48 protein-coding genes, 2 pseudogenes and 1 riboswitch (2 of these 51 cut by a window edge) are annotated in these 57,671 nt (G+C 59.7%); of the genes and pseudogenes, 13 read left to right on the forward strand and 37 right to left on the reverse strand.

Annotation, left to right across the window (positions count from 1 at the left end; all coding sequences use genetic code 11):
- A protein-coding gene (locus KZO34_RS09790; RefSeq protein WP_219476077.1) for a PQQ-dependent sugar dehydrogenase crosses the window boundary here: on the forward strand, window positions 1-1,911 show its 3' portion. 195 nt of this gene lie to the left of the window's left edge; the window shows 1,911 of its 2,106 coding nt (coding positions 196-2,106); the start codon falls outside the window, past its left edge; it ends in the stop codon at window positions 1,909-1,911.
- A gap of 80 nt (window positions 1,912-1,991) precedes the next feature.
- Here the strand turns inward: KZO34_RS09790 and KZO34_RS09795 are convergent, their stop codons facing one another.
- From KZO34_RS09795 to KZO34_RS09825, 7 genes are all read right to left on the reverse strand, one after another.
- Entirely contained in the window at window positions 1,992-3,209 is a 1,218-nt protein-coding gene (locus KZO34_RS09795; RefSeq protein ID WP_219476078.1) for a BCCT family transporter, read from the reverse strand.
- A 237-nt stretch (window positions 3,210-3,446) separates the two neighbouring features.
- Window positions 3,447-5,132 carry a choline dehydrogenase gene (gene betA, locus KZO34_RS09800; protein ID WP_219476080.1) on the reverse strand — a complete coding sequence of 562 codons (1,686 nt, stop codon included), beginning with the start codon at window positions 5,130-5,132 and terminating at the stop codon, window positions 3,447-3,449.
- A 27-nt stretch (window positions 5,133-5,159) separates the two neighbouring features.
- Window positions 5,160-6,629 carry a betaine-aldehyde dehydrogenase gene (gene betB, locus KZO34_RS09805; RefSeq protein ID WP_219476082.1) on the reverse strand — a complete coding sequence of 490 codons (1,470 nt, stop codon included), beginning with the start codon at window positions 6,627-6,629 and terminating at the stop codon, window positions 5,160-5,162.
- A gap of 13 nt (window positions 6,630-6,642) precedes the next feature.
- On the reverse strand, window positions 6,643-7,251 hold the full coding sequence (gene betI / locus KZO34_RS09810; protein WP_219476083.1) for a transcriptional regulator BetI: 609 nt from the start codon (window positions 7,249-7,251) through the stop codon (window positions 6,643-6,645).
- A gap of 127 nt (window positions 7,252-7,378) precedes the next feature.
- Entirely contained in the window at window positions 7,379-7,591 is a 213-nt protein-coding gene (locus KZO34_RS09815) for an acetyltransferase (RefSeq protein ID WP_219476084.1), read from the reverse strand.
- 35 nt (window positions 7,592-7,626) lie between these two features.
- Window positions 7,627-8,736, reverse strand: coding sequence for a histone deacetylase family protein (locus KZO34_RS09820; protein ID WP_219476085.1), 1,110 nt, complete (start codon window positions 8,734-8,736; stop codon window positions 7,627-7,629).
- Window positions 8,737-8,854: 118 nt separating this feature from the next.
- On the reverse strand, window positions 8,855-10,741 hold the full coding sequence (locus KZO34_RS09825) for a monovalent cation:proton antiporter-2 (CPA2) family protein (protein WP_219476086.1): 1,887 nt from the start codon (window positions 10,739-10,741) through the stop codon (window positions 8,855-8,857).
- 181 nt (window positions 10,742-10,922) lie between these two features.
- Between KZO34_RS09825 and KZO34_RS09830 the strand changes: the two genes are divergently transcribed.
- Complete coding sequence (locus KZO34_RS09830) at window positions 10,923-11,615, forward strand: glutathione S-transferase family protein (protein ID WP_219476087.1); 693 nt, start codon at window positions 10,923-10,925, stop codon at window positions 11,613-11,615.
- A gap of 139 nt (window positions 11,616-11,754) precedes the next feature.
- Window positions 11,755-12,321: an outer membrane beta-barrel protein gene (locus tag KZO34_RS09835; RefSeq protein WP_219476088.1), complete on the forward strand. Its 567-nt coding sequence runs from the start codon at window positions 11,755-11,757 to the stop codon at window positions 12,319-12,321.
- Window positions 12,322-12,369: 48 nt separating this feature from the next.
- Here KZO34_RS09835 and KZO34_RS09840 read toward each other — a convergent pair whose 3' ends face one another.
- Together KZO34_RS09840 and KZO34_RS09845 are read right to left on the reverse strand one after the other, a co-directional pair.
- Window positions 12,370-13,470, reverse strand: coding sequence for a mandelate racemase/muconate lactonizing enzyme family protein (locus KZO34_RS09840; RefSeq protein ID WP_219476089.1), 1,101 nt, complete (start codon window positions 13,468-13,470; stop codon window positions 12,370-12,372).
- Between the two features lie 71 nt (window positions 13,471-13,541).
- Complete coding sequence (locus KZO34_RS09845) at window positions 13,542-13,796, reverse strand: hypothetical protein (RefSeq protein WP_219476091.1); 255 nt, start codon at window positions 13,794-13,796, stop codon at window positions 13,542-13,544.
- A 59-nt stretch (window positions 13,797-13,855) separates the two neighbouring features.
- Here KZO34_RS09845 and KZO34_RS09850 point away from each other — a divergent pair, with 59 nt between their 5' ends.
- Window positions 13,856-14,032, forward strand: coding sequence for a DUF2897 family protein (locus tag KZO34_RS09850; RefSeq protein WP_219476094.1), 177 nt, complete (start codon window positions 13,856-13,858; stop codon window positions 14,030-14,032).
- Between the two features lie 26 nt (window positions 14,033-14,058).
- On the opposite strand, the gene KZO34_RS09855 is transcribed toward KZO34_RS09850, so the two are convergent.
- Window positions 14,059-17,610 (reverse strand): EAL domain-containing protein, encoded by a 3,552-nt coding sequence (locus KZO34_RS09855; RefSeq protein WP_219476096.1) that lies wholly within the window; start codon window positions 17,608-17,610, stop codon window positions 14,059-14,061.
- Between the two features lie 362 nt (window positions 17,611-17,972).
- Between KZO34_RS09855 and KZO34_RS09860 the strand changes: the two genes are divergently transcribed.
- Both KZO34_RS09860 and KZO34_RS09865 read left to right on the forward strand, forming a co-directional pair.
- On the forward strand, window positions 17,973-20,561 hold the full coding sequence (locus KZO34_RS09860) for an EAL domain-containing protein (protein ID WP_257900242.1): 2,589 nt from the start codon (window positions 17,973-17,975) through the stop codon (window positions 20,559-20,561).
- 91 nt (window positions 20,562-20,652) lie between these two features.
- Window positions 20,653-22,464 carry a sensor domain-containing diguanylate cyclase gene (locus KZO34_RS09865; RefSeq protein WP_219476099.1) on the forward strand — a complete coding sequence of 604 codons (1,812 nt, stop codon included), beginning with the start codon at window positions 20,653-20,655 and terminating at the stop codon, window positions 22,462-22,464.
- A gap of 13 nt (window positions 22,465-22,477) precedes the next feature.
- Here KZO34_RS09865 and KZO34_RS09870 read toward each other — a convergent pair whose 3' ends face one another.
- On the reverse strand, window positions 22,478-22,810 hold the full coding sequence (locus tag KZO34_RS09870; RefSeq protein ID WP_374706529.1) for a rhodanese-like domain-containing protein: 333 nt from the start codon (window positions 22,808-22,810) through the stop codon (window positions 22,478-22,480).
- Window positions 22,811-23,120: 310 nt separating this feature from the next.
- Between KZO34_RS09870 and KZO34_RS09875 the strand changes: the two genes are divergently transcribed.
- On the forward strand, window positions 23,121-23,726 hold the full coding sequence (locus KZO34_RS09875; RefSeq protein ID WP_257900244.1) for a DVUA0089 family protein: 606 nt from the start codon (window positions 23,121-23,123) through the stop codon (window positions 23,724-23,726).
- Between the two features lie 44 nt (window positions 23,727-23,770).
- On the opposite strand, the gene KZO34_RS09880 is transcribed toward KZO34_RS09875, so the two are convergent.
- The 3 genes from KZO34_RS09880 to KZO34_RS09890 form a co-directional block, all read right to left on the reverse strand.
- A complete protein-coding gene (locus KZO34_RS09880) occupies window positions 23,771-24,346 on the reverse strand; it encodes a DUF6647 family protein (RefSeq protein ID WP_219476101.1) in 576 nt (191 codons plus the stop codon).
- 165 nt (window positions 24,347-24,511) lie between these two features.
- The gene (locus tag KZO34_RS09885; RefSeq protein WP_219476102.1) at window positions 24,512-24,985 is read right to left on the reverse strand and encodes a GNAT family N-acetyltransferase; all 474 of its coding nucleotides are present in this window, start codon (window positions 24,983-24,985) and stop codon (window positions 24,512-24,514) included.
- Between the two features lie 16 nt (window positions 24,986-25,001).
- Window positions 25,002-25,229 carry a GDCCVxC domain-containing (seleno)protein gene (locus tag KZO34_RS09890; protein ID WP_219476103.1) on the reverse strand — a complete coding sequence of 76 codons (228 nt, stop codon included), beginning with the start codon at window positions 25,227-25,229 and terminating at the stop codon, window positions 25,002-25,004.
- Between the two features lie 186 nt (window positions 25,230-25,415).
- Here KZO34_RS09890 and KZO34_RS09895 point away from each other — a divergent pair, with 186 nt between their 5' ends.
- The 3 genes from KZO34_RS09895 to gtfA all read left to right on the forward strand — a co-directional run bounded on the left by KZO34_RS09895 (window position 25,416) and on the right by gtfA (window position 29,913).
- Window positions 25,416-25,892: an NADAR family protein gene (locus KZO34_RS09895; protein ID WP_219476104.1), complete on the forward strand. Its 477-nt coding sequence runs from the start codon at window positions 25,416-25,418 to the stop codon at window positions 25,890-25,892.
- Between the two features lie 267 nt (window positions 25,893-26,159).
- Window positions 26,160-28,433 carry a glucosylglycerol-phosphate synthase gene (gene ggpS / locus KZO34_RS09900; protein ID WP_219476105.1) on the forward strand — a complete coding sequence of 758 codons (2,274 nt, stop codon included), beginning with the start codon at window positions 26,160-26,162 and terminating at the stop codon, window positions 28,431-28,433.
- Window positions 28,434-28,470: 37 nt separating this feature from the next.
- Complete coding sequence (gene gtfA / locus KZO34_RS09905; protein ID WP_219476106.1) at window positions 28,471-29,913, forward strand: sucrose phosphorylase; 1,443 nt, start codon at window positions 28,471-28,473, stop codon at window positions 29,911-29,913.
- A 36-nt stretch (window positions 29,914-29,949) separates the two neighbouring features.
- On the opposite strand, the gene KZO34_RS09910 is transcribed toward gtfA, so the two are convergent.
- Window positions 29,950-30,981, reverse strand: a complete 1,032-nt coding sequence (locus tag KZO34_RS09910) for a hypothetical protein (protein WP_257900245.1) — start codon at window positions 30,979-30,981, stop codon at window positions 29,950-29,952.
- Window positions 30,981-33,470, reverse strand: a complete 2,490-nt coding sequence (locus KZO34_RS09915; protein WP_219476111.1) for a galactose oxidase early set domain-containing protein — start codon at window positions 33,468-33,470, stop codon at window positions 30,981-30,983. The genes KZO34_RS09910 and KZO34_RS09915 overlap by 1 nt, the downstream gene beginning before the upstream one ends.
- A gap of 200 nt (window positions 33,471-33,670) precedes the next feature.
- On the opposite strand from KZO34_RS09915, the gene KZO34_RS09920 reads away from it, so the two are divergent.
- Window positions 33,671-34,714, forward strand: coding sequence for a TauD/TfdA dioxygenase family protein (locus tag KZO34_RS09920; RefSeq protein WP_219476113.1), 1,044 nt, complete (start codon window positions 33,671-33,673; stop codon window positions 34,712-34,714).
- Window positions 34,715-35,051: 337 nt separating this feature from the next.
- Here KZO34_RS09920 and KZO34_RS09925 read toward each other — a convergent pair whose 3' ends face one another.
- Window positions 35,052-35,561 (reverse strand): methyltransferase family protein, encoded by a 510-nt coding sequence (locus tag KZO34_RS09925; RefSeq protein ID WP_219476118.1) that lies wholly within the window; start codon window positions 35,559-35,561, stop codon window positions 35,052-35,054.
- 281 nt (window positions 35,562-35,842) lie between these two features.
- On the reverse strand, window positions 35,843-37,501 hold the full coding sequence (locus KZO34_RS09930) for a sulfatase-like hydrolase/transferase (RefSeq protein ID WP_219476119.1): 1,659 nt from the start codon (window positions 37,499-37,501) through the stop codon (window positions 35,843-35,845).
- A 259-nt stretch (window positions 37,502-37,760) separates the two neighbouring features.
- On the opposite strand from KZO34_RS09930, the gene KZO34_RS09935 reads away from it, so the two are divergent.
- Window positions 37,761-38,093, forward strand: coding sequence for a DUF3135 domain-containing protein (locus KZO34_RS09935; RefSeq protein WP_219476121.1), 333 nt, complete (start codon window positions 37,761-37,763; stop codon window positions 38,091-38,093).
- A gap of 95 nt (window positions 38,094-38,188) precedes the next feature.
- On the opposite strand, the gene KZO34_RS09940 is transcribed toward KZO34_RS09935, so the two are convergent.
- The 8 genes and pseudogenes from KZO34_RS09940 to KZO34_RS09970 form a co-directional block, all read right to left on the reverse strand.
- Complete coding sequence (locus KZO34_RS09940; RefSeq protein ID WP_219476123.1) at window positions 38,189-39,742, reverse strand: phytoene desaturase family protein; 1,554 nt, start codon at window positions 39,740-39,742, stop codon at window positions 38,189-38,191.
- 83 nt (window positions 39,743-39,825) lie between these two features.
- Window positions 39,826-40,089, reverse strand: a pseudogene (locus tag KZO34_RS18680) (DUF2834 domain-containing protein).
- A gap of 18 nt (window positions 40,090-40,107) precedes the next feature.
- The gene (locus KZO34_RS09945; RefSeq protein ID WP_219476125.1) at window positions 40,108-41,004 is read right to left on the reverse strand and encodes a M23 family metallopeptidase; all 897 of its coding nucleotides are present in this window, start codon (window positions 41,002-41,004) and stop codon (window positions 40,108-40,110) included.
- 461 nt (window positions 41,005-41,465) lie between these two features.
- On the reverse strand, window positions 41,466-41,780 hold the full coding sequence (locus KZO34_RS09950) for a HigA family addiction module antitoxin (protein ID WP_219476127.1): 315 nt from the start codon (window positions 41,778-41,780) through the stop codon (window positions 41,466-41,468).
- A 10-nt stretch (window positions 41,781-41,790) separates the two neighbouring features.
- Window positions 41,791-42,012: pseudogene (locus tag KZO34_RS09955) on the reverse strand (type II toxin-antitoxin system RelE/ParE family toxin); the annotation flags it as partial.
- 50 nt (window positions 42,013-42,062) lie between these two features.
- Complete coding sequence (locus KZO34_RS09960; RefSeq protein WP_219476129.1) at window positions 42,063-42,911, reverse strand: hypothetical protein; 849 nt, start codon at window positions 42,909-42,911, stop codon at window positions 42,063-42,065.
- Between the two features lie 120 nt (window positions 42,912-43,031).
- On the reverse strand, window positions 43,032-43,469 hold the full coding sequence (locus KZO34_RS09965) for a hypothetical protein (RefSeq protein WP_219476130.1): 438 nt from the start codon (window positions 43,467-43,469) through the stop codon (window positions 43,032-43,034).
- A gap of 109 nt (window positions 43,470-43,578) precedes the next feature.
- Window positions 43,579-43,923, reverse strand: coding sequence for a hypothetical protein (locus KZO34_RS09970; protein WP_219476131.1), 345 nt, complete (start codon window positions 43,921-43,923; stop codon window positions 43,579-43,581).
- 360 nt (window positions 43,924-44,283) lie between these two features.
- Here KZO34_RS09970 and KZO34_RS09975 point away from each other — a divergent pair, with 360 nt between their 5' ends.
- Entirely contained in the window at window positions 44,284-45,582 is a 1,299-nt protein-coding gene (locus tag KZO34_RS09975) for a hypothetical protein (RefSeq protein WP_219476132.1), read from the forward strand.
- Window positions 45,583-45,639: 57 nt separating this feature from the next.
- Here the strand turns inward: KZO34_RS09975 and KZO34_RS09980 are convergent, their stop codons facing one another.
- The 11 genes from KZO34_RS09980 to urtA form a co-directional block, all read right to left on the reverse strand.
- Window positions 45,640-46,719 carry a ribonucleotide-diphosphate reductase subunit beta gene (locus KZO34_RS09980; protein WP_219476133.1) on the reverse strand — a complete coding sequence of 360 codons (1,080 nt, stop codon included), beginning with the start codon at window positions 46,717-46,719 and terminating at the stop codon, window positions 45,640-45,642.
- A gap of 31 nt (window positions 46,720-46,750) precedes the next feature.
- Complete coding sequence (locus KZO34_RS09985) at window positions 46,751-49,528, reverse strand: ribonucleoside-diphosphate reductase subunit alpha (protein WP_219476134.1); 2,778 nt, start codon at window positions 49,526-49,528, stop codon at window positions 46,751-46,753.
- A gap of 110 nt (window positions 49,529-49,638) precedes the next feature.
- A riboswitch (cobalamin riboswitch) is annotated at window positions 49,639-49,851 on the reverse strand.
- An 84-nt stretch (window positions 49,852-49,935) separates the two neighbouring features.
- Window positions 49,936-50,289 (reverse strand): zinc ribbon domain-containing protein, encoded by a 354-nt coding sequence (locus tag KZO34_RS09990; protein ID WP_219476136.1) that lies wholly within the window; start codon window positions 50,287-50,289, stop codon window positions 49,936-49,938.
- A 5-nt stretch (window positions 50,290-50,294) separates the two neighbouring features.
- Window positions 50,295-51,527: a formamidase gene (gene fmdA, locus KZO34_RS09995; protein WP_219476138.1), complete on the reverse strand. Its 1,233-nt coding sequence runs from the start codon at window positions 51,525-51,527 to the stop codon at window positions 50,295-50,297.
- A 104-nt stretch (window positions 51,528-51,631) separates the two neighbouring features.
- Complete coding sequence (locus KZO34_RS10000) at window positions 51,632-52,675, reverse strand: AAA family ATPase (RefSeq protein WP_219476140.1); 1,044 nt, start codon at window positions 52,673-52,675, stop codon at window positions 51,632-51,634.
- A 15-nt stretch (window positions 52,676-52,690) separates the two neighbouring features.
- Window positions 52,691-53,737 (reverse strand): aliphatic amidase, encoded by a 1,047-nt coding sequence (locus KZO34_RS10005; protein ID WP_219476143.1) that lies wholly within the window; start codon window positions 53,735-53,737, stop codon window positions 52,691-52,693.
- Between the two features lie 14 nt (window positions 53,738-53,751).
- Window positions 53,752-54,441, reverse strand: coding sequence for an urea ABC transporter ATP-binding subunit UrtE (gene urtE, locus KZO34_RS10010; RefSeq protein WP_219476145.1), 690 nt, complete (start codon window positions 54,439-54,441; stop codon window positions 53,752-53,754).
- A 2-nt stretch (window positions 54,442-54,443) separates the two neighbouring features.
- Entirely contained in the window at window positions 54,444-55,202 is a 759-nt protein-coding gene (gene urtD / locus KZO34_RS10015) for an urea ABC transporter ATP-binding protein UrtD (protein ID WP_219476147.1), read from the reverse strand.
- Window positions 55,202-56,422, reverse strand: a complete 1,221-nt coding sequence (urtC, locus tag KZO34_RS10020; protein WP_219476148.1) for an urea ABC transporter permease subunit UrtC — start codon at window positions 56,420-56,422, stop codon at window positions 55,202-55,204. Before urtC ends, urtD begins: the two co-directional genes overlap by 1 nt.
- Before the next feature lie 9 nt (window positions 56,423-56,431).
- Window positions 56,432-57,358: an urea ABC transporter permease subunit UrtB gene (gene urtB / locus KZO34_RS10025; protein ID WP_219476150.1), complete on the reverse strand. Its 927-nt coding sequence runs from the start codon at window positions 57,356-57,358 to the stop codon at window positions 56,432-56,434.
- Window positions 57,359-57,441: 83 nt separating this feature from the next.
- On the reverse strand, window positions 57,442-57,671 hold the final stretch of the coding sequence (gene urtA / locus KZO34_RS10030; protein WP_257900377.1) for an urea ABC transporter substrate-binding protein. 949 nt of this gene lie beyond the right edge of the window; 230 of the gene's 1,179 nt are visible here — the last part of the coding sequence; its start codon lies beyond the right edge, outside the window — the gene reads right to left on this strand; its stop codon occupies window positions 57,442-57,444.

Consider the following 57,671-nt stretch of genomic DNA (forward strand, 5'->3'; position numbering starts at 1 on the left):
ATCCCGCATCCGACCCTGAACCAGGTTTTCTACGTGGTTGAACAGGGCGGAGTTATCTACCGCCTGGATCTGGCCACCGACAGTCGCACCCAGCTGGTCGACCTGTCCGAAGAATACTCGCTGGCGACCTGCACCGAATGCGGCCTGCTGGGCATGGCGTTCGACCCGGACTTTGCCACCAACGGCTTTGTTTACCTGTCTTTCACCGAAAACGCCGGCGGTCTGACCTCGTTCGTGGCCCGCTTCGAGTCCACCGACAATGGTGAGAGCCTCCGGGGCGACGGTGCTGGCGGGTTGGAGCGCACCAACCTGCTGACTCAGCAACAACCCTTCAGCAATCATAACGGCGGTCACATTGCCTTTGGCCCGGACAACCTGCTCTACGTGGGTCTCGGGGATGGCGGCGATGCCAACGATCCGGGCAACCGGGCCCAGAGCCTGTCCACCCGTCTCGGCAAGATCCTCAGGATCAATACCGATGGCAGCCCCGCCAACAACGGGGTGTCCGGCTCGGTGCCGGAAATCTACGCCTACGGTCTGCGCAATCCCTGGCGCTGGAGTTTTGACCGCGACACCGGCGAGCTGTGGGCCGGTGACGTGGGCCAGAACCGGTTCGAGGAAATCGATCGGATTACCCAGGGCGGCAACTACGGCTGGCGCTGTTACGAAGGCTTCGAGCGCACGAGCAACAGCTGCAGTGCCTCGGGCCCCTTTATTGATCCTGTGGCCGCCTACGGCCGCTCCGAAGGTATTTCTGTCACCGGCGGCTATGTTTACCGCGGGACCAATATTCCCGCCCTTCAAGGCAATTACCTGTTCTCGGATTTCGGCTCCGGGACGCTCTGGGCGCTGCAACCACAACCGGGCGGCGGGTACGAACGCCGCACCCTGCTGGAAACCGGTCGCAACGTGGCTTCCTTCGCGCAGGACCGGGATGGCGAACTGTACCTGGTGACGTTCTCCGGCCTGTTCCGGATTGACCCGGTCAACGTCGACGTCGAGTTGCCACAGCGACTCTCCGAAACCGGCTGCGTTCAGGCCGATGCTCCCTGGCAACCCGCCGATGGCCTGATCCCCTACCGCCCGATCGAGCCCTTCTGGTCCGACGGCGCCGACAAAATCCGCTACATGGCCCTACCCGACAGCACCCGGATCACCCTGGACGACAGCGGCGATTTCCAGTTCCCCCGGGGCTCGGTGCTGGTGAAAAATTTCACTCTGGCCCAGCGCCTGATTGAAACCCGGCTTTACCTGCACAACGCCGATGGCAGCTGGTCGGGCTACAGCTACCAGTGGGATGAGGCCGGTACCGACGCCGAACTGGTCAGCGGCGGACGGGACGTGGACGTGGGCGGCCAGATCTGGCACTACCCCTCGGCCGGCGAGTGTACCCAGTGCCACACTGCAGCCGCCGGGTTCACGCTCGGACTGGAAACGGCCCAGCTCAACTCCAGTTTCACCTATCCGCAGACCGGCGTCACCGCCAACCAATTGGACACCCTGGCCGCCATCGGCGTCTTCGAGGAGCCGCCAACCTCTGCCCAGCGCAGCCGTCGCCTGAGCCGAAGCACCGACGACAGCGCCGCCATCGATGCCCGGGCGCGCAGCTATCTGCACAGCAATTGCAGCCATTGCCACCGGCCGGGCGGCACCACCCAGAGCTCCATGGATCTGAGGATTACCACTCCGCTCAATGCCACAGGCGCCTGTGGCGTCGCGGCCAGCAATGGCAACCTGGGTCGGGACGACGCTCTGCTGGTGACGCCCGGCGATGCATCCAACTCGCTCCTGCACCTGAGAATGGTCTCGGAAGACAGCAACCGCATGCCGCCCATCAGCACCCTTCAGGCGGACACCCGGGGCGCGCAGCTGGTGGCGGACTGGATCAATCAGTTGCCCGGCTGCAATTGATCCCGGCTTTCCGGTCGGGCAAAAAAAAAGCAGGTTGATCCTGGGGACCAACCTGCTTTGCGTTCCACCTTCTGCCCGGTTTAACCGGCCAGTTCAACCTTGTGGAAGTCGAGCACGTTCTCTTCCGGCGAGCCTTTGATCGCCGCCACCTCGGCGCGTTTCTTCGCCAGAATGTAGGCAAAGCAGCCGAAGTACAGGGCAATCACCAGGGCACCGACCCACTGAATGCGCAGGAAGTCGAGCTGGAACAGCATGGTCAGACCAATCATGGCCAGGAAGTTGAAGACCACGTAGTTCGCCCGACCCAGTCGTTGCGCCGTCAGGTTCAGGTTGTCGGTGTACAGCCGGATCAGCGAATCCAGGGAGTTCACCACCATCAGCACCCCGACGGTAATCATCGCGATGTTGGTAAAGGCCGCCACCTTAAGGCCCTCGTCGTGGTAGTGGAACAGCACCGAGAACCACACGCCGATGGCGATGGACGGCACCACCAGCATCGCAATCAGCAGCTGCCAGGTCCGGATACCGCTGACAAAGCGGGCGGTGAACTGACCAATCATGATGCTCCAGGAGAACCACCACAGCAGGTAGAACTCATGGTAGTCATTGATGGGCAGCAGGAACTGGTGAAGGTTGGTGAAGTATTCGCCCAACAGACCGACGGTCCCGAGGAAATCGCCCGGGGACCCGTCGCCGGTCAGGAACGCCCGTGCCCACATGCCGGCAATGAGGACGATGAACAGGGCGCTGGAGCCAATGCTCAGGATCCGCACGTATTTGATCTTCGAGCTGGAATACACCGCCAGACCAATGGCCGCAAACACAATGGCGTAGAAGGTCGGCACCACCGATTCGCCATCACCCACCTGTGGCAGGTACCAGGGCAGGTTCACCAGCAGCAGATAGGCGGTGAAGGCACAGGTGCCGATGATCACCACGTTGTTGATCACCTTGACCAGGGGAATCTCGAAGAACTTCACCCGCGGCTCGATGATCGCGAAGTAGAAGCAGGTCAGGAAATAGAAGCCCCAGATCAGGAAGGCCCAGAAGCCAAATTCAATGGCCAGCGGGTTGGCGAAGCCATACTCCGGGCTGGCCGAGAGATCGCCATAGCCGCCAAACTCGGTGAGCGGGAACATGATCAGCCCCACATCCAGGCCGGAAGTGAACAGGATGGCGATAAAGGTCAGGGTGCGTACCGGCGTTACGCCGATGCACTGCACGTCCCACCATTTGTACAGAATCAGCGCGATCGCTGCGAAGGTGAAGATCAGGCCTGTGGATAACCAGAGTGTCATGACAGCCTCCGGCGATTTTCATTCATTATAGTGAACAGCATGGGTGTTCCTCCTCTACTTTGAAGCTGTTGCTCGTTCGAATCGGACACAAACCCCCGCGTTGTTTTTTGACGGGCCAGGACTTGCCTATCTGGCGCCCAGGAAACGGCTGGCACAGCCGTCGCGCTGATAGGGAAATCCTGATGGTTTGCAAAGCCCCGGAGGCATTGCACCTCCGGGTGGAAACGGTGCGCAGCGCTAGCCCAGCACCCGCTTGGCCGTTCCCGGTCGCTGTCGCTCCTGCCATTGCCCATCCATGAGCACAGGGGCGTCAGAAGGTTTCAGGGGCTCCCTGCCCCGAATCAGGTCGGCTGCCCGCTCGGCCACCATGATGGTGGGCGCGTTCAGGTTGCCGTTGGGTATGGTCGGGAAGATGGATGAATCCACCACCCGGAGATTCCGGATACCCCGAACCCGGGTCTGGGGATCCACCACCGCCAGCTCGTCCGTGCCCATCTTGCAGGTGCAGGACGGGTGGTAGGCGCTTTCCACCGCCTGCCGGACGAAGGCGTCAATCTCGTCGTCGGTCTGAACGTCGGCTCCGGGCTGGATTTCCGGGCCGCGGTACTCGTCCATGGCCGGCTGGTTGATGATTTCACGGGTCAGACGGACACAGTCCCGGAAACCTTCCCGGTCGGCTTCGTGCTGCAGGTAATTGAAGCGAATACGTGGCGCCTGGGTCGGATCGGCAGATTGGACATGCACCGTGCCCCGGCTTTTCGGCTTGTTGTGGCCGATATGCAGCTGGAAACCGTCACCGGCGAACGCTTCCTTGCCGTCGTAGCGCATGGCCGCCGGCAGGAAATGGTATTGCAGGTCCGGCCACTCGACGCCCGCCTTGGAGCGGATGAAGCCGCAGGACTCGAAGTGGTTGGTGGCACCCAGTCCGTCTTTTTTCAGGATCCAGCGCAGGCCGATCTTGAGCTTGTTCCACCAGTCCAGCTTGCCGTTCAGGGACACCGGCTTGTTGCAACGGAACTGGAAATAAAACTCCAGGTGGTCCTGCAGGTTCTCGCCCACACCGGGCAATTCGTGCTTTACCTCGATCCCGGACTGCTCCAGCACATCGCGCCGGCCTATACCGGAAAGCTGCAACAGGTGCGGTGAGCCAATGGAGCCGGCAGAGAGGATGACCTCTTCCGCGGCTTTGGCCTCGTGCACCTTGCCCCCCTGCTCGTAGCGCACGCCAGTGGCGGTTTTGCCGTCCAGCAGCACTTCGTGCACCAGGGCGTGGGTGACCACGGTCAGGTTGGGGCGTTCCATGGCCGGACGCAGGTAGGCATTCGCGGTCGACCAGCGACGGCCGTTTTTCACCGTCATGTGCATGGCGCCGAAGCCTTCCTGCTGGGCGCCGTTGTAATCCTCGGTGGGGAAGTAACCGGCATCCACCCCCGCGTCCACAAACGCCTGGTACAGCGGGTTCTGCATGTTGTTGCCGTTGTTGACCCCAAGCGGGCCCTGATCACCACGGTAGTCGTCAGCGCCAAAGGCCCAGGTTTCCGCCTTCTTGAAATAGGGCAGCACCTGGCGATAGTTCCAGCCCTCGGCACCCTCGGCTTCCCACTCGTCGAAATCCCGGGCGTGACCCCGGACATAGACCATGCCGTTGATGGAGGAAGAACCACCCAGCACCTTGCCCCGGGGGCAGTGCATGCGGCGGTTGTCCAGATAAGGCTCCGGCTCGGTTTCGAACTGCCAGGCGAACTTCCTGGTGTTCATCGGAATCGACAGCGCGGTGGGCATCTGGATGAAGATGCTCTTGTCACTGCCGCCGGTTTCCAGCAGCAGCACCCGGTGTCGGGCGTCCTCGGTGAGACGGTTCGCCAGCACACAACCGGCCGAACCGGCACCGACAATGATGTAGTCGTAGCGGTTTTCTTTCATACTCGTACTCCGGGTCGGTTCACTGGCTTAAAATGGCGCGTCCAGGTCTTCCATGCCCACGTACACCGACTTGATCTGGGTGTAGTAATCGAGGGTGACCTTGCCATTCTCGCGACCAATGCCGGACAGTTTGTAGCCGCCCACCGGCATTTCCGCGGGTGAGGCGCCGTAGCTGTTGATCCAGCAGATCCCGGCCTGGATCTGGTGAATCACCCGGTGCGCGCGGCGGATATCCTGGGTGAACAGACCGGCGGCGAGGCCGGTGTCGGTGCTGTTGGCCCGGGCGATGACCTCGTCCTCATCGGAGAAGGTGAGCACGGACATCACCGGCCCGAAGATTTCCTCCCGCACGATGGTCATGTCATCGGTGCAGTCGGTGAAAATGGTGGGCTCCACAAAGTAGCCACCCCTGGAGTCCTCCGGCTCGAAGGCCCGGCCACCGTGGGTCAGCGTCGCGCCTTCGGACAGGCCCTTGGCGATGTAATCCAGCACCAGGTCCCGGTGCTTTTCCGAGATCAGGGCACCGAAGTTGGTGTCTGGGTCCATCGGATCGCCCGGTTTGATGTTCTTGCGGGTGCGCTCCAGCAGGCGGTCCATGAAACGCTCGTAGATGTCTTCGTGGACAAACACCCGGGTGCCGTTGGTGCAGATCTCGCCCTGGGTGTAGAAGTTGCCCACCATGGCCGCGGAGATCGCGTTTTCCAGGTCGGCATCGTCAAAGACGATCAGCGGCGACTTGCCGCCCAGCTCCATGGTCACATCCTTCAAGGTGGAGGACGCCGCCGACATCACTTTCTTGCCGGTCGCGACTTCGCCGGTAAACGACACCTTGGCGATGGCCGGGTCGTTGGTCAGCCAGGCGCCGACTTCGGCCGCGCCCTGAACAACGTTAAAGACACCGGCCGGTACACCGGCTTCAAAAAAGATTTCCGCCAGCTTGATCGCGCCCATGGGCGTCTCTTCCGAGGGTTTGAAGATCATCGCGTTACCGCAGGCCAGCGCCGGGGCGGATTTCCAGCAAGCGATCTGGATCGGGTAGTTCCAGGCGCCGATGCCGGCACAGATACCCAGCGGCTCGCGACGGGTGTAATAGAAGTCACCGCCCAGATCCTGCTGGTTGCCCTCAATGGAGGGCGCCAGGCCGGCGAAGAATTCCACGGCGTCAGCGCCGGTGGTCACATCCACGGCTTCGGCTTCCTGCCAGGGTTTGCCGGTGTCCCGGACTTCACAGGCCGCCAGCTCGTCATTGCGCTCACGCAACAGCGCCACGGCCTTCAGCAGGATGCGGCTGCGCTCGATGGCCGGCATCGCCGACCATTCGGCAAAGCCGGCGCGGGCGCTCTCAATCGCCGCCTGTTGCACGGATTCATCGGCCACTTCCACTTCGTAGATCACCTCGCCGGTGGCCGGGTTCACAACTGGAAACACCTCACCGGTGCTGTTGGCCAGGAAACGACCGTGCACAAAGTTCTGAAAACGGGGTACCGAATTGGACATAAAGCGTGAAACCTCAAAGTAATGAATTCGTTGTCTCGGCCTGCGTGAGGGCTTCGTGTACGAAGCGTTTGCACAGGGTCTCGCCGGCCTCGAAGCTCTCCTCCGGATCCAGGCTCAGGGCACTGCGCAACCAGAAGCCGTCGATCATCGCGGCAGTCTGCCGTGCCGCGGCTGTTGCGGCGCCCGGTGCAAGCACCTGGGCAAAGGAGTAGCGCAAATTGCTGTACAATCGCGCGTTGTTGATCTGTTGCAGTCGTTTCAGACCCGGTTCGTGCATGGAACGGGCCCAGAAACTCAGCCAGGTTTTCGCCGCCAGCGCCGAGCGTTGGAACTCGGAAAAATTGGACTCGACGATGCAATTCAGGCGCTGTTCCGGCGATCCGTCGGTCCGTGCCATGCGCTCCCGGAGCTCTTTGCCGAGCTGATCCAGCAAATACCGCAACGCCGCTTCAATCAGGCCCTGCTTGCCGCCGAAATAGTGGCTGATGATGCCCGAGGACATCCCCGCCCGTTTGCTGATGCTGACGATGGTCGTGTTCTGCATCCCCAGCTCCGCAATGGAATGCATGGTGGCGTCGATCAGCTGCTGTTTGCGGGTGTCTTTCACTCCAACTTTTGGCATAGCGACTTCGCTGCTGTTTCCGTATCTTTTTTATTAATTGAACGTTCAATTAAAATAAAGACTACCGGAACGGCGAAGAGCTTTCAACTTTGAGCAAAAAGCAGTCAGGAATCAGGCAGGCGAAACGTCAGCGTTTGCGCCGATAGTCGGCATCGGTCCAGCATCGCGGCAGGGATTCGCCGGACGGGAAGCTCAGCTCGGATTTATCATAGAACTCAGGGTCCTGGGCTTCCTCACCGTAGTGCAAGCTGCCTTTGATACGGGGCTCATGGGGGTCAAACAGGCTCCGGGAATCCAGTACCTCGATCAGATGTCCGGTGGATTTCTCTGCCACAAACATATCGATCTCCTGCTTCTGTCATGTTGGTGTTGCTGTCACCCACCGGGCGGGTCGTCGGTGAAAGCGCTGAGGTGAAAATCGATCGCCTCGTCCACTTCGGCCATGCCTGACACCCTCGGCTCCGGGATGGCTCCGCCGGCAAGAACGCCCAGTACCGATCGCACTCCCCATGCCAGCGACTCGGTGTTATAGCCGCCTTCCAGCACGAACGCGAGACGTCCATCACACAGACGGTCCGCCAGGGACTGGACCACCCCGGTCATGGCGGCAAAGCCTTCGTAGGAAACATTCATGGCAAGGTCATACCAGTGCGCGTCAAATCCTGCCGACACCAGGATCAGATCCGGTTCGAAATACTCCGCCGCCGGCACCAGGATGTCATTCAATGCCTTGAGATAGGCCACATCACCAGAGCCACCGGGCATGGGCACGTTTACCGTGGTGCCTTCCCCGAGGCCGGCGCCGACCTCCTGCAGGCCGCCGCTGCCCGGGTAGAAAGGGGCGGCCCGGTGAATGTCGAAGAACAGGACATCCGGATCGGCCCAAAAGATATCCTGGGTGCCGTTGCCATGATGGGCGTCCCAGTCAAGAATCAGGATACGTTTGCATCCCAGCTCAGCATGGGCGTGGGCTGCCGCTACCGCCACGTTATTGAAAAGGCAGAAACCGCGGGCCCTGACCGGCTCGGCGTGGTGGCCCGGCGGCCGGACCAGCGCAAACGCACTGCGGGAGGCTCCGGAAATGACCGCCTCAACGGCGGCAATCGCGGTACCCGCCGCGACTTCGGCGGCCTCAACGCTGCCCGGTGACACTGCGGTGGTATCCACATCGAGCCAGGCGTTCTTGTTGCGCAGGGAAAAGACGTCGTCCAGGTAGGAGGTGGTGTGTACGCGCGCCAACTGCTCACGGGTCGCGGCTTTGCCAGAGGCAAACCGGACACCGGGCACCGGCTCTCGCTCCAGCAGATCGATAATGGCCCGGATGCGTCCGGGGTGCTCCGGGTATTTCCACTGCACATTCAACCCGGACAGAATGTTCCGAACGCGTTTATCCAGCCGTCCGGGAAGAAACGCCGCGTTTACGTCCGGAGAGTGATTGAGCACTCGCTCGTCGTAGAACACGGTAACCCCTTTAGACTCTGCCACAGTACACCCCGGAATGTCGGTTCATGGGCTCTTGCTCAAGAGCGGATTCCTGAGCACAGCATAGTCCCAAAACCGACGGCGCGACAGTGCCCGGAGCAGGCCCAGGCACAGTTGCCGGTCAGTGATCGTCCGGTGGCGTCCAGATGGGCACATCCTCCTTTTTGGGCTCTTCCCAGTCCTTGTTCATGGCACTGCTCAGAGCCTCCTCCAGCTTCATGAAAAGCTCGCCGTAGCGTGGACTGAAGCCAATGCCCTCCTCAAGTTCCAGCCAGGCGTCAAACAGCTCGTCCTCGTGGGCCTCCTCGTTCTCAACGAACGCCCAGGTCATCTGTTTGGCCCGAAGCGGATGCACCCCCATGGCGGTCAGCGCATGGCCACCCAACTCCAACGCCGAGTGATAGGTTTCACTCACCACGTCGTCGGCGCCGGCCACCCGCAACTGGTAGCTGTGGCCGCGGTCGAACGCCCGCGCCAGTACCCAGACTCCGGGGTAGAATTTTTTCACATGCTCCACAATGCGCAGCGTCCGGTCCCGGTCGTCAATGGCCACCACCAGCAACCGGGCATCCTCAATGCCCGCGGTTTCCAGCAATTCCGGGCGACTGGCGTCACCAAAGAAGCTCTTGATGTTGATGCGACGAACGTTCTCGATCTGCTCGATCTCGTGATCCAGCACCACGATGGGGATGTTATTGGCCCGGAGCAGGCGGCAGACGATCTGTCCGAACCTGCCAATACCGGCGACGATGACCGGTGCCCGGTCGTCAATGGTGTCGGCCTCGCGCTCATCATTCTTGGAACGCCGATACCGGGGGAGAACCACTCGGTCATAGACAATGAACAGAACCGGGGTGAGAAACATCGACATCGCCACCACCAGGGACAGGACCTGTGAGGTTTCCACCGGAATCACGGCGTTCTGCACACTGTAGGTGAGGAGTACGAACCCGAATTCCCCCGCCTGGGCCAGGCCCAGGGTAAACAGCCAGCCATTACTGCCATGAATGCCGAACAACAACGCCAGCACCAGCAGGATCAGCGCCTTCACGGCGATCACGGCAACCCCCAGGGACACAATCGTACCCCACTGGGCCACCAGCACCTCAAAATTGATCCCGGCCCCCACGGTGATGAAAAACAGGCCCAGCAGCAGGCCCTTGAAGGGTTCGATGTTGGCTTCCAGCTCATGGCGGAACTCGCTGTTGGCCAGTACCACGCCGGCCAGGAAGGCGCCCAGTGCCGGCGACAGGTTGACCAGACTCATCAACGCGGCGATACCGATGACCAGCATCAGGGCCATCGCGGTAAACACTTCCCGCAGACCGGACTGCACCACGTACCGGAACATCGGGCGGCTCAGATAGAAGCCACCCACAATCACCAGGGCAACCGCCCCGATCACCACCAGGGCGTGGGCCCAGCCCGGCAGATCAGCCACCAGGCTCAGGCCGCTGTCGTGACCGGCCCCGTCCCCGGACGCCGCCATCAGCTCCGGCAGCGCCAGCAACGGGATCAGGGCCAGCATGGGAATCACCGCGATGTCCTGGAAAAGCAGCACCGAAAACGCACTGCGCCCGCCCTCGGTTCTGGCCAGACCCTTTTCGTTCAGGGTCTGCAACACGATGGCCGTGGACGACAGGGCAAAGATCAGGCCCACCGTCAGCGCGGTTTGCCACTGCAACCCGAGCCACCAGGCCACCGCCGTGCCGGCGGCGGTGGTCAGCACCACCTGCAGTCCGCCCAGCCCCAACAGACGCACCCGCATGGCCCAAAGCGCCTTGGGGTCCAGCTCCATCCCCACCAGGAACAGCATCATCACCACGCCAAATTCCGCGAAATGCTGGATGGTGGTTGCTTCCTGGCCCACCAGGCCGGTTACCGGACCAATCACCACACCCGCAACCAGATAACCCAGAACTGAGCCCAACCCGAGCCGCCTGGCCAGGGGCACGGCGATCACCGCGGCCGCCAAATAAATAAACGCCTGAATGAAATAGGCCGTCATTTCACGAACTCTCCACCTGACACGGGCCGGATTCGATCCGATCTGAGTTTACTGGTATTCATGAAACACAAACGCTCCATGCAACGAAATCCGATAGACCACTGATATCCCGGACTTATAAAGTGTAGTTACGAACAGCTCCCCGAGCATAACCCAACCCACTCCGAAAAGGGCCCGCGCCATGACCACTCTGTATATTGCCAACAAAAACTACTCCTCATGGTCGCTAAGGGCCTGGCTGTTGATGCATGAGCTTGGCATCCCGTTTGAAGAACACATGCTGCCGTTCGGCGATGAAACGGTGTGGGGGGCCTTCCGGGCAGAAGGGGGCAGCGGCAAGGTACCCACGCTGAAGGACGGCAACGTCAGGGTCTGGGATTCCCTCGCCATTGCCGAGCACCTGGCCGATGACTACCCCGAAGTCTGGCCCGCCGATCCCGTCGCCCGGGCCTGGGCCCGCAGCGCGTGCGCCGAAATGCACTCCGGCTTTCAGGCCCTGCGCGACCTGTGCTCCATGAATATCGGCGTGACGGTACGGGTGAACGAGACGCCTCCGGCGCTGGCTCGGGATGTCGGACGCATTGCCGCCCTCTGGCTGGACGGCCTGAACCGGTTCGGCGGGCCCTTCCTGGCCGGCGACCGGTTCACGGCGGTGGACGCTTTCTTTGCCCCGGTGGTGTTCCGATTCGAGGGCTATGGTCTGGAGCGCAACCCCGCCATGAACGGTTACATCCAACACATGCTGGCTTTGCCGGGTATGAAGACGTGGGCCGAGCAGGCCCTGCTGGAACCCTGGATTGATCATGAGCACGAAGGCGACTGCGAGAAGATTGGCACGGTGGTGGCAGACCGGCGCCAATCGATAGCGCCTTGACTGTCACAACACGAGGCAAAAAAACTGCGAGATTTGGCGGTTAGAAAAATTCTGGACGATTCCTGGTTAATAATTCGACAAATGTCAGACAATCGCCTAATTTTTAACCGATGCTCTCTTAGCAAAGGAGGCTAAGACCATGAAACCTGTAATTCCTCTCACTCTTGCAGTCTCCCTATTTGCAGTATCGGGTACTACCTTCGCAGGCAGCGACAGCGGCCTGTACCTTGGCGCCTCAGTCGGTCAGGCTAAAATTGACTTCAGGGATAACCGATCGCTGGATGATGTCGATTTTGACGTGGACTTTGACGACGACGATACCGGTTACAAGATTTTTGGTGGCTATAACTTCGGCCTGATTCCCCTGGTGGATCTGGCGGTGGAAGGCGCCTATGTCGATTTCGGCAGTTTCAATGGCAGTATCGGCACGCTCACCGACGCCGGCCTTGATATCAATGGCTGGACCGGCGCCGGGTTAGCCGGCATCAAGCTGGGCCCCATCGGCCTGTTTGCCAAGGCTGGCGTTATCGCCTGGGACTCCGATTTCAAAGGTGTCAATTTCGACGACGACGGAACCGACCCGCTTTACGGAATCGGCGCCCGGTTCAATCTGTTTTCCTTCCAGCTACGAGCGGAATACGAACGGTACGATCTTGATGACTTCGACATCGACTACTTCTCCGTAGGCGCGGCCTACACGTTCTGAACCCACAACACCGGGCAGTACTCCAGGTACTGGCGGTCCCGGCACTTTCTACTCGTACACCTCATGCAGTGCCAGCACCCCGAAATCCGGCGTCACCCCCAGACCCGGCCGATCACTCAGAGTCATGCGTCCCCCCGACACTTCGGGCGCCCCATCCGCCAGCTGTACTGTATTGTAGTTATGCAAATCGGTGGTATTGAGCAAGGCCCGGGGCGGCGTGCTGGCGGCCAGATGGGCATACGCGGCAGTTGCAATGCCACTGCCCCAGGCATCCTCGATGGTCATGGCAATGCCCGCCTCCACGCACAGGTCCCGGATGATGCGGGATGGTGTCAGGCCGCCAAACTTGCTCACTTTCAGCGCCATGGCATCCATGGCATCGTCCCGGAGCGCACGCTGGACATCGGCCAGGGAGTTGAGGCTTTCATCCAGCTTCACCGGATGCCGGGCCCGGCCCCGGATCGACAGGCATTCCTCGTAGCCGCGACAGGGCTGTTCGAGGTACAGATCCAGATCTTCCAGCGCCCGGGAGAACCGCAGGGCCTCATCGCGACGCCAGGCGGCGTTGATGTCACCCACCCAGACTTCGTCCGGCTGCTTTTTCCTGGCCAGGGTCTGCATCAGTTCGATGTCCTCTTCGACCCGGTGACCCAGTTTGATCTGAATATGTCGGAAGCCCTCGGAGCGATACCGGCTCAACGACGCTTCCATCTCCGCCGGTTCCGCCAGCGGCACGATCCGGTGCAGAGGCATCGACGGGGACAGCAGGCCGCCCAGCAGGATATAGACCGGCAGGCGCGCCGACTTGCCCAACAGGTCCCAGCACGCCATATCGATGGCGGCCTTGGCCACCGCGTGGCCGGTCAGTGCCTGGTCCATGCTTTCGTGGATGCGGGTGATGTGGCGGGGATCGCCACCGATGACGCTGGGTGCGAGTACCGACAGACACGAGGGCAGGCCCTCCGCGAAAGCCGCCATATAGTTCGGTCCGCAGGGGCAGACCTCACCATAGCCTGCCACCCCGGCAGTGGTGGTCAGTACCACGACCGTGCTGGTGAACACCTGATGGGACCGTCCGCCAGCAAAGGCGTAGGCCTTGCCCGTGTACGGCAAGTCGGCGGTGTAAACGGCAATGCTCTCGATGCGCATGGCAAGCCTCCCGTGCCAGGGTGTTGCTGCATCTTCTGAGCATAGTCCGCCGGCACCGGTGCTGCCGTTATTTACCGGGGATTAACGGGATTGGAATAACCGTCGCCTTTCACGCCCAGACGGTCGAGATAGTCGTGCAGCTCGGCTTCGCTCAAATCGACGTATTCCAGCACCCGACCGTAAAGCATGGCGGTGGGCACATTCCGCCCGTTCAGCTCACGCTCGGTCTCGTGGATCACGTAGAGAATCAGTCGCTCGGTTCGGGTCAGGCCGTCGCGAACGTCGGGGATGGTATCGAGAACGGTCTGCCATTGTTCAGGTGTCATAGACGATACCTTACCGGGGGGGGCATTATAGATAAACACCCACACAGAGAGTCTCGTTTATGCCAACCATCGGATGGGTATTCGTCATCCTCGCCCTGGCCCTCATTGTCGGCGGCCTGATGATTCTCCGGAACTCCGCCAACAGCATGCACATCTCCGACGAAAAAATGGACAAAATCCGCAAACGGAAGGCGGAGCAGGAGGCCAGGGAAAAAGCGGAGGATGACTGGAAATAGCAGGCCGGGTAGCTCCCGCACTGGCGCTACCCGGCCTGCCAGTCGTGATACCAGTGCGTGAAATCGTTTGCGGCCAACGGCGGGCAGATATGAAAACCCTGGAAATCCCGGCAGCCGGCCGATTGTAAGGTGGTCAATATACCCGCGTTCTCGATCCCCTCAGCGACCACCTGGAACCCGAGGGCCGAGCCCAACGAAACGATGCCGTTGACCACCGCAAGTTGTTCGGCATCACGGCCATTCGACTGGCTGAATTTCTGGTCCATTTTCAGAGTGTCGGGCGCCAGCTCTACCAGATGATTGAGACTGGACTCCTCACTGCCAAAGTGATCGAGTGCCAATTTGAAGCCCACTGACTTCAACTTTCGAAGTAGCTGCAAAATATTCGTGTCGTCGCCCTTGAATATTTCCGAGGCTGTGATTTCAATCTGGATGGAGCCCGGCGTTAGCCCGTTTTCGGCCGCCGAGCGCATCAGGCGGCGCACGAGCTGGGCCTGACGGCATTGCATGGGCGAGACATTGATCGACAGCGTAATCGGCGGCATGCCCTCATCACCCCACACCCTAAGCTGATGGCAGGCTTCGTTGATGATCCAGTCACCAAGCTTTTCCATCAAGCCGCACGACTCCGCCACCGGAAGAAAATCTTTCGGTCCGAAGCTGGTCCCCGGCCAACGGATAAACGCCTCGACACCCGTTAACTGACCGTGCAAAAGATCGACAACGGGCTGGTAATGGAGTTCGAATTCGCCCTGAGTGAGTGCACGCTTGAAGCGCTTTTCAATAAGGCTGGTTTGTTCTTCACGTTGATTAGCCTCCCTTTCGTAATAACGAACCTGACCATTGCCGGACAATTTGGCCAGGTACATGGCCTGATCGGCCGCCCGGGTCAGTTCATCGGGAGTGGTGCCGTCCTCGGGGTAAAGCGCAACACCAATGCTTGGCGTGGTGTGCAGGACCAGGCCATGCACCTGGTAAGGTCGAGAGAGGACTTTGACGAGGTGTCTGGCGACTGTCGCAGCATCGGAGGGGGCGTGCAGGTGGGAGAGCGCCGCCAGGAACTCGTCGCCCCCCAGGCGTCCGACCGAGTCCTCGTCGCGCACCCCTTCTCTGAGCCTACAGGCAACCTCGATGAGCACCGCATCCCCAACGGCGTGCCCGTGCTGATCGTTGATGGGTTTGAACCGATCCATATCGATGAACAGCACCGCCATGTGCGAGTGCGCCCGTCCCGCACTCGCAATCAGTCGCTCGGTGAACTCGTAAATCAAGGTCCGATTGGGGAGATCGGTCAGATCGTCATGCCGGGCCTTCTCCACAGCCCGTCGCCAGGAGCGACCGGTACTCAGATGCAGCTGGACCCGAGCAAGAAGTTCGGCGACAGAGAAGGGTTTGACGAGGTAGTCATCGGCACCGGAATGCAGTCCTTCCACCCGCGCCTCTTCATCGGCCCTGGCCGAAAGCAGAATGACCGGTAACCGATTAAAGGCCTCAGACGAACGAATCGTCTTCACGAGCTCAAACCCATCAACGTTCGGAAGCATTAGATCGCTGATGACCAAGTCCGGGGGATCCTGGCGGATTGCCTCCAGAGCCTGCTGGCCATCTGCCACGGTTTGCACCCGGCAATAGGGGGAGAGAATATCGTAGAGGTATCGGCGCATATCGGCGGTATCATCGACCACCAACACCCGCGCACTCGTGTCCTCCCGCGAGTGGCCCCCCGGTTTTGACGCGGGCGTGGCGTCTATCCCCAACCACTGCATGGCCTCAGCGATATAGGCGTGGCCCGCCATACTGACGTCGTGTGGCAGTGCGCCGGTCACCTGATCCTCAGGCAGATGGGCTTTCCCTCGCGGCACGCGCACGGTAAACCGGGTACCCTGATCCGGTACACTTTCTGCGGTGATGGTGCCGCTGTGCAACTTGACCAGTTCCCGGACCAATGCCAGACCAATCCCGCTACCCTCATAGGTTCGGCTCGCGCCCTTGGGCGCCCGATGAAACCGATCGAAAACTTTCGGAAGCTCGCTCTCGGCGATACCAATGCCGGTGTCTTCCACGATCAGCTCTATCTGGTCCGCCTGCCAGGTCAAACGAAGGGTGACACGACCGCGAAGCGTAAACTTGAAGGCATTGGACAACAGATTCAGGACGATCTTCTCCCACATCCCGATATCGACATAGGCCGGTTCCGGCGCATCAGGACAGTCGATTTCCAACTCGACGCCTGCCATCTGGAACGCCGATTCAAACATGCTCGCCACTTCCCGGGTGGCTTTCGGAAGATCGACAGGAGCAAAGCTGAGTTGGGGGCGGCCAGCCTCGATCTGGGCGAAGTCCAGTAACGAATTGACCAGTTTCATCAACCGGAGGGCATTACGATGGGCGATTTCAAGCCGCCGGCGATCACTCTTGGAAAGACTGCGGCCCCGGGCCTTGAGCGTTTCCGACACCGGGCCAAGCAACAGCGTCAGGGGCGTGCGTAATTCGTGACTGATGTGAGTAAAGAAGGTCGTTTTTAAACGATCCTGTTCTTCAAGGGCCTCGCTCTGCAATCGCACCCGTTCGTAGGAGAGCGCGTGAGACAATTCTTTCTCAACGGTATAACGCAGCATGGCGAAGAAATTCCGGTACGCCGTGTCCAGCCGTCTGCGGGCGCTGACGCCAACAATCAGGACACCATTGGGAACCGCGCCCTCGGCCACAGTTACCGGCATCAGGAGGGCCTCTTGCACCGGTTCCTCGTAGGGCGAGCAGACAATCCGTACGCGTTCGGGAAGATCGGCCAACTCCGTATTGCCACTGGCAACCAAGGCCTCATCGATCGGCCAGATGGAGTGATTGTCGCGAAGATTGATCGCCGGCACGAGCACGTCGCTGCCGGCCGAATCCAGTCCGCTCGCGGCCCGCAGGTAGGCTTCACGGCCCGAGGGATCGATGAGGTAGAACAGGGCAAACGGCACCTCCAGCTTGTGCCGTTTAAGTGCATTGATTGTTTTGGTAATGGCGCTTTCCAGCGTGTTAGCACCAAAGAAAAGATCCGTAACCGACTGTATAACCCGCAAACGACGTTCGCCCAGTACCTGCTGGGTGAGTTCAGTCACCGGATGAAATATACCGACCACCTTGCCGTTTTCATCGAAGATCGGACTGAAACTCGAGGCGAAGAAGGCTTCTTCCAGATAGCCGGCCCGGTCCAGAAACACGCGCCGATTGGCAACGGGCGACGGCGTGCCGCTGACCGCTGTGGCGAACGCCTCCTCCACCTGAGGCCAGATAGACGCCCACATCTCACGGATGTCCTGCCCCATGGATGCCGGGTGCTTGAAGCCGCAGAAGGCCCGATAACTGTCGTTGTAAATCTGAACGAACCGGGGCCCCCAGGCCACATTGACCGGGAAACTGGTGTTCAGGCAAAGGTTAATGACAGACCGCAGGTTCTGCGGCCAGTCTTGCCGGGGGCCGAGCGGGGTCCCGGACCAATCCATGGACCGCACAAGATCGCCCATCTCGCCTCCGCCCAGCAGCCATTCACCGCTACCAGTGCGCAGCGAGTCAGCAGAGTCGTTTTCCATAAAAACCCACAGGCGCAGCCTAATCTATCGAGCGTTACACCTGATCTGACTGCCGCACTACACGCGCTAGACAGGAGTTCTACTTTACCTCCATAAGGTATAGCACAGGAAATGACCAACCCCACTACCAGATGACCAGACTCCGGCCACGGCCGCCAGCTGTCAACGAGGTCGGGTTTGGCCGGAGATTGCGCACGAAATCAGACTGTTAGGAATCTGTACACATTTTTCTACACGAAATTCGTTCAGACTCGGGCTCTTTGGGCGATAGGATTAAATCTTGATCAATTACGAAAACAACAATTAGACTCCACGACCCGAAAGATGGTTGGTTGATCGTGATCCTATCGAAAGTCTTGCGCTTGAGTTTGGCCATACTGTGTTTGCTGACCTGGACTGCTGCCCAGGCGGAAACTCAGCCCATTGCCGTGGCCGGGGCCAAAAGCATCCAGAGCCATTTCGACTACTGGGAAGATCCTGAAGGCCGAGCCGACCTTGAAGAGGTTCTTGGTCTGCCCGACGCCGAATGGCAGCAACAATCGTCCGGCAGCGCCACCTTCGGGATGACCCCCTCCGCGTACTGGCTCAGGTTTGCCGTCACGAACGAGACACCCGAGGCGCTCAACCTGATCGCCGAACTGGCCTATTCCCAGCTGGATGACGTGATCTTTCACGTATTTGCCGGCTCCGAAAAGCTTCACGAATTCAAAACCGGCGACACCCGTCCGTTCTATCCCAGGGAAATCGAACACCCGAATATGTTGCTGCGCTTCGCGCTGGCACCTGATCAGACAAAGACCATTTACGCCCGGATCGAGACTGCAGGCCCCATGATTCTGCCGCTCCGCATCTGGCAAGAGAATCGGTTCTTTGGCGCGGCCTCCAACGAACAGAAGCTGCATTTTTTCTACTACGGCTGCCTGACCGTCATCATCCTGATCAACCTGGCGGTGTTCCTGACACTGCGGGAACGCCTGTACCTGTACTACGCGCTGGCCATCTCCGGGTATTTACTGTTTTTTGCCTCAAGCAAGGGCTACAGCTTCCAGCTGCTGTATCCTGACGTCCCGTGGTTACATGCCCGAGCCCTGCTGGCGTCCATGCCGATCCTGGCGCTGTTCTCGGTGCTGTTCTGCCGCACCTTCCTGAAGGTTCAGGCCCACAGTCCCCGGCTGGATCTGGCCATGCGCGCGATGATCTGTTTTGAAATCATCAACTTCGCCGCCGCGATGGTGCTGGACTACAACGATGCCATGAAGCTTTCCGCCATCTCGGCGCTGGTCTTCTTCTCGCTGCTGTTCGTGGCCGGACCCATTACCTGGGCGGCGGGCGTTCGGGCCGGCGCCTTCTTCACCCTCGCCTGGACCCCGCTGACCGTAGGCGTGCTGGCAACCGCCGGCCGGGCGCTGGGCTTTTTCCCGGTCAATTTCATGACCGAATACGCGATGCAGATCGGGTCCGGCCTTGAAGCCTTCATCCTGACCCTGGCGCTGGCAGACCGCCTTTACCGTGAGCGGGAAGAAAAGATCAAAGCCCAGGCCGACAGCCTGCGCAAGGAAATTGCCCGCAACGAGGCGCGAAACAAGCTGAACGAAGCCATGACCCATGATCCCGTGACCGGTCTGCCAAACCGCAACCGGTTCGAGTGGATGGTGAACCAGCAACTGGCACAGGACCCGGACGGTCGCTACATGGTTGGCGTGGCCCGCATCACTCGCCTGGATGAAATCAACCGGACCCTGGGCCTGACCCGGAGCGAACGCCTACTTCGGCGTCTCGCCCAGCAAATGACCAAACTGGCCGTTCAATTGCCTGTGGTGCATCGCACACAGGATGACCAGGGCCGGGATGAGTGTGTCTACCAACTGTCCGGTGACTGCTTCGGGATCCTGGTCAACGTCGGGGGCTCGACTGACAACTTCGAAGACCTGAACCAGGCCCTCAGACTGTTGTCTGAGCCGATTCTGCTGGACAACCTGGCCATCGAGCTGCACCCGAAATTCGGCGCGGCCAGTTACCCAGTACAGGGAGACAACGCCGCCCTGTTGATCCGCAACGCCCACGTCGGCATGGAAATCGCGCCACGCGGGCCTTTCGCCACCGGCGTCTATTCCCGGGATTATGATATCTACAGCGAAAGCCGGCTGACCCTGATGTCGGATCTTCGGGAAGCGCTGCAGAACAACCAGACCGACCTCTATTATCAGCCCAAGGTGTGTCTGAACAGCGGTGAGGTCGTCGGGCTCGAGGCACTGATTCGCTGGCATCATCCTGAGCGGGGCTGGGTCTCCCCGTCGGAGTTTGTACCACTCGCCGAAGAAACCGGGGTGATCCGGCAGTTGACCCACTGGGCGATCGGCCGGAGTATCCATGATCTGGCTGACCTGCTCAGGAAGCATCCCGCCCTGACCCTGTCGATCAACATTTCGACCCGGGACCTGGCATCCCGGGACCTCGGCGAACGACTCGATTCCGTTCTGGCACAGCACGGCATTGACGCCGAACGCCTCACCCTGGAGCTGACCGAAACCGCAGCCATGGAAGACCCGGAGAGGGGCTTGCGTGCGCTGAAGGCCCTGGCCAATACCGGGCTGCGGGTCTCCATCGACGACTTTGGCAGCGGCTACTCCTCACTGTCCTACCTGAAACAGCTGCCAGCCTCCGAGATCAAACTGGACCGCTCACTGATCATCGACGTCTGCGCCAGCGAGAGTTCCCGGGTAATCGTCGAAACCGCCATCAACATGATCCATGGGCTGGGCTACACCGTGATCGCAGAAGGCGTCGAAAACGAGCAAACCGCGCGCCTGTTGCAGGATCTCGGGTGTGACAAGCTGCAGGGGTTCTGGCTCTGCCATCCATTGCCGGTAAACGAGCTGAAATCCTGGTTGGCGGAACACAAAAAACAACCGGCGGCGAGCCGTGGCCTATCCAGACTGTTGACCCACTGATCCGACCGCATGCCACCGACAACCTGTCGTTATCGTAGACACATCCTACCCCCCCGTTTATTCTCTAAGCGGGCTTCCAGTAGTGACCACCATGATCAGTAAACCCAGCCTCATTCTCCGAGCCGTCGTCCTGAACGTGCTTTGTCTGCTGTCCGTGACCGTGTTCGCCAACACGCCGATCACGGTGGGTGAGAACGAACGGGGAGACCAGAAAACCGGCCACGCCCGGATTATGCACGACCCGCGGGGCGATCTGGATCTTCCGCAGGTGCTGTCTGCCCTGGAAGCCGACCAATTTGGCCCACTTCAGAGCGCCGGCTCCACCGGCCTGAAAACCGGAGCTTACTGGAGTCATTTCCAGCTCCGGAACCCCCTGCCCCAGCCACTGACGATGCATCTGGAGTACGTTGACCACCAGCTGATCCAGCTCGACGCGTTCAGTCGCCCCCGGAACGAAGGCGATTTCAAAGAGGTGGCCAGCCTCTCCATGGAACGGCCATTTTCTCATCGCCTTGTTGAACACAACCGGTTTGTCGTCCCCCTGACGTTAGCCGCCAATCAGACCCGGGACGTGCTGATCCGCTACGGCTCCAGAGAGAGCGGTTACGCCTTTCCCAGCATGCGCATCTGGTCACCGGAACAGCTTGAAACCCAGAAGTTGCGTGAAACCACCCTGATCGGTTTCCTGTTCGGCGGCTTTTTCCTTATGGCCACATTCGCCCTGATCGCCGGGCTGATCAGTCGCAAGGTGCTGTTCTTCGTTTATTCGCTTTACGCGCTCTCAAAAATTACCTGCTGGGCCACGATTCTTGGCTACACCCACCAGTTTGTCCTGCGCGACCAGTTTCACTGGAGCCTGATGTCCAGCAGCGGCGCACTGACCATCCTGCTGGGGCTGACGTTCGCCCGGATGTTCCTGCAAACCCGCCAGTACGCCCGCCGGCTGGACTACGTCATTCTTTTCATGACCGCCAACGCCGGCCTGCTTCTGTTCGCTGCGGCGTTCCAGATCAAGGTCATTGCCCTGATCACCATTACCCTGGCGCTGTTGCTTTACCCGCTGGTTATCGTGGCTGGACTGATCCGCTGGCGGCAGGGCCAGACCGAAGCCGGCATTTTTTCCCTGGCCTGGAGCTTTCTGGTCATGGGGTTGTTCATGCAGGCGTTCCGGGATCTCGGACTGGTCGAGCATACCCTCTTCAATTACTACTGGCCGCCGGTGGCCTCCTTCTCGGAAATGCTCACCATCATGTTCGCCATGGGCTTTCAGATGCGCCGGGTGTATCAGGACAAGAAAAGCGCCGAGCGTCAGTACCGCGAACACCTGGAGCTTTCGAAGTCCAGGCTGGAGGCCGAGGTACGAATCCGCACACGGGAACTCGAGCAGGCCAAACGGGTGGCCGAGCAGGAAGCCCGCACCGACCCTCTCACCGGCATCCTGAACCGACGCAGCTTCCTGCACGATGCCTGCCTGAGGCTCAAGCTGGCGAAACGCCAGCAAAAACCCTGTTGCCTGTTCATGTTTGATCTCGACCATTTCAAGCGTATCAACGACACCTTCGGCCACAGCACCGGCGACGCGGTCCTGTGCCAATTCGCCGAGACCATCAGCAGGAGCATTCGGGCAACCGATGTGTTCGGGCGGATGGGCGGTGAGGAATTCGCCCTTCTCGTGGGAGAACCGAAAGACTCCGCCCATGCCCTGGCGGAGCGACTGCGCAGCGACATTGCCGGCATCAAGATCACCGTGGGAGAAAACACCCTGGTGCTTACCGCCAGCATAGGACTGGCCTGTAATCACGGTGAAGCCACCATTGAGGCGCTTCTGCTGAAGGCCGACGAAGCGATGTATCAGGCCAAGGTGAGCGGCAGGAACCGGGTGGTAGAGGCGGAAGCCAGTTAGGCAAAACCGCCTGTTACTGCTCCAAACCTCGTGCCTTGCGCGCGTCGTCTATTCCCCCTTCATTCCAGACGTTTTCATAGCCGGCCTCTATCAGCGCCTTGCGGGCCATGGATGCCCGTGTCCCACTTGCGCAATACAGGTGTATCTCGGTGGTCTTGTCGGGGAACTGCTCACTCACTTCTCCGACGATATCGTCGTGTGAAATGCGGATATCTCCCTCGATATTGTCAAGAACATGCTCAAAAACACCCCGGACATCAATCCAGACGGTCTCTGCCCAGGCACCGGAGCTGAAGACAAATACGGACCAAAAAAGAAAAAAACGGCTCAACGCTCTCCAGTTCATCGCCAACTCTCATCCCTCCACGCGTCATTGTCCAATTCGACAGGCCGGCTGTGGTTTTGTTCAGCACCACCCCCGAAAGACCAATCCCACCGACAGCTTGATATCAATATCACCTACGATTGCTCCCCGCGTCGGGTTCTTTTACAGGTTTGGTCATATCCACACCTCACCCCACGGATCAGGTCAACGTAACCTTCTGAATTTAATGACTTAGATTAACCGTGGCCGCACTTTTGCTGACAATGGGCCGCGGCGATCTTTAAGGTCGCCGTAACTATTTAAAAAGGATAGATTTTTTAAGGGAGCTTTTATGCATAAGATGTCTGCTTTCGTGGCGGGAGCTGTTCTCGCCGCATCCAACGCGGTTAACGCCGCGCCGATCAATTTCACCGGCGAAATTGATTACCACAATGACGTGATCTACACCTACTTCACCCTCGATACGGACGCCAACGATGTGCGCGTGTGGACCGATTCCTTTCAGTCCGGCGCCAACTTCGATCCCATCACAGCACTGTGGCGGGCGGACGGCACCCTGATCGACGAAAATGACGATGACCAGACGATCAACCCCGCCACCCAAACCTATTACGACTCTGGCTTCTCTCTGGCCAGCCTGAGCGCCGGTGAGTACATCTTCACGGTGGCTACCTACGCGAATTTTGCCAACGGCGACGCTTTGAGCGACGGCTTCGCCTACGATGGCGAGACCTCGATTGCGCTGGACTCCTGGGACCAGCCGGCCAATGACGTCGACATGGGCCCTCTGTGGAGCGTCTGGCTGGACGGCGTCTCCAGCGCCAGCAATCCCGACGACCCCGATGAGCCAACCAATTCGGTGCCCGAGCCCGGCACACTGGCTCTTATGGGGCTGGGGCTGCTCGGCCTGGGACTCAGAAAAACTCGCATAGTCTGAGACCTACTCCCCCCCGGGGTTTGCCCCGGGGATCCCTCCCAGCGTTATCGCGGCGAGCCTTCAAGCATCCGCAGCGTATTCTCATCAACACCCAGTTTCGTCATTCCATCTTGCACGCCGTTCTGCTCCAGCCACTTCAGCTGCACTCTTATGGCCTCGGCCTCCATGGCAGACTTTGAGCCACGACCGTCAGCGGGCGGATTTTGCACCTGGAAGTGGTGCACCAGCTCATGCAGGAGGTAACTGATATTCAGAGCGCTGTCCGCATCAAATTCGGTACTCAGGTACACGACCATCGCTCGGGCGTCATACGCCCCGCGAATGCTGGGCAAGAGATCGTGGGAGAATCCCGGGAAGCACAGCTCTTTCAACTCGTCCTGGGTTTTGAACTGAACGACCGGTAGCTCGGTTTCGGGAAACCGGGTGTGCCCGACAATCCAGTCGCTCAAGGTTCCAACCAAAGCGGAGAGTTCAGCCTGTCGATCATTACTGGAATCGGCACGGGCACTTTGCGCGGTTACCGGAGCCGCCAGCAACCATAGTAAGCAGAGCCACGCGGCGATTGCCGCCCGTCTGGCCGTATGAGACTGTTCAGGGGGCTCAGCGTTGCTCCGAAACATGAGGCTCTCCTTCCACGAGCGGGTGTCGTGGATGGTGGTCTGTCCCAACAGGCTAGCACGGGATTGGAGGAATGAGGCTTGTCGCTGGTGCGATAAAGAAGCAGCCCACAATGGCCGGCGGCTCCCACAATGCGGATATTCATCGCTTCCCTGCTCTCGAGCGCATCAGTCTGCAGGCGGGAGCGGCTTCTCCATTCTGAAATTCACCAGCGTGACGCCGTTGCGCTCCACCTCATTTTGCGTGATCACCGAGAACCCCCGGTGCTCGAAAAACGGCCGGGCAACGAGAGAGGCTTCGACGTAAAGACGGTCAAGGTGCCTGGCTTTGGCTTCCGCCAGAACATACGCATAGAGCGCCGAAGCCACACCCCTACGCTGGAAATCCGGATGGGTATAGGCGCAGTCAATGTGGCCGTGCTCACCCAGCTCCATAAAGCCCGCAATACGATCATCCATGATCGCGACCATCGGCTTCGTCTCCACCAGGCGCTCGGACCAATACGTGTAATCGGGAGGCGTGGGTGCCCAGGCTTCTTTCTGCTTCGGGCCATACACCGAGGGAGAAATGGCATGAACCGCCCAATGGAACAGGTCCGCAATCTCAGGGGCCCAATGGGGCAGATAGGGGTGAATTTTCATAGTTGCCAGAACTCTGTCATTTGCGGACACCGGAGTCACAACATCCGACCCCTTGCTGGATGGGCGGGCACGCAACGGTGCCGAACGAGCAGAACACACAACAGTCGCCCTCTTTTGGCTTCAACAATGCCTTGCACGCCTCACACTCGTAAAAATACTGGCAAGCATTGGTCGGCATCACTTCCATTTTTTGATGGCCGCACTCGGGACACGTGATGGTGGATTCCAGAATGACCTCTGCCATGGTTGCCTCCTTGGGCCCGGTTGTCTCCGCAAACGATGACTGATTAAAAGACCATCGGGTTCACTGGATAATAGTTCAGAAACTCTCTTCCCTCTCCTTCTGTTTCCAGCGGCAGAGCCGGCATGGCATGAACTGAACCGTGGCTTTGGTTAAACTGTCGGCTCACTTCCTACAGCGGCAGCAGCTATGTCCCTTTTTCCCGCAGACGATGGCGAGAATGATCTGATGACCTCGCGGACCGATCCCGAGAGCCCCTTTGGAACCTATGCCCCTTTCGGTTTTCAACTGGAAGGCAAGGCATGGCCCACCGTGGAACATTACTTCCAGGGCATGAAGTTCACCGACGAGGATCGGCAGGAACAGGTCAGGACCGCCGCCACTCCGGAGCAGGCCCGGAAAATCGGCCGCAAACGCCACAAAAGCTTCCGGCGCGACTGGAAGCAGGTACGTGAAACCATTATGACCCGCGGCGTCTACATGCGCAGCCGCACCCACACCGAACTGGCCGAGGCCCTGCTGGCAACCGGCGACCAGAAGATCGTGGAGAACAGCAACTTTGACTATTTCTGGGGCTGGGGTCGGGACCGGCGGGGAGAGAACCGCTACGGCCGGGTGCTGATGAACGTTCGAGCCAAGCTCCGGGAAGAACAGGCTGGGGCGTAGCTGACGCTGGGGCCAGCACTTCAATGGCCCCGAAATAACGCATCAGGCATTCGGCTGCACTGTTCTGGCGCCACCGCGCCCATTTTATCAACGACGATTGGCTCATCCCGAGCGCGTCACACTTCATTGTTTTTAAGACATTATTTGCACAATTTGTGCACAACAACCGCACCCGCAGGCCAAAGCCCGGTACAAAACCTGCAAGTACGACTGTCAGGGTCCTCAGGTTCAGGACTAACGGAAATACTCAGACAGGAGTGCACTATTATGCTGCTCGCCACCGATCTGGACGGTACCTTTCTCGCCGGCGATCCGGAAAATCGCCTCAGGCTCTACCAGCTGATCGCGGCCCACCCGGAAATTCAGCTGGTCTTTGTGACCGGTCGGGGGCTGGAATCGGTATTGCCCTTGCTCTCTGACCCGACCATTCCGGAACCCGATTACATCATCTGCGACGTTGGCTGCACCGTGGTGCGCGGCGACTCCCAACAGGCAATACAGCCGGTACAGGGCGAAATCGACGAGCTATGGCCCGGTGAACAGCTGGTCGAAGCGGCCCTGGCGCCCTTCGAGGGCCTGCAGCGTCAGGAGGTGCCCCAGGAACGGCGCGTGTCCTACTTCTGCGACAGCACCGCAGCGAGCGACGAGCTTCGTGCCCATGCGGAAACCCTGTCCTGCGATGTGCTGTTCTCCGGGGGCAAGTACCTCGACATCCTGCCCAAGGGCGTCAACAAGGGCAGCACTCTGAGCCGGCTGGTCGAGCATCTGGGTGCCGATCCGGAAACGGTTCTGGTCGCCGGCGACACCCTTAACGATCTGTCGATGTACGAACAGAGTTTCAAAGGCGTGTGTGTCGGTGACTCCGAAAGCGGCCTGCTGGAGGCCACCGAGCATCAGGCACGGGTGTTCCACGCGGATGCCACCGGCTGTGGCGGCATACTCGAGGCCTTCGAACATTTCGGTTTCCTGGGTCATGCGGGGATTGATGCCGAGATCCCGGACACCATGCGCGCGGGCAAATCGGACCTGGTCATTGTTTACCATCGGCTGCCCTATGAAGAGGTGGTCGAGAATGGCGAACTGATCCGGCGCCGGCCGAGATCGCCAAACGGCATCATCCCCACGCTGCTGAGCTTCTTCGCCGGGGGCAAGGCAGGCTCCTGGGTCGCCTGGTCCATTGACGATCCGGACCTCGGTCCATTCCAGACCCACACCGAAGTGGACACCGGCCGCTACGAAAAACTGGTGGCCGCCCGGGTGCCGTTGACCGCGGAAGACGTCGACATCTTCTACAAACGGTTTTCCAAGGAGGCCTTCTGGCCCACCCTGCACACCTTCTGGGAACGGGCCACCTTCCGGGACGATCACTGGCAGGTCTTCCTCAAGGTCAACAAGCTCTTTGCCGAACGCACCGCCGAGGAGGCCGCGCAAAACGCCGTGGTCTGGATTCACGATTACAATCTGTGGATGGTGCCCGCCTTCCTGCGCGAACTGCGCCCGGACGTGACCATCGCCTTTTTCCACCACACCTACTTCCCGTCTGCCGATGTCTTCAACGTGCTGCCCTGGCGTCGGGAAATCATCGGCAGCCTGCTGCAGTGCGACCACATCGGGTTCCATATTCCCCGGCAGGCCGAGAACTTCGTCGATGTGGCTCGGGGCGTCACGCCACTGGAGGTCACGGAGAAGGCAGGCTGTGCGCCACGCTTCTTGACCTACGGCTGTGCCGTGGGCCTGGACGAGATGAGCGTCGAGATTACCGTGAACGACCGCAAGATCGGCCTCGGGGCCCATCCGGTCGGGCTTGACTTGAGCCGGGTTCGCAACGCGTTGGCCGATGCCGACGTCCAGGCCCGCATGGAGACCCTCCGGGAGGAGTTGACCGATATCCGGCTGATCCTGTCCGTGGAACGGCTCGATTTCACCAAGGGCATCCTGGAAAAGCTGCATGCGTACGAGCGAATGCTCACCGAGCACCCCGAACTGGCGACCAAAGTCACCCTGATGATGGTGTGCGTACCCGCTGCCAAGGGGATGACCATATACGAGGAACTGCTGTCCCAGATCGAACAGACCGTGGGCCGCATCAATGGCCAATTTGCCCAGGTGGGCTGGACCCCGGTGCAGTTCTTCTTCCGGGCCCTGCCGTTCGAGGAACTGGTGGCCTATTACACCATGGCGGATGTGATGTGGATTACCCCGCTGCGGGACGGCCTGAACCTGGTGGCCAAGGAATACATCGCCACCCAGGGGCTCACCAAGGGCTGCGGCGTGCTGGTGCTCTCCGAGTTTGCCGGGGCCGCGGCCGAGCTCCGCGGGGCCATTCTGGCCAACCCCCACCACCCCCAGGACCTGGCGGATACCTGCTACTACGCCCTGGCCATGAGTCCGGGCGAAGCCAGGAACCGGTTGAGCGAGGCCTTCGAGGCGGTGTGCCGCTACGATATCGAATACTGGGGCCAGGAATTTATCGACGCGGTGGAACAGCGACGCATCAGCAAGCTGAAGAAAGTCGTTCCGCTGGGCCAGAGCGCGGCCTGATCAACCACCCCGGAATACACAGCCCAGGAGCCAAACCATGCTGCTCAAAAATAAAGTGCAGCTGATCTGCTATCCGGACCGGATTGGCAAGGATCTGAAAGACCTCCACACCGTGGTGGAGAAATACCTCCCGGAGGCGATCGGCGGGCTGCACATCCTGCCCTTTTTCCCGTCCAACGCCGACGGCGGTTTCTCGCCGCTGACCCACAAGGAGGTGGACCCGGCCTTCGGCACCTGGGACGACATCGAAGCGTTCACGCAGAAGTACGACCTGTGCGTGGACCTGACCGTGAACCACATTTCCGACGAGTCCCCCGAGTTCCGGGATTTTATCGCCAAGGGCTTCGATTCCGAGTACGCGGAGCTGTTTGTGCACGTGGACAAATTCGGCGAGATCTCTCCGGACGACCTGGCCCGAATCCACATCCGAAAGGAGAAGGAACCCTTCCGGGAAGTCACCCTCGCCGATGGCACCCAAACCCGGGTATGGTGCACCTTCACGGAACAGCAGATTGACCTGAATTACGACGCCGACCTGGCCTACACCCTGATGGAAAGCTACATCGGCTTTCTCACCTCCAAGGGTGTGAACCTGCTCCGGCTGGACGCCTTCGGCTACACCACCAAGCGCATCGGCACCAGTTGTTTCCTGGTCGAGCCCGAGGTGTACCGGATCCTCGACTGGATCAACGAAGTAGCCCTGAAACACGGCGCCGAGTGCCTGCCGGAGGTGCACGACCACACCAGTTACCAGTACGCCATCGGCCGGCGCAACATGCACCCCTACGGCTTTGCCCTGCCGCCGCTCCTGCTTTACTCGCTGCTGGACGCCAACAGTGTGTACCTGAAGAACTGGCTGCGCATGTGCCCGCGCAACATGGTGACGGTGCTGGATACCCACGATGGCATCTGCATACCGGATGTGGAGGGGGTGCTGCCGGACGAGAAGATCAAGGTCCTGATCGACAACATCGACGCCCGCAGCGCCGACCCGATCATGCGCCGCTCGGCCGCCAACATCCACAGCGTGGGGGCCATTTACCAGCTCACCTGCACCTTCTACGACGCCCTGATGCAGAATGACGACGCCTACATTGCCGCCCGGGCCATCCAGTTCTTCACCCCCGGCATCCCGCAGGTGTATTACGTGGGGCTGCTGGCCGGCTGCAACGACCAGGAACTGATGGAACAGACCGGCGAGCTTCGGGACATCAACCGGCACTACTACAGCCTGGAGGAAGTGGACCAGGACATGCAGAAGCCGGTAGTGCAACGCCTGCTGAGCCTGATGACCTTCCGCAGCAACTACCCGGCCTTTGATGGCCATTTTGAGTTGAACTACTCCAACAACTCCAGCGTCGCCATGGCCTGGCGCCATGGCGACTATTACTGCCACCTGTTCGTGGACCTGAACTTCAAGACCGTGAAGATTGAATACGTCGACGTGGGCAACGGGGAGACGAAGCGCCTTGTTTGTTAGGGGCGGGCCAGCGCCCGCCCTCTGTCGCTACCGTGATCATTTGCCGGCAACCTGATCGACCGGGAACCACTCGGTTACCCCCTCGATGCGGCTGCTCTCATCGCCGATGCGTATGGGAATCCGCCAGTCCTTGACCACGCCGGGACGCGTTGGATCCTCAACCGTGTCGGCATACGCTGTCCGAGGATCGATCCAGCCATAACTTCGACCCTCCGAGATCCGGGCCCAGCGCGCGTCGGCCTCGCCACTGGTTTCGACGAACGAGGGCGAACCAGCAGGCGCGGCCCTGGCCCAGGTCGGACTGTGACGGTTGGCTTCGACGCCTTGTGGCGAGAAACGCAGGAAGGGCTCGCCTTGCTCGCCCATCAGCGTCAGAGGCGCATCGCCACGGTACGACAGAAAAAGCCCCGGTCGGGCACTGCCGGGCATGGCGCGCACCAACGCCTGACCTGACAGGGCACCGACATCCATCACCTGTGCCTCGAAGATGCCGGTCGCAGTGGGCACATACTCGAAGCGACCGGAAATCGCACTTTCGGTGTCGCCCAGTCGCACCGGCACCGACCATTGGCCAACGGGTGCGCGCTCACCGGCATCAACCACCTGATGGGGCAGATCGATCCCGTCCGTACGCAGCCTCAGGTCGAACCAGCCCCAGTTCGGTGTGGCTTCAACCACCGTCCAGCGTGAATCGCCGGAGGCATCCGCCGGAATCGCACCGGGCGCCATCAGGGTGTTGGTGCGGTGGAACGCCGCTGTGCCCAGATCCCCCTTGGTATGGTCCGGACCAATGCGCAGGAAATTCCGGCCACTCTCGTCCTCGACGGTCAACGGCTTGCCCGTGGGATTAGCAACCAGCAGCTGGGGTGCCAGGGTCTTGCGGAGCTGCACCCGCAGTGACGACAGTTCCGGCGGCAGAGGGTCGAGCACCGCCCGCACGGTGCCCTTTTCCTCATCCGAGCCACCGCCGTGGCCGTGGGCGGCCGCCGCACAAAGCAGATTGGCGCTGATGAACGCGACAAAAAGCCCCCCCCGAAGGGGGAGGCTGTGATTGGAGCGGCGCATCATTAGTTGCCGGCCAGTGTGGTGAAGTCGATAACCAGACCCTGCAACGCGACTGGCACGCCATCCACGGTTTGCTTGAACACCGAGGCACCGCCTTCGACTGCAACGCCGGCTTCATTCAACAGCTGCGGGGTGCCGTCCTCAAGCTGGCCGAGCGTGGGTACGGCGCTGATACCGCCCGAGCTCAGATCGAAAAGCGGATCCAGCAGTGAACCGCCATTGTCGCCACTGCTCAGCAGTCCACCGATCAATCCATCGTCGCTACCTTCGTCTGCTGGCGCCGCTTCGATCTGCTGCACCAGGGGGCCAGACGGTTGGCCGGGATCGGCGAGCACGCTCACGGGCGTGGACTCTGACGGTACACGCATGCCGTCGTCTGCCTCGTGGCTGACAAACAGCATGTACTGACCGGCCGGCAGAACCGCGCGGTTGCTGGTCATCTTGACCGTTACCTTGTCATTGTTGCGATCAATGATCGGCAGCACGACGGTACGCTGGTCGCCGTCGACCAGATGGGTGGTTGCCTTGCGGCGAATCAGCATGACCTGGTCAATGTCCGACCGGTCGGTACGGATATCGAACTCACCACCATTGGTGAGCAGGGCCACCGGAGCCTTTTCGATCGTCGGGCGATTGTCACGGGTCGCGTAGGGAGGCGTGTAGATCTCGAAGGATGGGTCACGCCCCGCGTAATCCGCAAACCCCAGCTCATCCAGGTTGACGAACGACAGATAGGCGGTGTTGATCGGCGAGTGGCCGCCCACCAGAACCCGTCCGTCCGGCATCAGCACGGCGGTGTTGTGGTAGGTGCGCTCACGATTTGCCGAGGCCATCGGCTTCCAGGTTTCGGTTTCAAGATCAAAACGCTCGGCCTGGATGATCGCGCCCTCCAGCCCGGTCGCCACCACACCGTCCCGGGTGCCGCCGGAGAAAACCATAACGCTGTTGTCGGGCATCATCACGCCCGAACCATACCAGCGCGGCTGGTTGAGCGAACCGGTCAGACGCGACTCGTAAGCCATGTCGTCGCCATTGGTGGTCACGGTGTCGATCCGCGACGAGGAGACCGGCAGATAACCGCCCGGGCTGCCGGCCGCGACATAAGTCGGTACGCCGCCCGCGGTCAGGAACTCGGACGTGTGATAACCGCCGTTGCTATCGGGGCGCAATGGCAGTTGAATCGAGAAGGTCGAGCCGCGCATGCCTGAACCAATGGCCCGCTCTACCGAGCGATCGTCTAGCGGAAGATCGAGCAACTGGCCGATGGCGGCCGTCGGATTGTCCAGGGTCTGCCCCACCAGATCGCCCAGGAGACTTTGTACCTGGTCCGAGCTCATATTGGTCGGATTGAGGGTGGTGCTCAGCGCTTCCAGGCCCACGTCGTTGAGCCTCAGCGGCAGGCCGGCGTAGCCCAGATCGGTCCACTGCCTGGTTTCAGGATTGTAGGTGCCGACGATGTTCCACAGCGCCTGGTCATAGGCCTGGCCGAAGGGATTGAACGCCTGGCCACCGGCATTGTAGAACACGTGGCCGTTGGGCAGCAGGTGCATGCGCGGGAACAACGGCAGCGAGCGCTGCGCCTCCAGGCCGTTATTGGTCCAGCGGCCATTGTCGATGTCGTAGGTTTCGGTCTGTACCACGTTGCGGCCGGACTGTATCGGATCCTCCGGGTACACCGGCTTCAGCAGCTTGGTCACCCCGCTGGCCACAAATACGTCGCTGTTGGCCAGGCTCACCAGACTGGGGTACCAGCGGCCGTACTCCATGTCACCGCTCTGGCTCCAGGTGTTGGTCTCCGGATCGAAGATGCGTGAAGCCTTCAGGCCCTCCAGCTCCACAACGCCCACCGGCAGGCCATCGATACCGGGCTCGGAATAATAGTCGGTGCCGCCGACCGCCATCATCCGGCCGTCGGCAAGAAAGACAACGTCGGCACAGAATAACGCCCCGTCGTTGAGGTCGGTGTTATTCGACGTATCGAGCAGACCGTCGGTCAGCGTGGTGCTGTCGTTGCCGTCAGGATTGGCGCCGCCGTCGAGCGGAGAGGGTTTGACCCAGGTCGGCAGGTCATTCTCGTCCAACCTCATGACCCGCGACTGATCGTTCACCGAGATCTCACCGAACTGGGCAATGACTGCAAGTTCCGCGTTTTCGGTGCCTTCCAGCGCATTCAGGTAGAGGAAGCGGCCATCACCCAACACGGCAACGGTGCCGGCCGCCGGCTTGCATTGAAGGGAGCCGTCGGCGTCCACGATGCAGCGGTCGCCGGTCGCAACCTGATCGCCATCCACCTGAATGGTAGGTTCGGCAAAGGGCTCACTGAAGAAGCCTACCTCGCCCGAGACTGAAGAAGGATAGCCATCGCCAGCACTTTCGCCGTCGCCACCGGTCAGCCCACTGAGTAGGCCAGCGTGCGCCGGCGTTATCCCCGCGATGGCCAGTGCCATCGCCGACACTAAAGATACTCGCGTGTAGCGTTTTTCTATACGCATGTAACTCTCTCCTGGCAGGCACCGCCGCAAGTGCGGTCCTGCCTTGTTATTGTATTTTCCGCCCGGTCAAGAAACAGAGCGGCCACAGGGAGTACGCCCCGGGTTCAGAGAAAGTTGCAGCTGAATTTTCGACCCCCCTTGTCTGTAAAACACACTGCGTTAGGCTGTCCGTACATCCACCGAAAAGGTGAGACAGACTTATGGGATACCTGCCTCCGCTCGACCCCGACCGCGTTGCCCTGATCGAGAGTCACGGTTTAACGCTCAAACAGCTGGAACCCCTGGGCGTTGAGGTCTACGGCGCCGATGTTCGTTCCGAACTACCCAAGCCCGTCATTGAGGCTCTGGAAGTCGAAATGGCGAACCGGGGCTTCATCGTCTTCAAGCATCAGACCGACCTCTCACCCGATGAACTGATCAACGCCAGCAAATGGTGGGGGGCTCACGAAATCCACTCCACCCACGGAGTCCATCCCGCGACGCCGGGACGAAACCGGCACATCTTCCGTTGTTCCAACGACGCCCGCTACGGCATCCTCGGGGTCGGCCCCCAGTGGCACAACGATGGCAGCTTCGAAGCCGCAACCTTCTCCCATTCGGCCTACTACATGGCCCGGGCGCCAGAGCGGGGCGGCGGCACCCACTTCGCTCATCAGGGCGCGGCCTTTGACGCGCTGCCGGAGGAAAAGCAGGCGTTCTGGCAACGCCTGGTCTCCGTTAACTCGGCCTCAAGCGTGACGCATCCCGTGGTCCATACCCATCCCGTTTCCGGCCGAAAAAGCGTGTGGCTGCACCTGGGCATGACCGGGGCGGTTCTGGAGCGGTTACCGGAGGAGGGTCTCTCTATCGAGGATCTGCAGAAGGCGCCGGCGACCGCCGACAAGTTCCGGCTACTGAACGAAGCCGAAATGAAGGAACTGTTCAACGACTACAACGACCTGATGAACGAGTCGTTCGAGCGTGGCTATGGTATCCGTTACCACTATGACCACGGCGATCTGCTCTTCATCGATAACTGGGCCGTCGCCCACAGAGCCGCGCCTGAGGCCCATATGCCGGCTCAAGAGCAAGGGTTGAGAATCATGGATCGTGTCACGATCAAGTCACCACGGGAGTTGTCGCCTCACTTCGGCCTGCCCACCTACATCAACATGTCCGGCCCCCATCCCTTCAACAAGGATGGCGTTTGGCAGGCCGGGGGTGTGGGATTCCGTTGGAAGGATGATATACGGCTGCAGAACTGAGCAACGAGCGTGCCCGCCTAACGCGGCGGGCCAACCCACCACCGAGGAATTCGAAACGGCCACGAACTGAAACGTTCATATTCAAACCGACCACCTCGTAGCCACGGTTCAGGCACTGCTGAACCATTTACTGGCCATAGTTCTCGAAGGACTGCTCAACTCCCAGGTGGACCCTGTAATCCCATTCTTCATCGCGCCCCGCACAGTCGACCATGGAAATCGCCTTCATGCCCAAGGCATCAAGATTGGCGCGATCGCGAATACAGCCTGACGATGGGATTGTTATTTTTCATGGGAAACCTGCCCTGCAGAGTGTATTTCTTCCTGGAACATAATGTCAGTAAACACCCGGCATCAACCGGTAGCGCACGCGTCGCGCATAGTCGCGATACCCCGGCAATTCCTCCTGCAGAGTCTGGTCCTCCAGCACCGTTCTGACCACCGCAATGATCAGCGCCACCGCCGCCGGAATCAGTGTCCACATTGAGCTCAGGGCCAGCACGATGCCCACCAATGCCACAATATTTCCGGCATAGCCCGGATGCCGAACAATCCTGTAGGGGCCGCTGTCACACACCACATGCCCTCGATCCAACTGAATGCGCACAACGCTTGAGAAAAATCGGTTCTCTATCAATGCCCACGTAGCAAACGCGTATCCGAGAGTGGTCAGGAGGAAGCCGAGCACAATGAGCCCCAACGGAAATTCCGGTGACCAGCCATAGCGATGATCCAGCCCCGACACAATAACCAGCGGGAAACTCACGCTCAGAGCCATCAACGGTGCAAGTACTTTGTCCCAGGCTTTGGCGCTTTGGGCCTTCTCCATATTTTGTCGTTCGGCCATCAATCCCGGATGCCGCCTTTCCGCCCAAATGTGCCCGCCGAGGCCGACGACAAATATCAGCAGGGAATAGCCCCACCCCTGCCACCAACCAAGATCCCCTCCGCACACCAGGAGGACAAGTGGTATCAACAGATAAAGCACCACCAACCTGCCCCACTGATGAGGGGACGCTGCCTGAGCTACCTTTGAATGCTGCGCATCCGACGACATATCGATGACCCCAAAATCACGAGACCTCGGTTAAAAGGGGCGAGCCCGGAACAATGGGAATAGATTCTTGGTCACTGACCACCATCATTCTCTGCCGGAAATATCGGGTGCCATCGTCTGACCGATCCGCGGCCAAAGGCGTCTCCCACAAAAAACTCCGGCAGGGCACCGGACGGCTCGCTCAGAGAGGCGCCGTAATGGCTACTTACCCAGGATTCATTGTAGCCGGCCAGATTAAGCAGCGTCGGGAATACCTGAAAATGGCTGGTTCGGTCATTACCCGTCGATTGAGCCGACCTGAACCTTGCAAGGGTTCCCGGGTCATTGGAAAAAACCATCATCGGCACAATGCCCTCAAAGCGATTCGCTCTCGGCCGGCAGTGGGTGGCCAACGTCCCGTCATCGACGATGTTTTGGCCATGATCGCTGGTATAGATAATGACGTACTTCCTGAATTCGGCGCTTTCGGATAACAGGCCCTTAAACCAGTCATCGACGCTCCAACGTAGCCCATTCAAATAGGAGTTCAGGGATTTTTCTCTGTCGTTCATTGGCTCGCCTGGCTCAAGAGCCGGGGTGAAAATGGTGGACGCCTCGGGATAGCTCCTGAAGTACGGAAAGTGAATGCCATGCTTATTGAGCATGATGAAGGTCTTACCCGACTGCTCGAGCAGATCTATCAACGTGTCCCGGGCAATACCGTCGCTCTCATAGGTAAGGTTCTGGCGAAGCCTTAGCAGTTCGTCGATGAAGGTCGCCTCATGGTCGTTCATGAAGTTCTGGTAGTTCGCCCAGGCCTCTGCATTCTGAGCATCCAGGTACACATTGGAATACCCCGCCCTGCGGGTGAATTGCCAGATCGAGGGGGTCTTCAAGCTTGTCTGATCCTGGTCCGGGATCGCCTCTTTTCTAATCCCTGTCCTGAGGATGAGATTGGAATAATCACTGCAGTTTGACGATGACGCGGCCAACCCAAAATTCACCAGACCAGAATCCAGTGAGCTGAGGTAGGGGGTGGTTTCCCTCTTGTATCCGTTGATGCCCAGAATGTCCGCGCGGATGCTTTCATCCACAATCAGAACGATTTTCTCGACCGATGAGTCCAACGGCCCCGCGTAGCTAACCTCCAACCTCTCGCCCTCATATAGGTCACTTTGGCCGGCAAACATGAGCAGAGCCGGCACCCTGAAAAACGAAGGATACCGATCAAAAATGCCATCGCTGGTTAGCAGAACAATGTAGACAAGCAGGACGACGCTGACAGGAACGGCGTAGAACTTCCCGGGGATAGTGAATTTCAGGAGGCGCGGCAGACGTTCGATGAGAATAATAAGCGGCACAAGAATGATAAAAAGCGGCAGCACTGCCAGGCCAATATTCTCAACCACTGCCCCGGCCCACCACTGAAAATAACTCACGATCAGATCGGCCTGCTGGAAATCGATTGGCGCTTTTGAGACAAGAACGGAGCCAATATTGGAAAGAAAGAAGAAGACAAAAAACGGCAGGGTTATGGTTCGAAAAAGACTGCGGCCACTGAAAAACACCAGGAATACACCTGCCACGCTCCAGAGCAACACCATCACGGACAGGAGAAGTTCCGTGATCTGACCCTGACGCCACAGCAGCCGAAACGGATACAAAAAGTCGGAGAACATTCCGAATTCTGCCACCAGAAGAACCGAAACCGCCCCGAGACCAATAGCCTTTCCCACACTGTGATCTGCCATAGATTTCCCGCCCCGCCGGTCCGGCAACAACAGGCCAAAGACCCGGCACCCATCATAGCGTCTTCAAGGCGCCGAGGAATTGATCCCGGTAGACCAAAAGCTTGATTCCGGCCCCCGCCGGGACTTTACTGAAAGTGTCCCGGCTTTTTTTCTGCGAGGGGTTAACGTTTCGTTTCCGGACAGTCGAACGCGGGTTACAGGGGCTTTGAAAAGGAGTGGTGCAGTACTTGTTACTTGAATCCAGGAAAGGAGGCAAGTTATGGATATGCCCACGTTCGACGAGCTCAAGGATCTGGCTCAGCGTGATCCGGCAGGCTTCGAGGTTTTACGCGCGGAAGCGATTGAAGACTGTATTCGCCGGAGTTCGGAGTGCAATCAACGCCGACTGCGGGGCCTGCAGTTTGTGATCGAGGCCCGACGCCGGGTAGCCGGCAGTCCGATGAAGGCATTGTTGGATATTCAGGCGATGATGTACGAGTCATTGCTCGGTCTGCAACAAGCCCTGCTGGATCAGCAGCGCCCCTGTGCGCCACGGGGGCAGGCCAGCGCGCGAGTCCTGCACCTTAAACCACCGCGACCCTCTGTGGATTAATGGTGTAACGCCAGGGTATCCCGGGGGCCGCAAAGCCGGGCCTGAGTATGTCGGTGTGCCCCTTTGCCGAGGGGCAAGATGCAATTTCGCACTGCCTATCTGAGCTTCCGGAAAACATGCGGATCAATCGCCCCAGCGCCAAACATGCCGCCCGAGAGAGCACCAGCGATGCCCGGGCACATTACATCCTGACCTGCCAGGAACAGACCGGGAACAGGCGTGCGGGCGTTGAGTGCGTCTGACAACATGCGGCGCGGGGTCGTTTCCACGCCATAGAACCCGCCCTTTTCGTGGCCGGTAAATGATGCAGTGGCCAGTGGTGTGCCCAGTTCATGGTAGACGATCAGCGGTGCCAGATCCGGGAACTTCGTCTTGAAGAACTCCAGCATCCTGGATTCGATACTCTGCTTGAACGATGCCCACTCATCGGCACGTTCCTCCGCACCGCCATCCGCGAATTCAGCCACCGACGACCAGTCGGCCCAAAGCAGCATATCCCCCGTGTGCTTGTTCGTCGGACCCGGATCGTGCGCGGGATCCTTCAGAGACGAAAACGACACAAACATCATCGGAATTGGCTCGCCGTCTGCCGCGGCCCAGATCGCATCATTGGTGTCCCAGCTTTCGTAAAACCAATGGTTCGAGCGGGTCGCGCCGTGTTGGGCGATGTCTCCCTCGAAGCCGAGAAAGAGATCGAAGTGGCAGATCGACGGCTTGAAAGTGGCGATTTCGCGAGCCCAGTGCTGTTGGCGAATGTCCTCCGGGAGCAGGCGCTTCACGGTTTCACCGGCGCCAATCGCCGAGACGATGAAGGGCGCGTGGAATTCTTCCCCGGACTTGGTGCGCACACCGACGGCTCTGCCATCATCCAGCACGATCCCATCAACCGGTGTTCCAGCCCTGGCGGCGCCGCCGGCCGCGTCAATCACCGGGACAAGTCCCCTGGCGATGGCGGCGGCCCCCCCGACGGGATAGCCAGCGCCTTCAAGATAGTGCCCCATGATCGTGGCGTGAATGGCGAAACTCGCTTCTTTCGGTTTGCCGCCGTAGGTGCCCCACTGCGCCGACAGCACAGTGGCAAGCTTCGGATTGCTGATCAGTTCCGCGATGACCTCACCCGTTGTACGCCCGCACCAGCGCTGAATCTTCCGCTTGTTCCACCAGTGATGGGCGGAACGGAACGGCTCCGGCATTGCTCGCTCGACACCCACCATGTGCCCGGCTTCCTCAGCCGACAGCAACGCCTCGAAGTAGGCGTCTATTTCGGCAGCGTTATCGGGGAAACGGTCTTTCAGCTCCATCTTGTAGGCTTCAGCCGGGCGCCCCACGGAAATTTCGAAGCCATCCGGGAAGTGCAGCGTGTCATAGACGGTGCCAACCGAGCGGAACTCGATGGTGCCACCGCTGAGCCAGTCCACGATGCGGCCCGCAAGCTGGTCATGCCCGAACGTGCCGCAGTAATGAAGGCCGACATCCCAGGTGAAACCATCGCGAGAAAACGTGTGGGTGAGCCCGCCAATCGTCTGGGCTTGCTCGAGTAGCAGGACTTTATGATCCAACCGGGAAAGTGCCGCGGCCGTCGTCATGCCGCCCATACCGGACCCAATGACAATGACGTCGAACTCGCTTGCTGAAGATGTAGCTGCCATTCGACGACATCTCCTCTTCTCATCCGTGTACTGGATGATTATAGCTGTCGCTGATCCGATGTCAGGTCAACAGAGCTACCGTCTCATACCGCCTCGGATTCAGGCTCATCTCCACCCCGCAACACCAAATACAGAAGCGGGCCTGCAGAAACAAACACCGCGGTCAGAACGAAAAACGGGATGAGATAGCCCAGCCCTTTGCCTCGGCTCTTGGCGTCCTAGTACATCCAAACACAGGCCAACGTGGCGAGAATGTAGAGATCGATGACAACCTGAGCGGTATCCGGGCTAGACATCAGCTGGGCACCGAAGGCCAGAAGCGACTGCTCTGATACACCCGAGTTTATGGCGCTTTTGTAGGTTTTTCATTTTCTTATTACTACACTGTTGATCGACAACGACTGCCCGTTAAACCTGATCGCCTGCTCCACACCATCCTTTTTTGCATCGATATGGAGATGCGGCTCAGATGTATTTCCCGAATTACCGATCTCAGCCAACTGTTGCCCTAAAGCCACGACCTCACCCTCTGCCACTTTGATACTTCCTCGCTTTAAGTGGGCCATGAAGACATCAGCCTCGGCGCACTTCAGCACCACATAGTTGCCTTCCGGTTGCCCTGTATCGGGGTGTCCTGGAGGATTGTCCGGTAGATCCGCGCGAACCTTGAAAACAACTCCTCGACACGGGCTGTAAAGCTTCTCGCCAAAAATTTCGTAGGCGCCAAGCCCTCTCGGGCCTATGCCATGTGCCCGATTTCCCAGTGAGTTTAACTTGACGATGTCCACCGCAAGCTTGCTGTTGCTCAACGCGTGGAAAGGGTTTGTGATGCGGCTGTTCCCGCCTTGAAGCACGTAATAGGTTCCTGATCTAAGCGGGAAGGCCAACTCAGCCGTTTTCCCTGCGGGATAATTTGACCCGATGGCCAAGGCATTCAGCACCAAAAACGGAAGAAGAACCAAGATAGACGGCATTGGGAGTCGGTTATCCCCCGCTGAAAAATGCTGGCTATTACGCCTCGCTCGGAAGTAGGAGAACACCGCAGCAACGGCAAATAACCAGAGCACAACATACCGCAAGTAATAACTTGTGAAAGCCCAAGGGCCGGTCATAAACGCGAAGACGATGATATTTCCACAAGCCAATAACCGGACAAACCAATTCGCCCAGCTTCGAAAGGGAAAAGTGAGGAGCCAGGCGAAACCCACTCCCGAAAGAAGGATTGGATAGGCCGCGAACGCTATGGGAAGAATTCCACTCATGACGTTAAATGATCAAAGGTGCGTAACGCCGGCGGCAGGGGCGCGAAGTTAGGAACTTCCCTTGACCGCACTTGTTATACCATTACTACCCATGACGAATGGGCGCTGTGAAGTAGGAAGAAATAATAAAGATCAGAAGCCCGAAAAATACAGAAGCCACCACGACCTCAACACTAAATCCACCTAAGACCTTCCCCAACAAATAGCCACCTGTAGAGCCAATACCGAAAGAGGCCCACATGCTGGCCCCACCCTGCACCGAGATAGTTGATTTGCAGTGAGGGCACTCAATGGCCTTCTGCTCGGATGGAGTCAGCCTCTGACGAATCAGATTGAAAAACGGCAAGGTTTCTGTGCAATAGGGGCAGGTTTTTATTTTGCCACCTCATGTTCTAACGCCCGGCTCACGCGCCGGTTTGGAGCCGCGAAGCGGCGGAAAATTGGCGCTGTGCAGCCGTTGGTTATGCCCTGTGCCCGATTTCGGATACAGCATCCCACGGACGAATATTCTTCAGTTGATCCTCTAGGGCATCTTCCGCAATCTCAATGTCATAGGCTGCCTGAGCTCGCAACCAGTAGCCATTGGACAAACCAAAGAAACGACAGAGTCGCAGGTCCGTATCTGCGGTAATCGCACGCTTTCCGGCAATAATCTGGCCGATCCTCTGAGCAGGCACCCCAATCTCTTTAGCCAAGCGGTATTGAGAAATACCCATCGGCTCAAGGAACTCTTCCTTCAGTAACTCGCCTGGCGTTACAGCTTCAATGTTGCGCATGAGTTACCTCCTAATGGTAATCAACAATTTCGACATCTTCCGCGCCGGCCCTGGTCCAGCGGAAGCAAACCCGGAACTGCCTGTTGATTCGAATGCTGTGCTGACCTTGGCGGTCACCATGCAATGGCTCCAACATATTTCCGGGCGGTACTTTGAGATCATCCAACTGGCTTGCAGCCTGAAGTTGCCGAATTTTCCTCAAGGCAACTCGCTCAAAATTGACGAAGCGTCTGACGCGGCGTCCGGTGGAGGCCGTAGGCCGGAACGAATTTGATTGCCTTGTTAAATATCTCCACTCCCAACCTTCAGTTCACGAACCCGCTGTTCCATCCGCTGCGCTTGTTCAAGTGCTTCATCTCCAATTTTCTGGCCTGAGATAACCACATTGATTCCCGCTAAAATTTTCTGCTCTAAGTTCCTCTGCAACCAGCCAATTTTTCCAACATTCACTTTTTCAAACTGCTCAAGCTCGGTCTGGCTGAGAAACGAATTGATCAACTGGCGGACGCCGCCGTCGAGGTGCCAATTTAGTTTCTTTTCGTCTTGATCACCCCAGTGAATAACCAGCGCTACTCGAGTGATCGAAGCTTGATATGTTGACAGCAAAGCCCAGAGGTACTCCCCAACATATGGCCGTATGCGTTCACGGGAACCAACATTGTCCTTGTACATTGCAGTCATATTTTCAATGGAAACCTCACCAACTAACTGCTTAAAATCTGGATGATTTTTACTGTTCTTGTATTCGTCTACAGTAAGGATATCTATAAAGCCCATGATCGCAGGAACGTTCTTTCTCGCCAATAAAATTGCGTCCCAGAGCGTTTCAACTCCATCGAGTTTCCGTTCAATCGCGATTTTTTGTGTTGAGCTAATCGAGGATGTCGCAAATCTCAGCCTCTCCGCCTCTTGTTCAAATGAGTTCTTTAGCAGCAGAGCATTCTTATCAGCTTCTGCTTGTAACTCAGAATTTAGCCGGGCGAGATTTTGGTCATATTCATGCTGAATACTTTGGCGAAGGCGTTCTGCAATCCAAGTTCTTGCAAGCCAAATAATAGCTCCAGAAAGAACTGCACTGGCTAGCGCAGAGGACAGCAACGTTGTCAGGAATTCGTTCAGTTCTAAATTCATATTTAACGTCGTTGTTTAACGGCGCCCGTGTAGCTCAGCGAAACGGGCGTCCGGTGGAGGGTCATCGGCCAGAACGTAATACAATTATTGGTTAAATATATTAGATGCTGGGCATCACTTTTACGGCTCATTGCTGTGAGCCTTTTTAATACCGATCAATGCAACGATGCTGCCCATTACTGCTGCAATGCTCATTAGAACCACACTTACGACCTCAAAACGCGAGTATTCCGGTCCAACTATAGCGACTACACTGGCGAATACAGCGAACAAGAACAAAAACACGGTCATCGTGAAGCTGGCTTTTAACCGTGCCGATGGCGCAATCATGGCTGCTGACCAGGAGTAAGCCCACCCAACAAAACCGGCCGTAACCAGGGGCATAAAATACAAGAAAATCCAGCCGTCCTCCGAATAACCCCCTGTCATTTTCATCCCAAACCACTGCATCAGATGGAAAGCAGCTCCACCAGCGAGACCAGCAACCGGCGGCACGACCGGAACGAAAAGCCACCTCCACCAATGATATTTGTCCTTCTGATTCTCGATCTCAGACATCCAGTCAACTTAGATTTAACGCCGCCAGCATGCGCGGCTTTGTAGTGGAGGCGAAGCCGCAACGAAAAAGGCGTCGCCGTGCCTGGCCTTGTTAGGCGAGTCCATGGGGTTAACCCTCTGGCCCACTGAATGCCTTCTTAAATATTTCTTGCCTGTGCTCTTCGCTTTCAGGTATCCAGCTAACCTCATTAGGGTAGCGATTATCTAGACGGTAGTAGATATCATTTTTTTGTAGGTAAGACACAAACCGATCCTTGTTCTTCTTACTTGTCATAACTTCGGATATTTCGCCTTTTCGAATCTCAACACCATCTGGTGTTGTGGTTTTTACGATCTCGCTATCAATCACTCTAGGTTCTGGGCTATCACACCCGACAATAAAAAATGACAATAGCAGTATGATTAGTGGCTTCATTTTTTTTCGCCTAACAGCTAATTCAACGACAAATGACATATATCACGCAGCGCCTATTTCCGAACCAGCGCCTGCCATTCTTTCGCGTTAATGTTTATAAATCAGTGAACTACAGCATAGACTACCCGGACACCAACTGGAAATAGGCGTCATTTGTCGTATATCTCCAGAGCCTGAGTGCGTTCTATCCACCAAACCATCAATCACTTTTACACTTAAAAACAGTTACTTATGATTTCATGTCCGGAATTTTCCGACATTTGTCGCTGAACTCCGTGCCGACTGCGCCGAATCTCACCCGCTTTCTGGCGAACGCCATTTCACGACTCAGTCCCCAACTTTAAATATTACAGGGAGTTAAGCTAGTATCGCTCTGGATTGCGTCAAAAAGGGACTTGTATGAAACGTTTGCTGATTGTTCTCGTTGTCGCTGTTGCCGGTCTTTCGGGGTTCGCGTACTACAAAATTACCAGTTCAGTGACTGACGGTCTTGAACTCGCCAAGATGCAGGTGGCACCGTTCGCCGCCATGGAATACGGCAGTGTATCCACGAACTTCTCGGGAGACATTACGGTGAACGATCTTCGCTTCACGTCCCGGGCAACGTCTGAGGTGATTGCGGTAGACAAGGTCGCCCTTGGAACCGGCAGCCCCTGGGCTCTGCTAACGCTCAAGGATCACCTTCAGTCCGGCCAGATGCCGGACTACCTGAAATTTTCTCTTGAAGGGCTCAAGGCCGATATGGCGTTCATGTCCAATCTCGAACAGGCCGCCGAGGGCGACAATCCGTTCAGTCAATTGGAAACCGCGGGATGCGGAGATCGCCGCTACTTCAACCGAAGTGACCTGGCGCGGATGGGCTATGACTACCTCACGCTGGATATGGACGTGGCCTACCGGCTGTCCGAAACCGGCAACCAGCTCACGCTAACCATCGACACGGTCTCCCGGAACCAGATGGCGGTGGGCCTGGAAATGGTCGTATACCATTCAGGCTCGTTCAACGAGATGGCCTTGTCGCCACAGGTGGCGAAGACCGCACAACTGGAGGCGGCCAGCATTGAGTTGGAAGATCTGGGTTACCTGAACCGCATCCTGGATTTCTGCGCCAACGAATTGGAGATGGACACCGAGGCGTATCGCGCCCGGCATCTGGAAGCCTGGACCGCGGAATGGCAGGCGATGGGCCTGAAGCCGAGCGACAGTCTTGTGGAGGTTTACCAGGACTACCTCACACACCCGGGCAGTACGCTGACGTTCCAGATGGAACCTTTCCCGGCTCTGGATCTCGGGGACAACTACCTGAGCCCGGACCCCGTCTATCTGAGCGGGCGCCTGAACCCGAAACTGGGCACGGAACGGTCCGGCCTGCAGTCCATCAGCGTCAGCCAGGCGGACACGGCTGTCGCCGAGGAGCGCAGCAGCCCATCATCTACCTCCGAGTCCGCGCCATCAAAGCCAGCGGCACCGGAACCTACCCGATCCGCACCGGCCCGCTCCGAGGGTCGGATCTCCCTGGCCCAGCTTGATGATCATCTCCAGCACGATGTGCAGATCCAGCTGGCCGACGGCCGAGCGATCAAGGGCCGCATCCAGGCCGTGGAAGGCAACGCCCTGAAACTCAAACGCCACATGTATGGCGGTACCCTGGTGGTTCCCGTTCCCCTGGGTGACATCCGCAGCGTCACTCTACTCTAAGGCTTGCGCCGGCTAGGCTCTGCCCGGAAGCCATCGGGGAGAGCCTAGCCGATTCGACTACCACTCCAACTGAGCCCCGGTCTGGTACTCGATCACCCGCGTCTCGAAGAAGTTCTTTTCCTTCCTCAGGGTCGCCTGCTCATCCAGCCAGGGCGAGACGTTCCTCGCGCCGGGGAAGGGTTCGTCCAGGCCGACTGTACGAGCCCGGCGGTTGGCGACGAAACGGAACTGTTCACTGTGATACTCGGCGGAGTAACCCAGGATCGGGTCGCGCAGGATGTAGTTGGCGTATTCCGTTTCGGCCGCTTCGGATTCGTCCCACATGGCGCGCACGGCTTGCGGGTCGAAGCGGATGTTCTCCTCCTCCACGATCTGGTTCACCACCTTCAGCCCGAAGGAGAAGTGCATGGCTTCGTCCCGCAGGATGTACTGCAGCTGTTCGCCGGTGCCGCGCATGAGGCCGCGGCGCTGCAGGGCGAAGATGGGGCTGAAGCCGTTGTAGAACCAGGTGCCTTCGAACACCGCTGCGAAGAACAGGTAGGACATGATGAATTCCTGCAGGTCGTCGCGGTTGCGCAGGTTCAGGTCCGGGCGCATGGCGGCGTCCAGCCTTCGGTTGGCGATCTGGATCTTGCCGTTGATGGCCGGCACCACCCGGTAGCGGTTATAGATCTCACTCTGGTCCAGGTTCAGGGTTTCGATGCAGTGCTGGTAGGCCCAGGTGTGCATGGCCTCTTCGTACACCTGCCGGGCCTGGTAGATCTGCAGTTCCGGCGCGCTCATCTTCTCCATCACCGCCAGGCCGATGTTGCGCATGGCCAGGATGTCGGAGGTGGTCAGGTAGGCCAGCACGTTCTCGTACACGTGCTTTTCCGGGGCGGTGAGCCGGTGGTGGTAGTCGTGGACGTCCTGGGCCAGGTTCACGTCCAGCGGGGTCCAGTGGTTCTTGTTGGCGTTCATGAAGTACTCCCAGGCCCAGGGGTACTTGAACGGGGCGAGCTGGTTGATGTCCGTCTCGCCGTTGATCACGCGTTTGTCGTCCGCGTTGACCGGCGCGGGAGCGCCGGGGTTGGGGTTGCCGCCGGCGCGATCGGCCGGCGTGCTTGCGGTTTTGGGTTCGTCGTCCCAGTCGAGCATGGTCTGCGCCTCTTGAATAGATAGTAAGTGATTACTGACACGCTTCGCAGTCAGGGTCGTCGATGCTGCACACCTGCGGTTGCGGCTCTCTCGATGGCACAGCGACCGGCGCGGTTTTCTCGGCCCCGGTGGCACCCAGTGACCTCAGGTAGTAGGTGGTCTTAAGGCCACGCTCCCAGGCCAGCTGATACAACGCATCCAGCTTCTTGCCACTGGGTTCGGCCATGTACAGGTTCAGGCTCTGGGCCTGGTCCAGCCATTTCTGGCGGCGGGCGGCGGCTTCCACCAGCCAGCGGGCGTCGATCTCGAAGGCGGTGGCGTAACGGGCCTTGAGCTCGGCCGGAATGCGGTCGATCTGCTGCACCGAGCCGTCGAAGTATTTGAGGTCGTTCACCATCACGTTGTCCCAAAGGCCCTCGGCCTTCAGGTCCTGAACCAGGGAGGGGTTCACCACCGTGAACTCGCCGGACAGGTTCGATTTCACGAACAGGTTCTGGTACGCCGGCTCGATGGACTGGGACACGCCCACGATGTTGGAGATGGTGGCGGTGGGCGCGATGGCCATGACGTTGCTGTTGCGCATGCCGTGTTGGGCGATCAGCTCGCGCACCGGGGCCCAATCCAGCCGGGCGGAGGTGTTCACGGTCAGATCCCCTTCCCGGCGCGCCTGTTTCAGCCGGCTGATGGAATCGATGGGCAGGATGCCTTGCTGCCACAGGGAGCCCTCGTAGCTGTCGTAAGCGCCCCGGTCCGCCGCCAGCGTGGCGGAGGCGCGAATGGCAAAGTAGCTGAGTTGTTCCATGGCCACGTCGGCAAACTCCACCGCTTCCGGGCTGGTGTACGGCAGGCCCAGCTGGTAGAGCGCGTCCTGAAAGCCCATCAATCCCAGGCCCACCGGGCGGTGCTTGAGGTTGGAATTGCGGGCCTGGGGCACCGCGTAGTAGTTGATGTCGATGACGTTATCGAGCATGCGCACGGCGGTGGTCACGGTGCGCTCCAGACGCTGCACATCCAGCTCGCCGTTGGCGATGTGCGCCGCCAGGTTCACCGAGCCCAGGTTGCACACGGCAATCTCGTCCGCGTTGGTGTTCAGGGTGATCTCGGTACACAGGTTGGAGCTGTGCACCACACCCTGGTGCTGCTGGGGCGAGCGCAGGTTGCAGGGGTCCTTGAAGGTGATCCACGGGTGGCCGGTCTCGAACAGCACAGTCAGCATCTTGCGCCAGAGCTGCTTGGCCGGAAGTTTCTTGAACAGCTTGATCTTGCCCTGCTCCGCCAGCGCCTCGTAATGCTCGTAACGCTCGCGGAAGGCGTTGCCGTATAGGTCGTGCAGGTCCGGCACGTCGCTGGGGGAGAACAGGGTCCAGTCCCGGTCTTCGCGCATGCGTTCGATCAGCAGGTCCGGCACCCAGTTGGCGGTGTTCATGTCGTGGGTGCGGCGGCGTTCGTCACCGGTGTTCTTGCGCAGCTCCAGGAATTCCTCGATGTCCAGGTGCCAGCTTTCCAGGTAGGCGCACACCGCGCCCTTGCGCTTGCCGCCCTGGTTCACCGCCACGGCGGTGTCGTTGACCACTTTCAGGAACGGCACCACGCCCTGGCTCTGGCCGTTGGTGCCCTTGATGTGGGCGCCCAGCGAGCGCACCGGCGTCCAGTCGTTGCCCAGGCCACCGGCCCATTTCGACAGCATGGCGTTATCCCGGATGGCGCCGTAGATGGCTTCCAGGTCGTCGCCCACGGTGGTCAGGTAGCAGGACGACAGCTGGGAATGGCGGGTACCGCTGTTGAACAGCGTGGGTGTGCTGGCCATGTAGTCGAACGAGGACAACAGGTCATAGAACTCGATGGCGCGGGCGTTCGGGTCGTCTTCCCGCAGCGCCAGGCCCATGGCCACGCGCATGAAGAACACCTGCGGCAGTTCCAGGCGGGCGCCGTCCCAGTGGATGAAATAGCGGTCGTAAAGGGTTTGCAGGCCGAGGAAGCCGAACTGCCGGTCCCGCTCCGGTTTCAGGGCGTCGCCCAGGCGCTCGAGATCAAACGCCGCGAGCGCTTCGTCCAACAGCTCGTACCGAATGCCGGCGGCGATAAAGGCGCTCAGGGCCTGTGGATAGATGTCCGCCAGCGACTGCTCTGTGGATAAATTCAGGGCCAAGGCATTCTCCAGCCGAAGCTGTTCCAGCAACAGCCGGGCGGTGACGGCGCTGTAGTCCGGCTCCTGTTCGATGCGCCCGCGGGCCGTCATCACCAGCGCCGACAGCACGTCTTCCTCGGCAATGCCGTCGTACAGGTTGGTCAGGGCGTCTTCCACCAGGGAGTCGCCGTCGATGCCGTCCAGGCCGGTAGCCGCCTGCTCCACCTGCCGTTTCATCCGGCCCAGGTCCAGCGGGGCGATCTCGCCACCGGCTTTTTTCACGGTCAGGTGCGGGTGGGCTTCCACCGGGTGATCGTGGGCACGCTGCCGGGCGTGGTCTTCCCGGTAGAGCACGTAGGCGCGGGCCACTTTCTGTTCCTCGGCCCGCATCAGCGCCAGCTCCACCTGGTCCTGGATGTCTTCGATGTGAACCTTGCCGCCGGCTTTCAGGCGCCGACCGATGGCCTGGATCACCTGCTCGGTCACCCGGTGCACGGCATCGTTGATGCGGGCCGAGCCGGCGGCCTTGTCACCCTCAACAGCCAGGAAGGCTTTGGTGACAGCAACGCTGATCTTCGACGGATCGAAGCCTACAAGGGTGCCATTACGCTTGATGACCTGCAGGGATTCGGTTTCAGTTGGGGCGGACGGCTGGGGTGCAGCCAGGGCAGAGCTGGACATGTCTGTACTCCTGAATACGCGTTGGATTCCTTTCACCTTCGCGTACGCAGGGGCGCACCTTGCCCGGGGGACGGGCAGGCACTACCGATCTGCTCACCTTAAGACGCGAAGGTGCAGTTGTATCCCTGGCAGGTCTTCGGACTCAGGAGCGTGAATCGTTCGATTCGGCCTCGCGTGGCGACTTCCCGGCTTGCGCCAGTGTCGTTATGCCACGCTCGTTCTCCAATACCGCTGCGCGTCAGTTCCGGATTCTCACCGGATTCCCGATACCGAGATGCTCAAAAAACAACATCTGGTAGTTAACCAAGGATGAAAACACTATATACACGATATTCAGGCGGAACAAGGCGGGGCAACAAAAAAGGCCCCCGAAGGGGCCAAACACGTGACAGACTCTGTACTGAACGTCAGTGGCTGATCATCCAGGGCCGCATGGAGGGGAACATCTTCTTCCCGTCGGCGGTGTAGAACAGCATCGACTTACCCGGCTTCGGCGAGCCACAGCCGCAACTGCGGCTGTGTTCCTGGTCGTGGGCCCGGCGGTCAGCGGTGGAAAACACCGGCTCATGCCGGGATTTTTCGTTCCGGTCCTGGGCCGCCCGGTTGGCCGGGTCCATGGCCGCGATGTGCGGTGGCAACACGATCACCCGGGGCGACAGCGCCTTGCAGGTGGGGCATTCCGCCGGTTTGGCGGCGTCGGCCATGGTGGCCAAGGTGTTGAACAGGCCGTGCTCGCGGCACTTGTAGTCGTACACGGGCATGGCGCTTACTCCTTATCTTTCGACAGGGGGACGTCCATGCCACCGCTGACTTTCTTCTGGGGACCATCGGCGGACGGGTTGATGTCGAAGTCGAAGATGCCGGTGGGCAGCCAGAGCGTGGCGCAGGCGTTCGGGATGTCCACCACGCCGCTGATGTGGCCTTCCACCGGCGCGCAGCCGAGGATCGCGTACGCCTGGGCCTTGGTGTAGCCGAACTTGGTCATGTATTCGATGGCGTTCAGGCAGGCCTGGCGGTAGGCCACGTGCACGTCGAGGTAGTGCTGGCCGCCGTCCTCGTCCACCGAGATGCCTTCGAAGATCACGTAGTCGTCGTAGCGGGGCTTGATCGGGCTGGGCTTGAACACCGGGTTCTTGATGCCGTATTTCTTCACGCCGTCCTTGATCAGGTTCACCCGCAGGTGAATCCAGCCGGCCATTTCGATGGCACCACAGAAGGTGATCTCGCCGTCGCCCTGGCTGAAGTGCAAGTCGCCCACGGAGAGGCCGGCGCCGTCCACGTAGACCGGGAAGTACACCTTGGAGCCGCGGGACAAATCCTTGATGTCGCAGTTACCACCGTGCTCTCGCGGCGGCACGGTCCGGGCCGCTTCGGCGCCGGCGGCCTTGGCGGCTTCACCGCGCATCTGGCCCATGTGGGCGGTCTCGCCGTTGGGCAGGGTGGCCAGCTCCGGCACCCGCTCGGGGTCGGTCGCCACCAGGCCGGCTTCCCGGGTGTTCCAGGTTTCCAGCAGCTCCTTGGAGGGCAGGCAGCCGATCAGGCCCGGGTGAATCAGGCCGGCGAATTCCACGTTCGGAATGTGGCGGGATTTGGTGAACATGCCGTTGAAGTCCCAGATGCTTTTCTGGGCTTCCGGGAAGTGTTCGGTCAGGAAGCCACCGCCGTTCTGCTTGGAGAAGAAGCCGTTGAAGCCCCACTGGCTCTCTTCGAAGGTGCCGATGTCGAGGATATCCACCTCCAGCAGGTCGCCCGGCTCCGCGCCTTCGACACCAATCGGACCCGAGAGAAAGTGCACCTGGCTGAGATCGACATCGCGCACGTCGTCGGCGCTGTCGTCGTTCTTGATCTGGCCGCCGGTCCAGTCGTAGCACTCGACGATGAAGTCATCGCCGGGCTTGACGGTGGCGACCAGGGGAATGTCCGGGTGCCAGCGGTTGTGGATTTTGTCGTTCTCGTAGGCCGACTTGTTCAGATCGATCTTGATAATGGTTTCAGCCATAGCGGAGGCTCCTTGGTCTTATTGGCGTACACGTTTAGGTAACACCTTCACTATCCGAAATCCCGCTCCGGGGGTGTATTCGCGAAATGCCCCCGGTGCCTACGTCATTCGACGTATTGGTGAACCGTGACGGCCCTGCCCTCCAGCGAAGCCTCGAACCGGTGGCACTGCGGATAATCCAGCAACGCCCGGGCCAGCGCCGGCTCCAGACGCTGGCGAAACACTCGCAGCAACTCCCGGGCGCCATAGCGGGCGTCGTAGCCGCGGCAGAGTTCGGTGCGCAGTTCCGGCGACAGGCTCAGCTCCGCATGCTTTTTAGACAGGCGGCGATTGAGGCCCGCCAGCTCGATGTCGAGCAGGGCCTCCAGCCAGTTCTCAGTCAGAGGATTGAAGGTGAGGATCTGGTCAATGCGGTTGAGAAATTCGGGGTCAAAGTGGCGACGCAGGGCGGCATCGCGAATACCCTCGCCGTTGCCGGGCGATAACCCGAGCCAGCGCCGCCAGCCGCGCTGATAACGGTATTGGTGGGCTTCGGCGTCCAGGGCGCCGGCATTGCTGGTCATGAAAATCAGCGTGTTGCGAAAGTCGATCTCGCGGTTGCCGGAGGGAAACACCAGCCGGCCGGTATCCAGCACGTTGAGCAAGGTGCGGACCACCTCCTTGCTGGCCTTCTCAATTTCATCGAACAGGACAATACCGGGTTTGCTGAACGAGCCCTGCACCTTGTCCAGATTGAACAGGCTGTGGCCTTCCTTGCTGCCCACGTAACCGGGCGGCGCACCGGTGAGCGCGGCGGCGTAGTGCTCCTGGGCCAGGGTGTTCATGTCGATTCGGCACAGACTGTCGCGGCTGCCGTGAATGGCTTCGGCGATCAGGCGCACGGTTTCGGTCTTGCCGACGCCGGTGGGCCCCAGGAACAGGTGCACCGCCAGCGGTCGGTTGTCCTCGCCGATGTCGGCCTTGACCCTTACCAGCATCGCTTCCATGGCAGCGAGGGCGTCGTCCTGGCCGACGATGTTGTCCCGCAGGCGGGCCATCACGGCCTCGGGCTCGAAGCGAAACCGGGAAACACGAACCGGGCCTGAAGCAGCCCGGTTCTGTTCAATGGACTCCCGGTTGGCTTCCAGCCGTTCGTTGATAAACGGCATCAGTGCCTCCCGGGCCTATGCCCCTGCGGATTTTTCCTTGCCGTCGAACGGCAGCTCGCCCACCGGGCACTCGGCGGTACCCACGGTCTTGCGGGTCATGGCCTCCACGTTCTCCTGCGCCTTCTGGGCGTCCATCACCCAGGTGCGATAGAACTCGAACGGGCAATCGGCCACGCCCTTGTCACCGTCACCGGAGGCGTGCACGCCGGTGTAGCCCCGGTGCAACAGCTTGAACAGGTGGTTCTGGGACTGGTCGTTTGCGCGGGCGTCGCGGATCTGGCTAACGGAGAGCTGGGCGTACTGCACGCCCATGTCCTCCTCGCCACACTCACCCAGGGTGCGGCCATCAAAGCCAATCAGCGCCGAGTGGCCGAAATAGGAATACACGCCGTCGAAGCCGGAGGCGTTGGCCACCGCCACGTAGCAGTTATTGGCCCAGGCCATGCTCTTGGCCATCATGATCTGCTGTTCCTTGGCCGGGTACATGTAGCCCTGGCAACGCACGATCAGCTCCGCCCCCTTCATGGCGCAGTCCCGCCAGATTTCCGGGTAGTTGCCGTCGTCGCAGATGATCAGGCTGATCTTCATGCCCTTGGGGCCCTCGGTGACGTAGGTGGTGTCGCCGGGGTACCAGCCTTCGATAGGGCACCAGGGAATGCACTTGCGGTACTTCTGGACGATCTCGCCCTCGTTGTTGATCAGAACCAGGGTGTTGTAGGGCGCCTTTTTCGGGTGCTCCTCATGGCGTTCGCCGGTCAGCGAGAACACCCCCCAGGTGTTGGCCTCGCGGCAGGCGGCCGAAAAGATGGCGGTTTCGTCGCCGGGGATGGTGGCGGCGGTTTCCATCATTTCGTCGTTGTCGTACATGATGCCCATGGTGCTGTATTCCGGGAACACCACCAGGTCCATGCCCGGCAGGCCCACCTTCATGCCCTTGATCATGTCCGCGATCTGGCGGGCGTTGGCCAGCACATCATCTTTGGTGTGCAGCCGGGGCATCTTGTAGTTCACCACCGCCACACCGACGGTGTCGTTGCTGCTGGAAATATCACCGTGTCTCATTGCTCTGCTCCTCGTTACACCGCCAGATAACTGGCAATCTTGTCCTGATCCGCCTCAGCCCGGCTCTCTTCGTGCACGATGGCGCCCTTCTCGATCACCAGGATCCGGTCGGCCGCATCCATCACAAAGCTCAGTACCTGCTCCGACACCACAATCGACAGGCCCCGCTCATCGCGAATGCGCCGCAGGGTCTGGGCGATGTCCTTGATGATGTTGGGCTGGATGCCTTCGGTGGGTTCGTCGAGCAGCAGCACCTTGGGCCGGGTGGCCAGAGCGCGGGCAATGGCCAGCTGTTGCTGCTGGCCGCCGGACAGGTTGCCGCCCCGGCGGTTCTGCATTTCCTTGAGCACCGGGAACAGCTCGTACAGGTCCTCCGGCACGGTCTTCTCGCCCACCGCCGCCAGTCCGGTTTCAATGTTTTCCCGCACTGTCAGCGTGGGAAAGATCATCCGCCCCTGGGGCACGAAACCGATGCCGGCGCGGACGCGCTGGAAACTCTTAAGACCGGAAAGGTCGGTGCCGTCCAGGCTGACCTCGCCGCCCCGGGTGGGCGTCATCCCCACCAGGGATTTCATCAGCGTGGTCTTGCCCATGCCGTTACGACCCACCACGGCCACGATCTCGTTCTTTGCCACATCGAGGTTCAGGTCGTCGATGATGGTGCTCTGGCCATAGGCCACCGAATGATGTTTTACGTTCAGCATGATCAGTGCCCCAGGTAGACTTCGATGACTTTCGGGTCCGATTTCACGTGCTCGATGGACCCTTCTGAGAGAACCTTGCCCTGATGCATGACGGTGACCCGGTCCGCGATATCGCCGACAAACTGCATGTCATGCTCGATCACCAGCACCGTGTGGTCCTTGGTGATCACCCTGAGCAGTTCCGCGGTTTTCTTGCGTTCGGTGACGGACATGCCGGCCACCGGCTCATCCAGCATCAGCAGGTCCGGCTTCTGGATCAGCAGCATGCCGATCTCCAGCCACTGTTTCTGGCCGTGGCTGAGGGACGCCGCCGGTTCGTTCAGGGCATCGGTGAGGAAGATGGTCGCTGCCACTTCCTCCACCGCCTCGATTACCTCCGAATCGCGCTTGAACGCCAGGGCCCCGCCGACGCTGTGGCCCTTGGGAAACGACAGTTCCAGGTTCTCGAACACGGTCAGGTCCTCGAACACCGAGGGAGTCTGGAACTTCCGGCCCACCCCGGAATGGACGATCTGGTGTTCCTTGAGCCTGGTGAGTTCCTTGCCGGCGAACTTGATGGACCCGGCCGTGGCCTTGGTCTTGCCGCAGATCAGGTCCAGCACCGTGGTCTTGCCGGCGCCGTTGGGGCCGATGATGACCCGGATCTCCTTGGGATCGAGGTAGAACGAGAGGTCATCCACGGCCTTGAAGCCGTCGAAGGATACGGTGAGTCCTTCCACCGCCAGCAGGAAATCACTGCTCTTGGATTTGGCTGCGTTCATCAGGATTTCTCCGGGCTGTAGTGTTCAATCATCGGGTCGTAGTCGCGCGCTTCGGTCGCGGCCACCGCCGGCTTGCGAACCTCGGGCGTGGCCTCGGGTTCCGGGGCCGGCTCGGGACTGGCCTTGGGCTTGCGCTTGAACAGTCGCTCTTCCAGCGGCATGACGTAGCTCTGGTAGAGCCCGGCCAGACCGTTCGGGAAGGCCAGCACCACGCCGATGAACAGGGCGCCCATGGCGAAGGGCCAGAGTTCCGGGAAGGATTCGGAGAAGCCACTCTTGGCGGCGTTCACCAGCAACGCACCGTAGACCGCGCCTAGGATCGACAACCGGCCGCCGAGGGCGCAGAAGATCACCATCTCGATGGAGGCGACGATGCCGATGAACGACGGCGACATGAAGCCGACAATCAGGGTGAACAGGGCGCCGCCGATGCCGGCAAAGGCCGCCGCCAGGCAGAACACGAAGATCTTGAAGGCGGCCACGTCATAGCCGGAGAAGCGCACCCGGTTTTCCTGGGCGTTCATGGCCACCAGGATGCGGCCGAGCTTGCGGTTCTGAACGAACCGGGCCACGAACAGGCACAGGAACAGCATGCCCACGCAGACGAAGTAGAGCGTGGTTTTCGCCGCATCGCTGCGGATATCCCAGCCCATCAAGGTCTGCAGGTCGGTAATGCCGTTCACGCCCCCGGTGTAGCCCTGCTGTCCGATGATCAGGATGGTCAGGATCGCCGCGATGGCCTGGGTGATGATGGCGAAGTACACGCCCCCCACCCGCCGGGTGAACATGGCCAGGCCGATGATGAAGGCCAGCAGCATGGGCACACCGATCACCGCCAGCAGCGTGAAGGAGAAGCTATGGAACGGTTCCCAGAACCACGGCAGCTCGGTGAGCTGGTTCCAGTCCATGAAGTCCGGAATGCCCGGGGTGGACTGGATGGCGGTGGCCTCCGGCGTGGAGGCCTCCAGCTTCAGGAACATCGCCATGCAGTAGCCGCCAAGGCCAAAGAACACGCCCTGGCCCAGGCTGAGGATGCCGGCCTTGCCCCAGCACATCACCAGGCCAATGGCCACGAAGGCGTAGGTCAGGTACTTGCCCACCATGTTCAGGCGGAAGGGGTCCAGCACCAGCGGCAGAATCACCACCAGCAGCGCGGCCAGCGCGAGGTAATACAGGCCCTCGCGGGAGGTAAACCATTTCATTGGGGATGAACTCTTCATGACAATCTCCTAGCGACGGACCTTGAGGGCCATGAGTCCTTCCGGACGCAGCATCAGGATGCCGACCACGACCAGCAGGGTGAGTACCTTGGCCATGGAACCACTGAGGAAGAACTCCATGGTGGACTGGGCCTGGGATATCCCGAAGGCGGACACAATGGTGCCGATCAGACTCTGGGCACCGCCAAAGACCACCACCAGGAAGGTGTCGACGATGTAGGCCTGGCCGGATGACGGACCGGTGGAGCCGATCATGGTGAATGCCGCCCCGGCGATACCGGCGATGCCACAGCCGAGGGCAAAGGTGGCGCGGTCGATGCCGGCACTGTTGATGCCCACCGCTTCCGCCATGGGGCGGTTCTGGACCACGGCCCGGACTTTCTTGCCATAGCCGGAGCGGTACATCAGCAGGTAGACGCCAACGGCGATGGAGAGCGCAATGATCATCACGAACAGGCCGTTGATCGGCAGCTCCACCAGGTCAGTCACCTGGAAGGCGCCCATCATCCACTCGGGCAGTTCCACGCCTACTTCCCGGGCACCGAAGATGGAGCGATAGGCCTGCTGCATGATCAGGCTCAGGCCCCAGGTGGCCAGAAGCGTATCAAGCGGTCGGTGGTAGAGATGCCGTATCATGAGCCACTCGACGAGTGCTCCCAGGGCGGCACAGATCAGGAAGGCCAGGACCATGGCGACAAAGAAATACCCGCCGAACAGGCCCGGCAGGTAACTCTGGAAAAAAGCCGAGGTCAGGTAGGTGGTGTAGGCGCCGAGGATCATGAACTCCCCGTGGGCCATGTTGATGACCCCCATCTGACCGAAGATGATGGCCAGGCCCATTGCCATCAGTACGAACACTGAAAACAGGGAGAGCCCGGCAAACCCCTGCATGGCAAATATCGACATCAATTCACTGCTGGTGTAGCCATCGAACATGACCCTTTCTCCCCTTCAAACCAACATGCTTTGCGTTGTGGAGGCAATGGCGGCCGGCGCACGAAGGCGCCGGCAAACCGTGCTTACTGGTAACCCTCCGGGAACGGGTCCGGCTCCATCAGCTCTTCGGTCTCGTAGACCACTTCGTACTGGCCATCGATCTGGGCCTTGCCGATGCGGGTCTTGGACCACAGGTGATGGTTCTCGTGGATGCGTACGTAGCCTTCCGGTGCCTTCTTGAACTCGATGCCGGCAAACACTTCGCGGATCTTGTCGATGTCGAAGGAACCAGCCTTTTCTACCGCGGCCTTCC

It is taken from the genome of Marinobacter sp. F4206 (assembly GCF_019392195.1).
In the GTDB taxonomy this organism is placed as follows: Bacteria; Pseudomonadota; Gammaproteobacteria; order Pseudomonadales; family Oleiphilaceae; genus Marinobacter.

Coding starts and splice junctions, on each gene's coding strand:
- KZO34_RS09845 (WP_219476091.1), bottom strand. CDS start 13,796: ATGACACCTGAACAATGGCAGACCGTTCTCGATACCATCCCCGACGTT.
- KZO34_RS09815 (WP_219476084.1), bottom strand. CDS start 7,591: ATGTTTGTGGCAGAGAAATCCACCGGACATCTGATCGAGGTACTGGAT.
- KZO34_RS09885 (WP_219476102.1), bottom strand. CDS start 24,985: ATGAAAATTCACCCCTATCTGCCCCATTGGGCCCCTGAGATTGCGGAC.
- KZO34_RS09850 (WP_219476094.1), top strand. CDS start 13,856: ATGCCAACCATCGGATGGGTATTCGTCATCCTCGCCCTGGCCCTCATT.
- urtC (WP_219476148.1), bottom strand. CDS start 56,422: ATGAAGAGTTCATCCCCAATGAAATGGTTTACCTCCCGCGAGGGCCTG.
- KZO34_RS09825 (WP_219476086.1), bottom strand. CDS start 10,741: ATGACGGCCTATTTCATTCAGGCGTTTATTTATTTGGCGGCCGCGGTG.
- KZO34_RS09890 (WP_219476103.1), bottom strand. CDS start 25,229: ATGGCAGAGGTCATTCTGGAATCCACCATCACGTGTCCCGAGTGCGGC.
- KZO34_RS09795 (WP_219476078.1), bottom strand. CDS start 3,209: ATGACACTCTGGTTATCCACAGGCCTGATCTTCACCTTCGCAGCGATC.
- KZO34_RS09990 (WP_219476136.1), bottom strand. CDS start 50,289: ATGCCCGTGTACGACTACAAGTGCCGCGAGCACGGCCTGTTCAACACC.
- urtE (WP_219476145.1), bottom strand. CDS start 54,441: ATGCTGAACGTAAAACATCATTCGGTGGCCTATGGCCAGAGCACCATC.
- KZO34_RS09960 (WP_219476129.1), bottom strand. CDS start 42,911: ATGAATTTAGAACTGAACGAATTCCTGACAACGTTGCTGTCCTCTGCG.
- KZO34_RS09840 (WP_219476089.1), bottom strand. CDS start 13,470: ATGCGCATCGAGAGCATTGCCGTTTACACCGCCGACTTGCCGTACACG.
- KZO34_RS09875 (WP_257900244.1), top strand. CDS start 23,121: ATGCATAAGATGTCTGCTTTCGTGGCGGGAGCTGTTCTCGCCGCATCC.
- KZO34_RS09925 (WP_219476118.1), bottom strand. CDS start 35,561: ATGGCCGAACGACAAAATATGGAGAAGGCCCAAAGCGCCAAAGCCTGG.
- KZO34_RS10005 (WP_219476143.1), bottom strand. CDS start 53,737: ATGAGACACGGTGATATTTCCAGCAGCAACGACACCGTCGGTGTGGCG.
- KZO34_RS09970 (WP_219476131.1), bottom strand. CDS start 43,923: ATGTCATTTGTCGTTGAATTAGCTGTTAGGCGAAAAAAAATGAAGCCA.
- KZO34_RS09855 (WP_219476096.1), bottom strand. CDS start 17,610: ATGGAAAACGACTCTGCTGACTCGCTGCGCACTGGTAGCGGTGAATGG.
- KZO34_RS09940 (WP_219476123.1), bottom strand. CDS start 39,742: ATGGCAGCTACATCTTCAGCAAGCGAGTTCGACGTCATTGTCATTGGG.
- ggpS (WP_219476105.1), top strand. CDS start 26,160: ATGCTGCTCGCCACCGATCTGGACGGTACCTTTCTCGCCGGCGATCCG.
- KZO34_RS09915 (WP_219476111.1), bottom strand. CDS start 33,470: ATGCGTATAGAAAAACGCTACACGCGAGTATCTTTAGTGTCGGCGATG.
- KZO34_RS09930 (WP_219476119.1), bottom strand. CDS start 37,501: ATGGCAGATCACAGTGTGGGAAAGGCTATTGGTCTCGGGGCGGTTTCG.
- urtD (WP_219476147.1), bottom strand. CDS start 55,202: ATGAACGCAGCCAAATCCAAGAGCAGTGATTTCCTGCTGGCGGTGGAA.
- betI (WP_219476083.1), bottom strand. CDS start 7,251: ATGCCAAAAGTTGGAGTGAAAGACACCCGCAAACAGCAGCTGATCGAC.
- KZO34_RS09880 (WP_219476101.1), bottom strand. CDS start 24,346: ATGTTTCGGAGCAACGCTGAGCCCCCTGAACAGTCTCATACGGCCAGA.
- KZO34_RS10000 (WP_219476140.1), bottom strand. CDS start 52,675: ATGCCGTTTATCAACGAACGGCTGGAAGCCAACCGGGAGTCCATTGAA.
- KZO34_RS09985 (WP_219476134.1), bottom strand. CDS start 49,528: ATGTCCAGCTCTGCCCTGGCTGCACCCCAGCCGTCCGCCCCAACTGAA.
- KZO34_RS09975 (WP_219476132.1), top strand. CDS start 44,284: ATGAAACGTTTGCTGATTGTTCTCGTTGTCGCTGTTGCCGGTCTTTCG.
- urtB (WP_219476150.1), bottom strand. CDS start 57,358: ATGTTCGATGGCTACACCAGCAGTGAATTGATGTCGATATTTGCCATG.
- KZO34_RS09935 (WP_219476121.1), top strand. CDS start 37,761: ATGGATATGCCCACGTTCGACGAGCTCAAGGATCTGGCTCAGCGTGAT.
- KZO34_RS09895 (WP_219476104.1), top strand. CDS start 25,416: ATGTCCCTTTTTCCCGCAGACGATGGCGAGAATGATCTGATGACCTCG.
- KZO34_RS09835 (WP_219476088.1), top strand. CDS start 11,755: ATGAAACCTGTAATTCCTCTCACTCTTGCAGTCTCCCTATTTGCAGTA.
- KZO34_RS09910 (WP_257900245.1), bottom strand. CDS start 30,981: ATGATGCGCCGCTCCAATCACAGCCTCCCCCTTCGGGGGGGGCTTTTT.
- KZO34_RS09950 (WP_219476127.1), bottom strand. CDS start 41,780: ATGCGCAACATTGAAGCTGTAACGCCAGGCGAGTTACTGAAGGAAGAG.
- betA (WP_219476080.1), bottom strand. CDS start 5,132: ATGAAAGAAAACCGCTACGACTACATCATTGTCGGTGCCGGTTCGGCC.
- gtfA (WP_219476106.1), top strand. CDS start 28,471: ATGCTGCTCAAAAATAAAGTGCAGCTGATCTGCTATCCGGACCGGATT.
- betB (WP_219476082.1), bottom strand. CDS start 6,629: ATGTCCAATTCGGTACCCCGTTTTCAGAACTTTGTGCACGGTCGTTTC.
- KZO34_RS09870 (WP_374706529.1), bottom strand. CDS start 22,810: ATGAACTGGAGAGCGTTGAGCCGTTTTTTTCTTTTTTGGTCCGTATTT.
- KZO34_RS09965 (WP_219476130.1), bottom strand. CDS start 43,469: ATGTCTGAGATCGAGAATCAGAAGGACAAATATCATTGGTGGAGGTGG.
- KZO34_RS09945 (WP_219476125.1), bottom strand. CDS start 41,004: ATGAGTGGAATTCTTCCCATAGCGTTCGCGGCCTATCCAATCCTTCTT.
- KZO34_RS09980 (WP_219476133.1), bottom strand. CDS start 46,719: ATGCTCGACTGGGACGACGAACCCAAAACCGCAAGCACGCCGGCCGAT.
- KZO34_RS09865 (WP_219476099.1), top strand. CDS start 20,653: ATGATCAGTAAACCCAGCCTCATTCTCCGAGCCGTCGTCCTGAACGTG.
- KZO34_RS09920 (WP_219476113.1), top strand. CDS start 33,671: ATGGGATACCTGCCTCCGCTCGACCCCGACCGCGTTGCCCTGATCGAG.
- KZO34_RS09830 (WP_219476087.1), top strand. CDS start 10,923: ATGACCACTCTGTATATTGCCAACAAAAACTACTCCTCATGGTCGCTA.
- fmdA (WP_219476138.1), bottom strand. CDS start 51,527: ATGGCTGAAACCATTATCAAGATCGATCTGAACAAGTCGGCCTACGAG.